General features: G+C 64.5%; 57 protein-coding genes and 1 tRNA gene (1 of these 58 cut by a window edge). 38 read left to right on the top strand and 20 right to left on the bottom strand.

Features of this window, described 5'->3' with window-relative positions; genetic code table 11:
- The 6 genes from HV681_RS12935 to HV681_RS12910 form a co-directional block, all read left to right on the top strand.
- Positions 1 to 867 carry the 3' portion of an ABC transporter substrate-binding protein gene (locus tag HV681_RS12935; protein ID WP_175123455.1) on the top strand. It extends 288 nt beyond the left edge of the window, so the window shows 867 of its 1155 coding nt (coding positions 289-1155); its start codon lies beyond the left edge, outside the window; its stop codon occupies positions 865 to 867.
- A 178-nt stretch (positions 868 to 1045) separates the two neighbouring features.
- Entirely contained in the window at positions 1046 to 1957 is a 912-nt protein-coding gene (gene ehuB / locus HV681_RS12930; RefSeq protein ID WP_175123454.1) for an ectoine/hydroxyectoine ABC transporter substrate-binding protein EhuB, read from the top strand.
- Between the two features lie 9 nt (positions 1958 to 1966).
- Positions 1967 to 2620 (top strand): ectoine/hydroxyectoine ABC transporter permease subunit EhuC, encoded by a 654-nt coding sequence (ehuC, locus tag HV681_RS12925; protein WP_175123453.1) that lies wholly within the window; start codon positions 1967 to 1969, stop codon positions 2618 to 2620.
- Complete coding sequence (gene ehuD / locus HV681_RS12920) at positions 2617 to 3288, top strand: ectoine/hydroxyectoine ABC transporter permease subunit EhuD (RefSeq protein WP_175123452.1); 672 nt, start codon at positions 2617 to 2619, stop codon at positions 3286 to 3288. Before ehuC ends, ehuD begins: the two co-directional genes overlap by 4 nt.
- Positions 3285 to 4055 (top strand): ectoine/hydroxyectoine ABC transporter ATP-binding protein EhuA, encoded by a 771-nt coding sequence (ehuA, locus tag HV681_RS12915; RefSeq protein ID WP_105239461.1) that lies wholly within the window; start codon positions 3285 to 3287, stop codon positions 4053 to 4055. The genes ehuD and ehuA overlap by 4 nt, the downstream gene beginning before the upstream one ends.
- A 97-nt stretch (positions 4056 to 4152) precedes the next feature.
- Entirely contained in the window at positions 4153 to 5265 is a 1113-nt protein-coding gene (locus HV681_RS12910; RefSeq protein WP_175123451.1) for an NADH:flavin oxidoreductase/NADH oxidase, read from the top strand.
- Between the two features lie 121 nt (positions 5266 to 5386).
- On the opposite strand, the gene HV681_RS12905 is transcribed toward HV681_RS12910, so the two are convergent.
- The 3 genes from HV681_RS12905 to HV681_RS12895 all read right to left on the bottom strand — a co-directional run bounded on the left by HV681_RS12905 (position 5387) and on the right by HV681_RS12895 (position 7332).
- Entirely contained in the window at positions 5387 to 6037 is a 651-nt protein-coding gene (locus tag HV681_RS12905; RefSeq protein ID WP_175123689.1) for a dUTPase, read from the bottom strand.
- Positions 6038 to 6128: 91 nt separating this feature from the next.
- A complete protein-coding gene (locus HV681_RS12900; protein WP_175123450.1) occupies positions 6129 to 6680 on the bottom strand; it encodes a hypothetical protein in 552 nt (183 codons plus the stop codon).
- Between the two features lie 13 nt (positions 6681 to 6693).
- The gene (locus HV681_RS12895; RefSeq protein ID WP_175123449.1) at positions 6694 to 7332 is read right to left on the bottom strand and encodes a DedA family protein; all 639 of its coding nucleotides are present in this window, start codon (positions 7330 to 7332) and stop codon (positions 6694 to 6696) included.
- A gap of 106 nt (positions 7333 to 7438) precedes the next feature.
- Between HV681_RS12895 and HV681_RS12890 the strand changes: the two genes are divergently transcribed.
- The 6 genes from HV681_RS12890 (at position 7439) to HV681_RS12865 (ending at position 12878) form a co-directional block, all read left to right on the top strand.
- Complete coding sequence (locus HV681_RS12890; protein ID WP_175123448.1) at positions 7439 to 8479, top strand: metal-dependent hydrolase; 1041 nt, start codon at positions 7439 to 7441, stop codon at positions 8477 to 8479.
- Positions 8480 to 8625: 146 nt separating this feature from the next.
- A complete protein-coding gene (locus HV681_RS12885) occupies positions 8626 to 9393 on the top strand; it encodes an IclR family transcriptional regulator (protein ID WP_175123447.1) in 768 nt (255 codons plus the stop codon).
- Between the two features lie 65 nt (positions 9394 to 9458).
- Positions 9459 to 10163 carry a dipeptidase PepE gene (gene pepE, locus HV681_RS12880; RefSeq protein WP_175123446.1) on the top strand — a complete coding sequence of 235 codons (705 nt, stop codon included), beginning with the start codon at positions 9459 to 9461 and terminating at the stop codon, positions 10161 to 10163.
- Positions 10160 to 11089 (top strand): DUF1177 domain-containing protein, encoded by a 930-nt coding sequence (locus HV681_RS12875; protein WP_175123445.1) that lies wholly within the window; start codon positions 10160 to 10162, stop codon positions 11087 to 11089. The genes pepE and HV681_RS12875 overlap by 4 nt, the downstream gene beginning before the upstream one ends.
- Entirely contained in the window at positions 11086 to 11775 is a 690-nt protein-coding gene (locus HV681_RS12870; RefSeq protein WP_175123444.1) for an AroM family protein, read from the top strand. The genes HV681_RS12875 and HV681_RS12870 overlap by 4 nt, the downstream gene beginning before the upstream one ends.
- Before the next feature lie 113 nt (positions 11776 to 11888).
- Positions 11889 to 12878 (top strand): Bug family tripartite tricarboxylate transporter substrate binding protein, encoded by a 990-nt coding sequence (locus HV681_RS12865; protein ID WP_175123443.1) that lies wholly within the window; start codon positions 11889 to 11891, stop codon positions 12876 to 12878.
- Between the two features lie 219 nt (positions 12879 to 13097).
- On the opposite strand, the gene coaBC is transcribed toward HV681_RS12865, so the two are convergent.
- The 4 genes from coaBC to HV681_RS12845 form a co-directional block, all read right to left on the bottom strand.
- Positions 13098 to 14294 (bottom strand): bifunctional phosphopantothenoylcysteine decarboxylase/phosphopantothenate--cysteine ligase CoaBC, encoded by a 1197-nt coding sequence (gene coaBC, locus HV681_RS12860; protein ID WP_175123442.1) that lies wholly within the window; start codon positions 14292 to 14294, stop codon positions 13098 to 13100.
- Positions 14295 to 14567: 273 nt separating this feature from the next.
- Complete coding sequence (gene lspA, locus HV681_RS12855) at positions 14568 to 15098, bottom strand: signal peptidase II (protein WP_175123441.1); 531 nt, start codon at positions 15096 to 15098, stop codon at positions 14568 to 14570.
- Between the two features lie 2 nt (positions 15099 to 15100).
- A complete protein-coding gene (ileS, locus tag HV681_RS12850) occupies positions 15101 to 17968 on the bottom strand; it encodes an isoleucine--tRNA ligase (RefSeq protein ID WP_175123440.1) in 2868 nt (955 codons plus the stop codon).
- Positions 17958 to 18923: a bifunctional riboflavin kinase/FAD synthetase gene (locus tag HV681_RS12845; RefSeq protein WP_175123439.1), complete on the bottom strand. Its 966-nt coding sequence runs from the start codon at positions 18921 to 18923 to the stop codon at positions 17958 to 17960. The genes ileS and HV681_RS12845 overlap by 11 nt, the downstream gene beginning before the upstream one ends.
- Before the next feature lie 146 nt (positions 18924 to 19069).
- On the opposite strand from HV681_RS12845, the gene purN reads away from it, so the two are divergent.
- Both purN and HV681_RS12835 read left to right on the top strand, forming a co-directional pair.
- Complete coding sequence (gene purN, locus HV681_RS12840) at positions 19070 to 19735, top strand: phosphoribosylglycinamide formyltransferase (protein WP_175123438.1); 666 nt, start codon at positions 19070 to 19072, stop codon at positions 19733 to 19735.
- 1060 nt (positions 19736 to 20795) lie between these two features.
- Positions 20796 to 22223 (top strand): RsmB/NOP family class I SAM-dependent RNA methyltransferase, encoded by a 1428-nt coding sequence (locus HV681_RS12835; RefSeq protein ID WP_175123688.1) that lies wholly within the window; start codon positions 20796 to 20798, stop codon positions 22221 to 22223.
- Here HV681_RS12835 and HV681_RS28180 read toward each other — a convergent pair.
- Together HV681_RS28180 and HV681_RS28175 are read right to left on the bottom strand one after the other, a co-directional pair.
- Positions 22207 to 22434 (bottom strand): hypothetical protein, encoded by a 228-nt coding sequence (locus HV681_RS28180; protein WP_239214023.1) that lies wholly within the window; start codon positions 22432 to 22434, stop codon positions 22207 to 22209. The two genes, HV681_RS12835 and HV681_RS28180, sit on opposite strands and share 17 nt — an antisense overlap.
- A 493-nt stretch (positions 22435 to 22927) precedes the next feature.
- Complete coding sequence (locus HV681_RS28175) at positions 22928 to 23104, bottom strand: hypothetical protein (protein ID WP_370633070.1); 177 nt, start codon at positions 23102 to 23104, stop codon at positions 22928 to 22930.
- On the opposite strand from HV681_RS28175, the gene HV681_RS12825 reads away from it, so the two are divergent.
- Genes HV681_RS12825 through HV681_RS12815 form a run of 3 tightly spaced genes read left to right on the top strand, consistent with a single transcriptional unit; the run spans position 23024 to position 26763 of the window.
- Positions 23024 to 24160: a DesA family fatty acid desaturase gene (locus HV681_RS12825; protein ID WP_370633069.1), complete on the top strand. Its 1137-nt coding sequence runs from the start codon at positions 23024 to 23026 to the stop codon at positions 24158 to 24160. The genes HV681_RS28175 and HV681_RS12825 overlap by 81 nt on opposite strands.
- A complete protein-coding gene (locus HV681_RS12820; protein WP_175123435.1) occupies positions 24157 to 26451 on the top strand; it encodes a UvrD-helicase domain-containing protein in 2295 nt (764 codons plus the stop codon). The genes HV681_RS12825 and HV681_RS12820 overlap by 4 nt, the downstream gene beginning before the upstream one ends.
- A 6-nt stretch (positions 26452 to 26457) precedes the next feature.
- On the top strand, positions 26458 to 26763 hold the full coding sequence (locus HV681_RS12815; RefSeq protein WP_175123434.1) for a chorismate mutase: 306 nt from the start codon (positions 26458 to 26460) through the stop codon (positions 26761 to 26763).
- Positions 26764 to 26854: 91 nt separating this feature from the next.
- Here the strand turns inward: HV681_RS12815 and HV681_RS12810 are convergent, their stop codons facing one another.
- From HV681_RS12810 to dapC, 5 genes are all read right to left on the bottom strand, one after another.
- A complete protein-coding gene (locus tag HV681_RS12810) occupies positions 26855 to 28789 on the bottom strand; it encodes an ABC-F family ATP-binding cassette domain-containing protein (RefSeq protein WP_175123433.1) in 1935 nt (644 codons plus the stop codon).
- Positions 28786 to 29691, bottom strand: a complete 906-nt coding sequence (gene prmB / locus HV681_RS12805) for a 50S ribosomal protein L3 N(5)-glutamine methyltransferase (protein ID WP_175123432.1) — start codon at positions 29689 to 29691, stop codon at positions 28786 to 28788. The genes HV681_RS12810 and prmB overlap by 4 nt, the downstream gene beginning before the upstream one ends.
- A gap of 96 nt (positions 29692 to 29787) precedes the next feature.
- The gene (gene dapE, locus HV681_RS12800; protein ID WP_175123431.1) at positions 29788 to 30927 is read right to left on the bottom strand and encodes a succinyl-diaminopimelate desuccinylase; all 1140 of its coding nucleotides are present in this window, start codon (positions 30925 to 30927) and stop codon (positions 29788 to 29790) included.
- Positions 30927 to 31748, bottom strand: coding sequence for a 2,3,4,5-tetrahydropyridine-2,6-dicarboxylate N-succinyltransferase (gene dapD / locus HV681_RS12795; protein ID WP_175123430.1), 822 nt, complete (start codon positions 31746 to 31748; stop codon positions 30927 to 30929). The genes dapE and dapD overlap by 1 nt, the downstream gene beginning before the upstream one ends.
- Positions 31749 to 31772: 24 nt before the next feature.
- Positions 31773 to 32969, bottom strand: coding sequence for a succinyldiaminopimelate transaminase (gene dapC / locus HV681_RS12790; protein ID WP_175123429.1), 1197 nt, complete (start codon positions 32967 to 32969; stop codon positions 31773 to 31775).
- Positions 32970 to 33016: 47 nt separating this feature from the next.
- On the opposite strand from dapC, the gene HV681_RS12785 reads away from it, so the two are divergent.
- Together HV681_RS12785 and HV681_RS12780 are read left to right on the top strand one after the other, a co-directional pair.
- Positions 33017 to 33103, top strand: a tRNA-Leu gene (locus HV681_RS12785).
- A 272-nt stretch (positions 33104 to 33375) separates the two neighbouring features.
- On the top strand, positions 33376 to 34701 hold the full coding sequence (locus HV681_RS12780) for a diguanylate phosphodiesterase (protein ID WP_246282937.1): 1326 nt from the start codon (positions 33376 to 33378) through the stop codon (positions 34699 to 34701).
- A gap of 20 nt (positions 34702 to 34721) precedes the next feature.
- On the opposite strand, the gene HV681_RS12775 is transcribed toward HV681_RS12780, so the two are convergent.
- Positions 34722 to 35003 (bottom strand): hypothetical protein, encoded by a 282-nt coding sequence (locus HV681_RS12775; protein ID WP_175123428.1) that lies wholly within the window; start codon positions 35001 to 35003, stop codon positions 34722 to 34724.
- Positions 35004 to 35265: 262 nt separating this feature from the next.
- Between HV681_RS12775 and aqpZ the strand changes: the two genes are divergently transcribed.
- From aqpZ to HV681_RS12760, 3 genes are all read left to right on the top strand, one after another.
- Positions 35266 to 35979, top strand: a complete 714-nt coding sequence (gene aqpZ / locus HV681_RS12770) for an aquaporin Z (protein ID WP_175123427.1) — start codon at positions 35266 to 35268, stop codon at positions 35977 to 35979.
- Between the two features lie 136 nt (positions 35980 to 36115).
- Positions 36116 to 36973: a 3-deoxy-8-phosphooctulonate synthase gene (gene kdsA / locus HV681_RS12765; protein ID WP_175123426.1), complete on the top strand. Its 858-nt coding sequence runs from the start codon at positions 36116 to 36118 to the stop codon at positions 36971 to 36973.
- A gap of 68 nt (positions 36974 to 37041) precedes the next feature.
- The gene (locus HV681_RS12760) at positions 37042 to 37350 is read left to right on the top strand and encodes a DUF3892 domain-containing protein (protein WP_175123425.1); all 309 of its coding nucleotides are present in this window, start codon (positions 37042 to 37044) and stop codon (positions 37348 to 37350) included.
- 14 nt (positions 37351 to 37364) lie between these two features.
- Here the strand turns inward: HV681_RS12760 and HV681_RS12755 are convergent, their stop codons facing one another.
- Positions 37365 to 37850, bottom strand: coding sequence for a GNAT family N-acetyltransferase (locus HV681_RS12755; RefSeq protein ID WP_175123424.1), 486 nt, complete (start codon positions 37848 to 37850; stop codon positions 37365 to 37367).
- Positions 37851 to 38011: 161 nt separating this feature from the next.
- Here HV681_RS12755 and HV681_RS12750 point away from each other — a divergent pair, with 161 nt between their 5' ends.
- Positions 38012 to 39661 carry a PqiB family protein gene (locus HV681_RS12750; protein WP_175123423.1) on the top strand — a complete coding sequence of 550 codons (1650 nt, stop codon included), beginning with the start codon at positions 38012 to 38014 and terminating at the stop codon, positions 39659 to 39661.
- Between the two features lie 196 nt (positions 39662 to 39857).
- Positions 39858 to 40115 carry a hypothetical protein gene (locus HV681_RS12745; protein WP_175123422.1) on the top strand — a complete coding sequence of 86 codons (258 nt, stop codon included), beginning with the start codon at positions 39858 to 39860 and terminating at the stop codon, positions 40113 to 40115.
- A gap of 10 nt (positions 40116 to 40125) precedes the next feature.
- Here the strand turns inward: HV681_RS12745 and HV681_RS12740 are convergent, their stop codons facing one another.
- The gene (locus HV681_RS12740) at positions 40126 to 40434 is read right to left on the bottom strand and encodes a hypothetical protein (RefSeq protein ID WP_175123421.1); all 309 of its coding nucleotides are present in this window, start codon (positions 40432 to 40434) and stop codon (positions 40126 to 40128) included.
- Positions 40435 to 40591: 157 nt separating this feature from the next.
- Between HV681_RS12740 and HV681_RS12735 the strand changes: the two genes are divergently transcribed.
- Complete coding sequence (locus tag HV681_RS12735) at positions 40592 to 40990, top strand: RidA family protein (RefSeq protein ID WP_175123420.1); 399 nt, start codon at positions 40592 to 40594, stop codon at positions 40988 to 40990.
- Between the two features lie 33 nt (positions 40991 to 41023).
- Here HV681_RS12735 and HV681_RS12730 read toward each other — a convergent pair whose 3' ends face one another.
- Positions 41024 to 41938 (bottom strand): LysR family transcriptional regulator, encoded by a 915-nt coding sequence (locus tag HV681_RS12730; RefSeq protein ID WP_175123419.1) that lies wholly within the window; start codon positions 41936 to 41938, stop codon positions 41024 to 41026.
- A gap of 121 nt (positions 41939 to 42059) precedes the next feature.
- On the opposite strand from HV681_RS12730, the gene HV681_RS12725 reads away from it, so the two are divergent.
- The 3 genes from HV681_RS12725 (at position 42060) to HV681_RS12715 (ending at position 44030) form a co-directional block, all read left to right on the top strand.
- Entirely contained in the window at positions 42060 to 43217 is a 1158-nt protein-coding gene (locus tag HV681_RS12725) for a DSD1 family PLP-dependent enzyme (protein ID WP_175123418.1), read from the top strand.
- Between the two features lie 25 nt (positions 43218 to 43242).
- Positions 43243 to 43629, top strand: a complete 387-nt coding sequence (locus HV681_RS12720; protein ID WP_175123417.1) for a RidA family protein — start codon at positions 43243 to 43245, stop codon at positions 43627 to 43629.
- A gap of 95 nt (positions 43630 to 43724) precedes the next feature.
- Positions 43725 to 44030: a hypothetical protein gene (locus tag HV681_RS12715; RefSeq protein WP_175123416.1), complete on the top strand. Its 306-nt coding sequence runs from the start codon at positions 43725 to 43727 to the stop codon at positions 44028 to 44030.
- 25 nt (positions 44031 to 44055) lie between these two features.
- Here the strand turns inward: HV681_RS12715 and HV681_RS12710 are convergent, their stop codons facing one another.
- The gene (locus HV681_RS12710; RefSeq protein ID WP_175123415.1) at positions 44056 to 44355 is read right to left on the bottom strand and encodes a DUF2513 domain-containing protein; all 300 of its coding nucleotides are present in this window, start codon (positions 44353 to 44355) and stop codon (positions 44056 to 44058) included.
- A gap of 123 nt (positions 44356 to 44478) precedes the next feature.
- Between HV681_RS12710 and HV681_RS12705 the strand changes: the two genes are divergently transcribed.
- The 5 genes from HV681_RS12705 (at position 44479) to HV681_RS12685 (ending at position 47094) form a co-directional block, all read left to right on the top strand.
- Positions 44479 to 44877 carry a hypothetical protein gene (locus tag HV681_RS12705; protein ID WP_175123414.1) on the top strand — a complete coding sequence of 133 codons (399 nt, stop codon included), beginning with the start codon at positions 44479 to 44481 and terminating at the stop codon, positions 44875 to 44877.
- 93 nt (positions 44878 to 44970) lie between these two features.
- Positions 44971 to 45291, top strand: a complete 321-nt coding sequence (locus HV681_RS12700; protein WP_175123413.1) for a hypothetical protein — start codon at positions 44971 to 44973, stop codon at positions 45289 to 45291.
- A 371-nt stretch (positions 45292 to 45662) separates the two neighbouring features.
- A complete protein-coding gene (locus HV681_RS12695; RefSeq protein WP_006220190.1) occupies positions 45663 to 45866 on the top strand; it encodes a cold-shock protein in 204 nt (67 codons plus the stop codon).
- 135 nt (positions 45867 to 46001) lie between these two features.
- Positions 46002 to 46565 carry a DUF924 family protein gene (locus tag HV681_RS12690; protein ID WP_175123412.1) on the top strand — a complete coding sequence of 188 codons (564 nt, stop codon included), beginning with the start codon at positions 46002 to 46004 and terminating at the stop codon, positions 46563 to 46565.
- A gap of 322 nt (positions 46566 to 46887) precedes the next feature.
- Positions 46888 to 47094, top strand: a complete 207-nt coding sequence (locus tag HV681_RS12685; RefSeq protein WP_042794090.1) for a cold-shock protein — start codon at positions 46888 to 46890, stop codon at positions 47092 to 47094.
- A 96-nt stretch (positions 47095 to 47190) separates the two neighbouring features.
- Here the strand turns inward: HV681_RS12685 and HV681_RS12680 are convergent, their stop codons facing one another.
- Positions 47191 to 47736: a TIGR00645 family protein gene (locus HV681_RS12680; RefSeq protein WP_175123411.1), complete on the bottom strand. Its 546-nt coding sequence runs from the start codon at positions 47734 to 47736 to the stop codon at positions 47191 to 47193.
- A 256-nt stretch (positions 47737 to 47992) separates the two neighbouring features.
- Between HV681_RS12680 and loiP the strand changes: the two genes are divergently transcribed.
- From loiP to lon, 5 genes are all read left to right on the top strand, one after another.
- On the top strand, positions 47993 to 48748 hold the full coding sequence (gene loiP / locus HV681_RS12675) for a metalloprotease LoiP (RefSeq protein WP_175123410.1): 756 nt from the start codon (positions 47993 to 47995) through the stop codon (positions 48746 to 48748).
- Positions 48749 to 48912: 164 nt separating this feature from the next.
- Positions 48913 to 50223, top strand: a complete 1311-nt coding sequence (gene tig / locus HV681_RS12670; protein WP_175123409.1) for a trigger factor — start codon at positions 48913 to 48915, stop codon at positions 50221 to 50223.
- Between the two features lie 4 nt (positions 50224 to 50227).
- Positions 50228 to 50881 carry an ATP-dependent Clp endopeptidase proteolytic subunit ClpP gene (gene clpP / locus HV681_RS12665; protein ID WP_175123408.1) on the top strand — a complete coding sequence of 218 codons (654 nt, stop codon included), beginning with the start codon at positions 50228 to 50230 and terminating at the stop codon, positions 50879 to 50881.
- A 102-nt stretch (positions 50882 to 50983) separates the two neighbouring features.
- On the top strand, positions 50984 to 52282 hold the full coding sequence (clpX, locus tag HV681_RS12660) for an ATP-dependent Clp protease ATP-binding subunit ClpX (RefSeq protein WP_056562435.1): 1299 nt from the start codon (positions 50984 to 50986) through the stop codon (positions 52280 to 52282).
- A 258-nt stretch (positions 52283 to 52540) separates the two neighbouring features.
- Complete coding sequence (gene lon, locus HV681_RS12655) at positions 52541 to 54991, top strand: endopeptidase La (RefSeq protein ID WP_175123407.1); 2451 nt, start codon at positions 52541 to 52543, stop codon at positions 54989 to 54991.
- Positions 54992 to 55001: the final 10 nt, after the last annotated feature.

Below are 55001 nucleotides of genomic sequence, written 5' to 3'. Positions count from 1 at the left end.
GCGTCTGCATTGGCCGGACTGGACGTGCTGGCCGAGACCAAGACGCCGATGATCGCGCTGGCGGCGTCCAGCGTCATCGTCGAGCCGCAGTCGGATCCCAAGCGCACCTGGGCCTTCAAGATGCCGCAGAACGACTCGCTCATGGCGACCGTGCTGGTCGAGGACATGAAGAAAAAGGGCCTGAAGAACGTGGCCTTCATCGGCTTTGCGGATTCCTACGGCGATAGCTGGTGGAAAGAGTTTTCGGCCGCCGCCGGCTCGGACTTGAAGATCGTGGCGCAGGAACGTTTCCAGCGCACCGACGCCTCGGTCGTCGGGCAGGTGCTCAAGGTCATTGCCGCCAAGCCCGACGCGGTGCTGATCGCCGGCTCCGGAACGCCGGCGGCGCTGCCGCAAAAGACGCTGCTGGAGCGCGGTTTCACCGGCGCTGTCTACCAGACGCACGGCATCGGCACGCTCGAGTTCCTGCAAGTGGGAGGCAAGGACGTGGAAGGGACGTTGTTCCCCACGGGCCCGGGCGTCGTGGCGCGCGAGCTGCCCGATTCCAATCCGGTCAAGAAGGTGGCCGTGGAATTTGCCGACAAGTATGAACAGCAATACGGCCCGAACACGCTGACGCAGTTCGCCGGTGATGCCTACGGCGCCTGGATGCTGCTGGACTCGGCCGTGTCGCGCGCCTTGAAAACCGGCGCCAAGCCCGGCACGCCGGAATTCCGCCTGGCGCTGCGTGACGCGCTGGAAAATACCCGCGATCTGGTCGTGCCCAATGGCGTCCTGAACATCACCAAGGACAATCACCAGGGCTTCGACGAGCGCGCCCGCGTGATGGGCACGGTCAAAAACGGGCGTTTTTCGTACGCAGAATAATTGGTGCCATATCTCTGTACCGTTCGTAACGTGTTCTAACGCTCCATAGGGCAACGGACGACAAAAGCAGGCTTAGGCCTGCTTTTTCATGCCTATATCATTCGTGTCCGAATCATTTCTTAGCGTATTATTTTTAGTGAAGCCATGCACCTAGAAATAAATTCGGGAGAAATAATTCATGACCCTCATCCAATCCAGACGACTGTTGCTGGCCCTGAGCCTGGGCGTGCTTGCCGCATGTTCGGACTCGGGTGGCGACAAGTCCGCGGCCGGCGGCGGCGAGACCGCCAGTAACGCCAGCACCCTGGAAGCGGCCAAGGCGGCGGGCAAGATCCGTATCGGTTATGCCAATGAGGCGCCGTTCGCGTACATGGATAGCAAGGAGGCCAAGGTCACCGGGGAATCCGTGGAGATTGCCCGCGTGGTGCTCAAGCGCATGGGCATCAACGAAGTCGAAGGCGTCCTGACCGAGTTCGGATCGCTGATCCCCGGCCTGGCCGCCAAGCGCTTCGACATCATCGCGGCCGGCATGTACGTCACCCCCAGCCGCTGCCAGCAGGTTGCATTTTCCAACCCGACGTATGGCGTTGGCGAAGCGTTCCTGGTCAAGCAGGGCAATCCCAAGAACCTCCACAGCTACGAAGACGTGCTCAAGAATCCGGACGCCAAGCTGGGCGTCGTGGTTGGCGCGATCGAGGGCGAGTACGCCGAAAAGGTCAAGATTCCGGCCGGCCAGGTGGTCGTGTTCCCGGATGCCGTCAGCGCGTTGTCCGGCGTGCAGGCGGGCCGCGCCGATGCCTATGCCGCCACCGCGCTCACCGTCAACGACCTGATGGGCAAGACGCAGGAGGGCAGCGGGCTGGAGAAGGCCGATCCGTTCACCGATCCGGTCATCGACGGCAAGGGCGTTCGCGGCTACGGCGCCTATGCCTTCCGCACGGACGACAAGGCCTTCGCGGATGCCTTCAACGCCGAACTGGCTAAGTTCATCGGCACCGACGAGCACAAGCAGCTCGTGGCGCCTTTCGGCTTTACCGCCGACGAACTGCCCCAAGGGGTGACCGCGGACAAGCTCTGCAGCGGACAGTAAGGGGCGCCGATGCAGCTGATGTCTGAACATATCGCGGAGCTGGTGCCGCCCCTGCTCGAGGGGTTGGTCGTCACGCTCCAGATCATGGCGGGCGCGGTGGTCCTGGCGGTGCCGCTTGCGCTGCTGTCGGGGATCGGGCGGCTGTCTTCCCTGCGGCCGGTGCGGTGGACGGCGTCGGTGTACGTCGAGGTCTTTCGCGGCACGTCCGCCCTGGTGCAGCTCTTCTGGTTCTACTTCGTGCTGCCGCTTTTTGGCGTGCAACTGCCGGCCATGCTGGTCGGCATCGTGGTGCTGGCGCTGAACGCGGGCGCGTACGGCGCGGAAGTGGTGCGCGGCGCCATCCGGGCCGTTCCGCCCGGGCAGCGTGAAGCGGGCGTGGCGCTTAACCTGACGCGCCGCCAGATCATGCAGCGCATCGTGCTGCCGCAAGCGGTGCCCGCCATGTTGCCGCCGGCGGGCAACCTGCTCATCGAGCTGTTGAAGAACACCGCGCTGGTGTCGCTGATCACCATCACGGACCTGACCTTCCGCGGCCAGTTGCTGCGCAGCGAAACCCTGCGCACGACCGAGATCTTCACGCTGATGCTGCTGATGTACTTCGGCGTGGCGCTGCTGATCACCGCGGGCGTGCGCCTGCTTGAGCGGAGGGTCCGAGTCCGATGACACCGATATTCGACTGGTCTTTCGCACTGGAAATCCTGCCCACGCTGGGCTCGGCGCTCGTCATCACCATCCAGGCCACCGTGCTCGGCATGCTGGTGGCGGTCACGTTGGGCCTGGTGCTTGCGATGCTTCGCCGATCGAAGCTGCGCATCGTGTCGCTGCCCACGGCGTTCTTCATCGAGTTCGTGCGCAGCACGCCGCTGCTGGTGCAGATGTACTTCCTGTTCTACGTCCTGCCGCTGACGGGGGCGCAGATGTCGCCGCTGATGACGGGGATCGTGGCGCTGGGGTTGCACTATGCCACCTATTGCGCCGAGGTCTACCGCGCCGGCATCGAGGCAGTGCCGCGCGGCCAATGGGAAGCCGCCACGGCATTGAACATGTCGCGCTGGCGCACGACGGTGGGCGTGGTGCTGCCGCAGGCGATTCCGCCCGTGGTGCCCGCGCTGGGCAACTACCTGGTGGCCATGTTCAAGGACACCCCGTTGCTGTCGGCCATCACGGTGGTCGAACTGCTGCAGCAAAGCAAGATGATCGGATCGGCGACGTTCCGGTACACCGAACCCCTGACCCTGGTGGGCCTGCTGTTCCTGGCGCTGAGCCTGGTCGCGGCCTGGGGCGTGCGCGGCCTGGAGGCCCGCCTGCAACGATTTGGAGGAAAGCGATGAGCGCCAGCGTAAGCATCAAGAATCTGCACAAGCGTTTTGGAGACGTGGAAGTCCTGCGCGGCATCAATCTCGAGATTCCGGCGGGGCAGACGGTGGCCGTCATCGGTCCGTCGGGCTCGGGCAAATCCACGTTGCTGCGCGTGCTGATGACGCTGGACCCGCCCACGAGCGGCGAGATCGAGATCGACGGCGAACCCATGTGGACCGATGCGCAGGGCCGCCCCGCGGGCGTCAACTCCGAACACCTGCGCAACGTGCGCGGCAAGATCGGCATGGTGTTCCAGCACTTCAACCTGTTCCCGCACATGACGGCGCTGGGCAACGCCATGGAGGCGCCGCTCCACGTGCTGGGCATGCCGCGCGACCAGGCGCGCGATCGCGCCGTCGAGTATCTGGAGATGGTGGGCCTGGGCGACAAGCTGGACGTCTATCCGGCGCAACTGTCGGGCGGGCAGAAGCAGCGCGTCGGCATCGCGCGCGCGCTGGCGATGTGTCCGCAGGTCATGCTCTTCGATGAGGTCACGTCCGCGCTGGATCCGGAGCTGGTCGGCGGCATCCTGCAGATCCTGCGCGACCTGTCCGCCCGCCGCAGCATGACGATGATCATCGTCACGCACCAGATGAAGTTCGCCGAACGCAGCTCGGACCGCACGCTGTTCTTCGACCAGGGCAACATCGTCGAGGACGCCGAATCGTCGGTGCTGTTCAGCCAGCCCAAGGAGGCGCGCACGCGCCAGTTCCTGGATTCGGTGATCGAAGGGCAGTAGGCGCCCGCTTAAACCCTGCCGGGGGCGTTGGGATTTGGGGGCGTTTGCGTGTCCGGGCGCTATGCGGTGTCGTCCAACGCTCCCGGAGCCCCCTAGCATGAGCCATCTGTTCAGCCCCACGTCAATTGGCAACGTCGAACTGCCCAACCGCATCGTCATCGCACCCATGTGCGAATACTCGGCGGAAGAGGGCCGTGCCACCGACTGGCACATGATTCACCTGGGACATCTGGCGCTATCGGGCGCGGCGCTCCTGTTTACCGAAGCCACCGCGGTCGAGGCCGATGGCCGCATCTCGCCGGGAGACCTGGGCCTGTGGTCCGACGAGACCGAAGCCGCACTGGGCAAGGTGGTCGCCGCCGTGCGCCGCTACTCGCCGATCAAACTGGGCATCCAATTGGGACACGCCGGCCGCAAGGCATCCAGCGATGCGCCCTGGAACGGCGGCCAGCTCGTGCCCGAAAGCGACGGCGGCTGGCTGGGCTGGGCGCCGTCGGCCGTGCCGCACAACGCGCACGAGCCCGCGCCGCATGCGCTGGACGATGCGGGCCTTGAACGCATCCGCAATGCATTTGTGGACAGCGGCCGCCGCGCGCTGCGCCTGGGCTTTGATGCGATCGAGGTGCATGCCGCACACGGTTATCTGCTGCATCAGTTCCTGTCGCCCCTGTCGAATCGGCGCGACGACGCGTACGGGGGATCGCTGGAAAACCGCATGCGCTTTCCGCTGGAAATCTTCCAGGCCCTGCGCGACATCACGCCGCCTTCCGTGGCGCTGGGCGTGCGCGTATCGGCGACGGACTGGGTGGAGGGCGGCTGGGACCTTGAGCAGACCCTGGTGTTCGCCGAGGCGCTGAAGGCGCGCGGCTGTGAATTCATCGACGTGTCCAGCGGCGGCGTGTCGCCGCAGCAGAAGATTCCGGTGGGGCCGAATTACCAGGTCCCGTTCGCCGAAGAGATTAAGCGCCGGATCGGCATGCCGACCATCACGGTGGGATTGATCACCGAGGCCCAGCAGGCCGAGGACATCCTGGCGCAGGGCAAGGCAGACATGGTCGCGCTGGCGCGCGGCATGCTCTACGACCCGCGCTGGCCGTGGCATGCGGCGGCCGAACTGGACGGCCAGGTCAGCGCGCCGAAGCAATACTGGCGGTCGCAGCCGCGTGAGCTGAAGGCGCTGTTTGGCGAGACGCGCTTCGGACAGCGATAGGCTGTCAGGCAAGGTCAATGAAAAAACGCCGCGATTGCGGCGTTTCTTTCGTCAGAATTTTGCGGGCAGCTTTTCGCGTCGACGGTTTGCGAGCAGCGCCGGCCGTCATCGGCCACGCCGCCTACAGCTTGGCGTATGCGGCTTCCAGCTCGCGATGCAGCACGTCGGCAAAGTCCGCACTGGCGGGATCCTGCTGCGACAGCAGGCGCGCCAGCACGACGTTGTCTTCCTCGCCGTTCCAGATCTTGATGTAGGTGCCTTCCTTGTAGCCGTGCTGCTGGCGGAAGATGTTCAACACATTCTTGGACACGTATTGCGTGTAGGCGTCGTTCCAGGTCATCTGGCAGGCGGTCATCGTCTGCTCCAGGACCTTGAAGCTGGCGCGTCCGCACACGGCCAGTCCGCCGATCAGCTCAAGCAGTTCCGGCACGTTCAGCGCGTCCAGGGCGTAAGCCTTGCCGTCCAGCTCGACGCGGGCGGGTGAGGCCAGGTCGGCGACCAGCGCGCGTGCGGCGGCTTCGACGTCGCCAGCCGACTGGACAATGGTGTGCGACAGATAGAAGTGCAGGATGTCGACCAGTTCCATCTGGACCTGCGGCAGGTCGATGGTCTGCTTCTTCCACCACTTCCAGCCGTAGTGCTCCAGGGCTTCGGCCGATTCGACGAACGCGGCGCGCAGGAAGCGGGCGCCGCCGTTGACCCAGTCCGGATTGATCATGCTGTTCAGATGGCCTTGCAGCTTCAGCATCGTGGCCGCCTGGGCCTGGTTCAATCCGACTACGTTGTTCACTTTCACTCCGGGAGGGGCTGGTTCAATGGCCGGAAATGTTAGCACCAACGCCAACCAGCCAAGCCGCGGCGTGTCAGGCGCCGTCCTTGCGGTATGACGACGGCGTCAGGGGCGGCAGCTTGTTCAGCGCCGACTTGCGCGGGTTGCGCGCGCTGCTGGCCGCCTTGAACAGCATGAAGGCAAAGAAGGCCAGGAACACGGCGGGCATCAGTTCGTCCAGTTCGAACCGAGGGCTGTGAAACGCGCGGAAAGCGATGTTGGCCGCGGCCCAGCCTGCCATGATGCCGGCCACCGTCAGCACGGCGCCGATCTTGCGTGACCGCGCCTGCCGGGCGAGCGTGATGTTGGCCTCGTCGGGCTGGCCCGGGAACGTCGCCAGGGGCGCTTCGGGTGCCGAACGCGCACGCGGGGATGGCGACGCGGTATTGCCCCAAGGCGCGTCGGACAGCGAACCGGGCGTCGGGGAGGGCGGGACGGCCACGGGCATCGGCACGGCAACCGGCGCCGTCTGCCTGCGCGTTTCGCGCCGGCTGGCGATGCGGCCCGGCGAGGCGCCCTTCGCGTTGGTCAACTCTTCGATATAGCGCGCGAAATCGCCATTCTTGGGCTCGGCATCGATGGCCATGACGCTCTCCGGATCAATTGCCCCGCCGCGCGCGCACCGGTTGGCGGCGCTTGCGCACCATGGCGAGGAGAAGCCCGCATCCTAGCAAAACCGAGAGCCCCGCGCCGATCATCATGGCGATCTGCTGCGCGTTCTGCGCCGTGCCCAGGCTGCGCGCGGTGATGTAGCCGGGCGCCAGCATCAGCGGCATCCACAGCACTGCCGACAGCACGTTGGCCAGCTGGAAGCGGCCATGCGCCATGCCCATCACGCCCGCCACCGTGGGAATGGTGGAGCGGATGGGGCCCAGAAAGCGGCCGATCAGCACCGACGCAAAGCCGTAGCGGTAGAAGAACAGCCGAGCCCGTGCCACGCCGGTGCGCTGCTGCTTGAGCGGCCAGCGCCGCAGCACGCTGGGTCCCGCCCAGCGGCCCAGATAGTACGAGAGCGCGTCGCCCACGATCGCGCCTGCGATGCCCCAGGCGATCACGCCCCAGGGCGCCAGCGTGCCGGCGCCGATCAGGCCGCCCGTCAGCAGCATCAGGGCGGTCGCGGGAATGAAAAGTCCCAGGAGTACCATGGACTCGCCCAGCGTGAGCAGGAAGGTGATCGGTCCGGCCCAAGCCTGGTTGGCTTCGATGAACTGGCCGATCTGGGTGATGTATTCATCCATGATGCAAAGTTGAAAATTAGCTGAACGCAATCGGGTATGTTAACGCCTGCGCGGCCGGCCGTGAGGCGGCTAGGCCATTTGGCGGAACGCTCGACGTTGGAGAAACATGGATTCAGTTACACAAGCGGTGCTGGGCGCCAGCATTCAAGGCGCCATGCTGGGGCGCGTGCAGGGCAGACGCGCCCTCATCTATGGCGCGGCGCTGGCCACCTTGCCGGATCTGGATGTCTTGATGAGCTACCCGGACCCGGTGTCGCTCATGACCTATCACCGCGGCTTCTCGCATTCCGTTTTCGTGCTGACCGGCATGGCGATGCTGCTGGCCTGGCTGATACGCAAGTATTGGCCCAATGCACCCTATGGCGGGCGAAGGCTGTTCCTGACGATATGGCTGGTGCTGGTGACGCATCCCATTCTGGATGCGTTCACCGTCTATGGCACCCAGTTGTTCTGGCCGCTGGCCCTCACGCCGGAAAGCTGGTCGACCGTGTTCATCATCGATCCGGTGTACACCGTTCCGCTGCTGTTGGGTGTCCTGTTTGCCATCGCGGTCGGAATGACCCGCAACGCGCGCCGCTTTATGGTGGGGGCGCTGGTCTTCAGCACGCTATACCTTGGTTTCGGGCTGGCTGGCCGCATGGCGGCCGAGCATCGCGTGCGGGACGCCATGCAGGAACAAGGCGTTGCGGTGACGCAATTGCGCGCGGTCCCCATGCCGTTCAACACCTTGGTGTGGCGGGTGTTTGCCAAGACCGGCGATGGCGACTATTACGAATCGGTCAGCAGCCTGTTCGACCGCGATCCGCCGGAATGGGTGCGTTTGCCGCTCAATCTGAAGGCCGGACGCGTGCTGGCGGGCGAGCCGCTGCACGAACGGCTGCGTTGGTTCACGGATGACTGGCTGCGGTATGACGTGATCGGCGATGCGCTGGTCGTGTCGGACCTGCGCATGGGCATGGCGGGTCACTACACCTTTCGGTTCAAGATGGCGGAGCGTGCGACGGATGGCACGTGGCGCGCGGTTACGCCGTCCGTTTGGCCGACCAGCCGCGGCGGTTGGAATGAGATGAAGCTGGTGCTCGGCCGCATCCTGCATGCGCAACCGCCGCTGCCGCTGGCCGAGTGGTCCGAGCTGACGAAGCAGTAGGCTGAAGTCGGGCTGACGGCTCGCACGAAAAAGGCTCCCGCGACCCGGGAGCCTTTTTTCTTGCGCGGCCGTATTGACCTGTTTCCGCTGCTTGCATTATTCTTGTTCGCTAATAAGGAACTTCGGTTCCGTTAAATGGAACAAGCATGAGTATTCTTGACGGCGTTCAACGCGTGCTGTCGCTGTACGCAGAGGGCGCGGCCGAACTGAGCTTTACCGAGGTCGCCGCGCGGCTGGCCATGCCCAAAAGCACGGCTTCGCGTCTGCTGAACCAGATGGAGAAATACGGCATGCTCGATCAGGACGCCGCCACGCGCCGCTATCGGCCTGGCGCGCTGCTCGCGCAGGCCGTGCGTGCCGGCATGGCCGCCACGCCGCTGGACGAGGCCTGCCGCGCCGTCCTCACCCGGCTGTCGGACGACAGCGGACTCACGGCATATCTGTCCACGCTGAATCAGCGCGAGACCGTCGTGCTGCAGCGGCTGAATGGCTCGCACCCCGTGCAGGTGCTGTCGCCGCCCGGATCGCGCCGCGCCGCGTCGGGCACGGCGATGGGCCGGGCGCTGCTGTCGCGCCTGACCGACACCGAATTCCAGACCCTGTATGGCGCCGATCCCGCCCAGTCGCTGCCGATGGAAGGACGAGACTGTCCGGCCACCGTCGGCGACCTGGCTGCGTTGGTGGCGCAGACGCGCGCGGACCACTGCGGCGTGGCGATCGACCAGGCCATGCCCGGCATCGGCGCCGTCGCGGCAGCTGTGCGGGACCCCGCCACCGGCGAACTGCGCGGGCTCTGCCTGTCGTTTGTCTCGTTCCAGGCTGATGCGGCGCGCGTGGCGGTGCTGCGCGAATCCGTGCTGCAGCACGTCGGTGCGCTTGGGCGCGAGCTCAACGATCCCTACTGGCTGAACTGACCTACTGAATGCCTTGTGGCGGCCTCGCCGCCGCATCCAGAACCATCACCTATCGGACTTCATTCATGAACCTTCTGCTCCTCAGCAATTCCAGCAGCGACGCCGGCTATCTGGTGCACGCCATGGCCGACATCCGCGAACTGATCGAATCCCTGCCGCAAGGCGCGCCGGCCGTGTTCGTGCCGTTCGCGGGGGTCACGCGCAACTGGGACGACTACACGGCGCTGGTCACGTCGGCATTGGCCGACACGGGCCTGGCCATCCAGGGCCTGCACACCGCGCAGGATCCGGTCGCGGCACTGGAAGGCGCATCCGTCATCATCGTGGGCGGCGGCAACACGTTCAACCTGCTGGGCGAATTGCGCCGCCAGGGCCTGCTCGACGTCGTGGCGCGCCGCGTGCGCGAGGGCGCGGCCTACCTGGGCTGGAGCGCGGGTTCCAACCTGACGTGCCCCACCATCTGCACGACGAACGACATGCCCATCACCGACCCGAAAGGCTTCGACGCGCTGGGGCTGGTGTCCTTCCAGATCAATCCGCACTACACCAACGCGCATCCTCCCGGCCACCGCGGCGAAACGCGCGCCCAGCGCCTCGCCGAGTTCTGCACGCTGAATCCGGCCATGCCGGTGCTGGGCCTGCCCGAAGGCGCAGGCCTGCGCGTGCGCGGCGCCAAGATCACGCTGGTTGGCCCGCACGACGCGCCGCTCTTCCTGGGCCGCGAAGAACCGTGCATGTTCCGTCCTGGCCCGGTGGAGATCCCGGCATGAAGCAGGTGATCGACGCCATCGAATTGCTGTCGTCCGCGCACGTCACGGGCGAAGCCGTGGCGCAGGTGCTACGCGACGCGGGCAATTGCGAAGTCGAGGTCACGCCTCTTGCGCGTGACGGCTTGGCCACGGATTTCCTGTCCATTGTCATTCCCGGCCTGGATGATTCGGCCCCGCAACTGGGCATCGTCGGCCGGCTGGGCGGCATCGGTGCGCGCCCCGAGGTGACGGGCCTGGTGTCCGACAGCGACGGTGCGGTCGTGGCGATTGCCGCCGCGCTCAAGCTGATGGCGATGGCGAAGCAGGGCGACGTGCTGCCCGGCACGGTCCGCATCCGCACCCACATCTGCCCGCGCGCCGGCACGCGCCCGCATCATCCGGTGCCGATGATGCGCTCGCCGTTCCCCATGCGCGAGATGATGTCGCACGAAGTGGATCCGCGCATGGACGCGATCCTGTCGGTGGACACGACGCGCGGCAACCGCCTGGTCAACAAGCGCGGCGTGGCGCTCACGCCGGTCGCCAAGCAGGGCTACCTGCTGCGCATTCCCGAGACCATGCTCGACGTCATGGGTTGGGTCAGCGGTGAACTGCCGGTGACGCTGCCCTTGACCACGCAGGACATCACACCCTACGAAAACGGGTTGTGGCACGTGAACTCCCTGATGCAGCCGGCCATCGTCACGGACGCGCCGGTCGTCGGCGTGGCCTTGACGGCGCAGACCACCGTGCCGGGTTGCGCCACGGGCGTCACCAATGCCGTGGATGCCGACGTCGCCATGCGCTTTTGCATCGAGATCGCCAAGCTCTACGGGCAGGGCGCCATGACCTTCTTCGACGACGCCGAGTGGGGCGCGCTGCAGGCCCGCTACGGTTCGATGGCGCACCTGCAGACCGTCGGCCGCGAAGACGGAGCCGTGCAATGAGCGCCCGCACACCGCGCCGCGTCGCGTTCTTCACCATCGGTCAATCGCCGCGTAGCGACGTGGTGCCGGAGATGGCGCCTGTGCTCGGCGCCCATGTGCGCATCGACGAGTTCGGCGCGCTCGACGGCCTGGACGCGGATGCTTTGGCCGCGCTGGCGCCGCGACCGCGCGAATACCGCTTTGCGACGCGCATGCGCGACGGTTCCCAGATCGAACTGGACGCAGCCGCCGCCGAGGCGCGCTTGGCCGACGTGATGCGCCAGGCGGACGGCCAGGGCTACGACATCCTGGTCCCGCTGTGCACCGGCACGGCCATCGCGCCGATGCGCACCCTGGTGGTCGAGCCGCAGCAGGTCGTGGATCACCTGGTTGCGGGCCTGGCGCAGCATTGCCGCAAGGTCGGGCTGGTGGTTCCGCTGGAAGCGCAGGTCGACGCTTTTCACATGGCCGTGCCGCTGGAATGCGAAACGCAGGTCGTGCACGCCTCGCCTTACGAAGCCGACGTGCTGCAGGCCGCCCGCAATTTCGAGGCCGCCGGCCGTGAGCTGGCGTCGTGCGATCTGATCGTCATGCACTGCATGGGCTACGCGCAGTCCATGCGCCAGGCCGTGGCGCAGGCATCGGGCCGCCCCGTGCTGTTGTCCAACCGCCTGGTCGCGCAGGCCCTGGCACAAATACTGGAATAACGCCGCCGGACGCAATCCCGAAGTTCCGGCCGCACAGGTTCGCGCGGCCGGTCCGGGCGAGCGGCGAGAGGAGACGAAGCCGACTTCGTCAATCAATCGTTGGGAGTTTTTTTATGATCAGCCGTACCTTGCACCGCGCCGCTGGCGCTCTGTTCGCCGTCGCCGCGCTGTCGGCCACTTCGGCGTATGCCGCCGACGCCTGGAAGCCCGCCAAACCCGTGCGCCTGCTCGTGGGCTTCGCGCCGGGCGGTTCGGCCGATACGCTGGCCCGCCTGCTGGCTGAGCCGCTGTCGGCCCGCCTGGGCCAACCGGTCGTCGTCGAGAACCTGGCCGGCGCCGGCGGCAACATCATGGCGTACCGCCTGAGCCAGGCGCCCGCCGACGGCTACACCATCGGTATCGCCGCGGCCGGTTCCATGGCCATCACCCATGTCCTGAATCCCAAGGGCACGAACTACAAGCCCGCCGACTTCACGCCCATCACGCTGGCCGCGGTGCAGCCCAATGTGGTCATCGTGAACAAGGACGTGCCGGCCAACAACCTGGCCGAACTGAAGGAATATTTCCAGAAGACGCCGACGGCTACGTACGGCACCGCGGGGGTCGGCATCTCCAACCACCTGATCGCCGAGACCATGCTGTACAAGCTGGGCGTCAAGGTGCCGCACGCCGCCTACCGCGGCGCCGCGCCCGTGATCACCGATTTGCTCGGCGGCCACATCGCCATGACGATGGACAACATTTCGACCGCTGCACCGTTGGCGTCGCAAGGCAAGGTCAAGGCAATTGCGGTAGCGTCGATCAAGCGCGCCGCGCACTTGCCCAACGTGCCGACGCTGGACGAGCAAGGCCTGAAGGGCTTTGACATGCCGACGTGGCAAGGCATGTTCGCGCCCGCCGGTCTGCCCGCCGACGTGCTGGCCGCCTATTACGCCGCACTGCAGGACGTGCTGAAGCAACCCGCGCTGATCGAGAAGATGGCCGGCCTGGGTTCGGAGCCCGTCACCGGCATGACGCCCGAGAAGTTCAGCGAGTTTCTTGAAAACGACCGCAAGCAATGGGCGGACATCGTCAAGGCCGCGAACATCAGCCTGGAGCAGTAAGGCGCCGCAAGCGGCTTGAACCGCTGCAAAGCAAAACGCCAGACCCGAGAGGGCCTGGCGTTTTTTTTGGAGCGTCGGAGAAGGGGCGGCGGCTCGTCGGAGCATGACGCGCGGCTGGCCGGCGATTATCGGATCCTGCCTAGGCTCATCGGAGCTTGCGCAAGCCAATCGGCGCTTACGCAGGCTCGGCGCGGCGTAGCGCGGCAATGCGCCGCCGCGTCAGGCCGGCATGCGCGCCGCGATCTCCGCGATGAGCCGGCGCGCGGCATCCAGCTTGTTGCCGGCGGGCAGCGGGTGTGTGCCTTGCGCGTCGAACAGCACCAGTTCGGTGGTGTCGGCGTCCATGACCTTGTGCGCCAGATTGCCGACCAGCAGCGGGATGCCTTTGCGCGTGCGCTTGGCTTCGGCGTGCTCGGCCAGCTTTTCCGTTTCGGCGGCAAAGCCCACGCACCAGGGGCCATTTTCGAGCTTGGCCACTTCGGCCAGGATGTCCGGATTGGGCTCGAATTCCATCAGCGGCGCGCCGCCGCCTTCGCTGGTTTTCTTCAGCTTCTGCGTGCTGACGTTCTTGACCCGCCAATCGGCCACGGCGGCGACGGCGATGAAGATATCGGCATCGCCCACACTGGCCATCACGGCGTCGTGCATCTGGCGCGCGGTGGTGACGGGCAGGGCGGTTACGCCGCGCGGGATGGGCAGGAATGTGGCGCCGGTGATGAGGGTGACGCGGGCGCCGGCCTCGCGGGCGGCGCGAGCCAGTGCATAGCCCGTCTTGCCGGAAGACCGGTTGCTCAGCACACGCACCGGGTCCACGGGTTCAGAGGTGGGGCCTGCGGTCAGCAGCACGTGGCGGCCGGCCAAGAGCTTGGGCTGGAAGAAGGCGATCAGGTCGGTCAGGATCTCATGGGCTTCGAGCATCCGGCCGTCGCCGGTTTCGCCGCAGGCCTGTTCGCCCGCCGAAGGTCCCAGCACGGTGACGCCGTCGCCGCGGAGGGTTTCGACGTTGCGCTGCGTGGCCGGGTTGGCCCACATCTCGCGGTTCATGGCGGGCGCCACCAGCAGCGGACAGGCGCGGGCCACGCACAGCGTGGACAACAGGTCGTCGGCCATGCCGTGTGCCACCTTGGCCATGAAGTCGGCGCTGGCGGGCGCGATCAACACGGCGTCCGCGCCGCGCGTCAGGTCGATGTGCGCCATGTTGTTGGGCACGCGCGCGTCCCAGGCGTCCACGAACACGGGTCGGCCCGACAGTGCCTGCATGGTGACCGGCGTGATGAAGTGCGTGGCCGCCTCGGTCATCACCACATCCACCGTGGCGCCTTGTTCGGTCATGCGCCGCACCAGCTCGGCGATTTTGTAGCAGGCGATGCCCCCGGTCAGACCAAGGACGATGCGTTTGCGGGCGAGATCGAGCATGAGGACGGGACGGCGGGTTAACGCCGCGTAATCGTGGAAGTGAGAGGGATTTTATTCTGCATTGCCGCAATGCGCCGTTCGTCATGCATTAGAGGGGGCATCAAACCGGACGAAAGCCGCGGAAGGCGCAGCATGGGGTAGGCCTGACGAAAGCAGAAAGGGGCGCAAAGAGGGCTGCTGAATGGGGGTGCAAACAGGCGCTTCGAAAAGGCGTTGCAAAGAGGCACTGCAAAAAGGCGGCGCAAAAAGGGGGGGCGTTGCCCCCCTGTCGCGTCACGCTTGCGGCTTGCGGGCACGAAGCAGTTCGTCCAGCACCAGCAGCACGGCGCCGCAGGTGATACCGACGTCCGCAATGTTGAAAGCGGGGAACTGCCAGTCGTTCCAGTAGAAGAGCAGAAAGTCCACCACGTGGCCATACACCACGCGGTCGATGACGTTGCCGATGGCGCCGCCCAGGATGAGCGTGAGCGCCAGGCTGAAACGCGGTTGGCCGTGCGTGCGGCGCAGCATCCATATGATGACCACTGCCGCCACGCAGCCCAGCCCCGTGAACAACCAACGCTGCCAGCCTTCTTCGGACGCCAGGAAGCTGAAGGCGGCGCCGCGGTTGAACACCAGCGTGAAGTCGAAGAAGGGCAGGATGTTGACGCGCTCGCCGTACTGGAATGACGTGTTGAAGTAGACCTTCGTCAACTGGTCCAGCACGATGATCAGCAACGCCAGCGCCAGCCACCCACCCACGCGCGCGGGCGCGGCGCGGGCGGGGGCGGTGCCCGTCACTCCGGGTTCGGCGGGGCGGGCCATGTTCAAGCCTTGTCGCGGGCTTCGCCCGAGCCGAACAGGTTGGACACGCAGCGGCCGCAGATCTCGGGATGATCGGCGTCCTGGCCGACGTCAAGACGCCAGTGCCAGCAACGTTCGCACTTCTTGTGGGCCGACGGCGTGACCTCGATGCGGGTGTCGCCTTCGCCCGCGTGCACCGCGGCGCGCGAGACGATCAGGACGAAGCGCAGGTCATCGCCCAGGCTGGCCAGCAGTTGCTGGTCTTCGCCGTTTGCGTACAGGTCGACTTCGGCCTGCAGCGACGAACCGATATCGCCCGCCGTACGCACTTCTTCCAGCTTGCGCTGGACCTCGGCGCGGATGGCGCGCAGGCGCGTCCACTTGGCGGTCAGGGCATCGGCGTCCGCAAACGGCGGCAGCACGTGATAGACCTCGGTGAAGATCGTCGCGCGGGCAGCGTCGGCCTGGTTCTTCAGGGCGGACGCAACCAGTTCCTTCCAGGCCTCTTCCGCCGTGAACGACAGGATGGGCGCCATTAGCTTGAGCAGGGTCTGCGTGATGTCCAGCAGGGCCGTCTGCGCCGAGCGGCGGGCGCGGCTGTCGGGGGCCGACGTGTAGAGGCGATCTTTCAGGATGTCCAGGTAGAACGCGCCCAAGTCTTCCGAGCAGAACGTCTGCAACCGCGAGACGGCCGGATGGAAATCGTAGCGTTCGTAGTTGGCCTGTACTTCCGACTGCATCTGCGCCGTCATGGCCAGCGCGTAGCGGTCGATCTCGAAGAGTTCGCCGTAAGGCACCGATTGCGACACGGCGTCGAAGTCGGCCAGGTTGGCCAACAGGAAGCGCAGGGTGTTGCGGATGCGGCGATAGCCTTCCACCACACGCTTGAGGATTTCGTCGGAGATCGACAGCTCGCCCGAGTAGTCGGTGGAGGCCACCCACAGGCGCAGGATTTCCGCACCCAGGGAATCGGAGACCTTCTGCGGGGCAATCACGTTGCCAACCGACTTGCTCATCTTGCGGCCCTGGCCGTCCACCACGAAGCCGTGCGTCAGCAGGGCCTTGTAGGGCGGCTGGCCGTACAGCATGCAGCCGGTCAGGAGCGACGAATGGAACCAGCCGCGATGCTGGTCCGAGCCTTCCAGGTAGAGGTCGGCGGGCCAGGCGAGTTCAGCGCCATGCGAACCGGCGAATTCGCCGTCCTTGCCGCCCAGCACCGTGGCGTGCGTGCTGCCCGAGTCGAACCATACGTCCAACGTGTCGCGGTTCTTTTCGTACTGGTCGGCTTCGTCGCCGAGAAGCTCGCGGGGATCGAGCGCCTGCCAGGCCTCGATGCCGCCCTGTTCGACGCGCTGCGCCACCTGTTCCAGCAATTCGGACGTGCGCGGATGCAGTTCGCCGGTTTCCTTGTGCACGAAGAACGCCATCGGGACGCCCCACTGGCGCTGGCGCGACAGGGTCCAGTCCGGACGGTTGGCGATCATGGCATGCAGACGGGCGCGGCCCCACGCGGGGTAAAACGCCGTGGCGTCGATGCCGGCCAGCGCCGATTCGCGCAGGGTCGGGCTGCCGTCCTTGGGCGCGACATCCATGCCCGCGAACCATTGGCTGGTCGCGCGGTAGATGATCGGCGTCTTGTGGCGCCAGCAGTGCATATAGCTGTGCTTGTGCTTTTCGACGTGCATCAGCGCGCCGGCTTCCTTGAGCGCTTCGACGATCTTGGGGTTTGCGTCCCAGATCGACAGGCCGCCAAAAAGCGCCAGGCTGTCCACGTACTTGCCGTCGCCCATCACCGGGCTGATGAAGTCGGTGTCCTTCATGCCGTGCTCCTTGCACGACACAAAGTCTTCGATACCGTAAGCCGGCGCCGAGTGCACCACGCCGGTGCCGGAGTCTGCCGTGACGTAGTCGCCCAGGTACACGGGCGCCTTGCGATCGTAGGCGGCGTTGAACTGCGCCAGCGGATGGCGGAACTCGATGCCTGACAGGGCCTCGCCGGGCGCCGTGGCGATGACTTCGCCTTCGAGGTCCCAGGATTTCAGGCAGGCTTCGACGCGTTCCTTGGCGATGAGCAGCAGGGGACCGAACTTGGGCGTGGCAGCCGAAGTGACCCGCACCAGCGCGTATTCGATTTCGGGATGGACGTTCAGCGCCTGGTTGGACGGAATGGTCCAGGGCGTGGTCGTCCAGATCACGATGGCGCCGTCGTCCACCGAATCCAGGCCGAAGGCTTGGGCCAGCCGCTTGTGGTCGGCGAACGGGAACGCGACGTCGACGGCGGGATCCACGCGATCCGCGTATTCGACTTCAGCCTCGGCCAGCGCCGAGCCACAGTCAAAACACCAGTTCACCGGCTTCAGGCCACGGAACACGTAGCCCTTGTCCAGGATGCGGCCCAGCGCACGGATCTCGTCGGCCTCGTTGCTGTAGTTCATCGTCATGTACGGACGATCCCACTCGCCCAGCACGCCCAGGCGCTTGAAGTCCTTGCGCTGGCGATCGATCTGTTCGAGGGCGTAGGCGCGGGCCTTGGATTGCACTTCCGCCACGGGCAGGTGCTTTCCGTACTTCTTTTCGATCTGGATCTCGATGGGCATGCCGTGGCAGTCCCAGCCCGGCACGTAGTGCGCGTCATAGCCGGCCATGTTGCGGCTCTTGACGATGATGTCCTTCAGGATCTTGTTGACCGCGTGGCCGATGTGGATGTCGCCGTTCGCATAGGGCGGGCCGTCATGCAGCACGAAGCGCGGCCGGCCGCGGCTGGCCGCACGGATCGCCTGGTAGACGTGGTTTTCCTCCCATTGCGCAATCCAGGCGGGCTCGCGCTTGGCGAGGTCGCCCCGCATGGGGAAGGGGGTATCGGGCAGGTTGAGGGTCTTTTTATAGTCCATGAACGGCAAAATAGGCGCGCGCGTTTCGCGCGTCTTCGGCGATGGCGGCAGTCAGGGAAGGGAGATCAGGAAATTTTTCTTCGTCCCGCAGCTTTTGCAGGAATTCAACGCGTACGAGTTTACCGTAAGCGTTGACGGACTCGTCGAGCAGGTGTGACTCAAGCAGCACTCTGCCGCGGTCCTCGACCGTCGGGCGCACGCCCAGGCTCGCCACCGCCGGCAGCGCGCGGTCGGCCAGCCCATGAACCTGCACGACGTAGATGCCCGACCGCGCGGCGCATCGTTCGGCCACACGCAGGTTCATGGTGGGATAGCCGAGCGTACGGCCGAGCTTCTGGCCGTGGATCACGTGCCCGCTGATATGGAACGGATGGCCCAGCAGATGGCGCGCGCGTTCCAGGTCGCCCACGGCCAGCGCGGTGCGCACCTCGGAACTGGAAATGCGGTGACCTTGACGGTCGGTCACGTCCGCCAGCGTCTGGACCTCGAAGCCATGCACCATGCCGGCTTCGCGCAGCAGGTCGATATCGCCGCTGCGCTTGTGCCCGAAGCGAAAGTCCTCGCCCACGAGCAGCCATTTGGTCTGCAGCCCCTGCACCAGAAGGTGCTCAATGAAGGCGTTGGCCGACATTTCAGCCAGCCGGGCATTGAACCGCTCGACCACGACCTGCGATATGCCGTAGCGCGCCAGCGCGGCCAGCTTGTCGCGCAGCCCCGAAATGCGGGTCGGCGCCAGTTCCGGACGCTGGTTGAGGGTGGCGAAATACTCCCGCGGGTGGGGCTCGAACGTCATCACGGCCGGCGTCAGCCCGCGTTCGCGGGCCACCTGGCAGACGCGGGCAAGCATGGCCTGGTGCCCGCGATGGACGCCGTCGAAATTGCCGATTGTCAGCGCGCAAGGGGCGCGCCGTTCGGGCGGGGGCAGGGATCGGTAGATGCGCAGCGATGGTTTCACGAGCGAGAGTTTACAATTTTGGATTACGGGTTTGTTCGTATCCCGCCCGCAGGGGGTGCTCAGCCGCCTTTGCGGGCACGGCGTGCGCAGGGCGCGCGCCTGATTTCGGGACTGGAACCGCCCGTTTTCCCTTGGAATTGTTCATCTTGCCGGAAACTTCTTCTATCAAGCGCCGCCTCGTCATCCTGATCTCGGGGCGGGGCAGCAACATGCAGGCGCTGGCCGAGGCCTGCCGCGACGAACACTGGCCGGCGGAAATCGCCGCCGTGATCGCCAGCCGTCCCGACGCCGGTGGCCTCGAATGGGCCGCCGCGCAGGGCATTCCCACAGCGGCCCTGTATCACAAGGACTACGCCAGCCGCGAAGCCTTCGATACCGCGCTGGCCGCCGAAATCGATCGCTATGCGCCCGACTACGTCATCCTGGCCGGGTTCATGCGCGTGCTGACGCCCGGCTTCGTCAATCATTACGCCGGCCGTCTAGTCAACATCCACCCCTCGCTGCTGCCCGCATTCCCCGGCCTGCACACCCATGCGCAGGCGCTGGCCACCGGCGTGCGCGTGCATGGCTGCACGGTGCATTTCGTCACCCCGGTGCTGGACCACGGGCCCATCATCGCCCAGGGCTGCGTGCCGGTCCTGGCGGGCGACACGCCTGAATTGCTGGCCGAGCGCGTGCTGGCCGTCGAGCACCAGGCCTTTCCGGCTGCCGTTCGCTGGCTTGCCGAAGGCCGGGTTACCCTGACAAACGATCACCGCGTGGCCGTCCAGGGCGACCCCGTGCGCCTTTTTTCCTGGTCGCCGGCCGCTTGAACGGCCCTGAAAAGCATTTTTCGGGCGGAACGCTTCCGCCCTATTGGAATACACCATGACTAAACCCCAATCCCCGCGTTCCCGCCCGGCCGGCTCCTTCGGCGCCGCCTCGGAAGGCCGCGACGGCCGGTCTTTTTTCTCGCGTCCCAAGGGCGACGCCCGCAAACCGGCGCCGCGTGACCGGGCCGAATCCGGCGACCGCGCGCGCGACGAGCGCACGAGCGATCGCGGCGGCTACGGCCAGGACCGCGGCGAGGGCCGGGGCCGCCCCGACTCCCGCTCTTCGTTTGGCGGACAGCGCAATGAAGGGCGCGGCAGCGAACGCGGTTCGTACAGCCAGGACCGCCGCGAAGGGCAGGGACGGCCGGATTCGCGTTCCTCGTTTGGCGGTCAGCGTGGCGAAGGGCGTGGTTCCTATGGACAGGATCGCGGCGAAGGCCGAGGCAGCGAGCGCGGTTCGTACAGCCAGGACCGCCGTGAAGGTCAGGGACGCCCGGACTCCCGCTCGTCGTTCGGCGGCCAGCGTGGGGAAGGCCGGGGCTCCTTTGGTCAGGAACGCGGCGAAGGCCGTGGCGGCGAACGCGGGTCGTACAGCCAGGATCGCCGTGGAGGTCAGGGGCGCCCGGACTCGCGCTCGTCGTTCGGCGGCCAGCGCGGCGAAGGTCGCGGCTCCTTCGGCCAGGATCGCGGCGAAAGCCGTGGCGGCGAACGCGGTTCTTACAGCCAGGACCGCCGTGAAGGTCAGGGGCGCCCGGACTCGCGCTCGTCGTTCGGGGGCCAGCGAGGCGAAGGTCGCGGCTCCTATGGACAAGATCGCGGCGGTGCCCGTGGCGGCGAACGCGGTTCGTATGGACAGGATCGCAGCGAAAGCCGTGGCGGTGAACGCAATTCGTACGGCCAGGACCGCCGTGACGAGCAGGGACGTTCGGACTCCCGCTCCTCTTTCGGCGGCCCGCGCGGCGAGTCGCGCGGCGGCGAGCGCGATCACGCCCCGCAAAAGCCCCAGTCCAATCGACCCCGCCTGTCGCATGCGGCCATCCGCATCGATCAGGTGCAGCGCGTGCTGGGCGAAATCCTGCAATGGACCTATCCGGCCGACGCCGCGCTCTCGCACTGGCTGCGCCATCACCCGAACCTGGGCGCGCGCGACCGTTCCGAAGTCGCCGAGGCCGTCTATGACGTGCTACGCCACCTGCGCCGCTACCGCCAGTACGGCGAAAGCGGTGTTGGCCCCGCGTCGCGCCGTCTTGCCATCCTGGGCCTGAACGCGACCCTGGGCGCCGAGTTCCTGCAGGAGGGCATGGACGCCGCCGAGGCAGAGTGGCTGCAACGGGTCACGCGAATCGACGTCGCGACCTTGCCCCGTGCCGTGCGCGGCAGCATTCCCGACTGGCTGGACGAGCGCCTGAGCGCCATGGAAAGCCCCGAAACGCTGGTGGAAGCCCTGAACCGCCAGGCCAGCCTGGACCTGCGCGTGAACCCGCTCAAGGCCGAGCGCGACGCCATGCTGGCGGAGCTGCAACAAGGCGCGGGCCGTTATGAGCCCACGGCCATGCCTTTTTCGCCCTGGGGCATCCGGATGGAAGGCCGGCCCGCCATCAACCGGTGGCCCCAGTTCGAAAACGGCAGCATCGAGGTCCAGGACGAAGGCAGCCAACTGCTGGCCCTGCTGGTCGCCCCGCGCCGTGGCGAAATGATCATCGATTTCTGCGCAGGCGCCGGCGGCAAGACGCTGCTGCTGGGTGCACTGATGCGTTCGACCGGCCGGCTGTACGCCTTCGACGTCTCGGCGGCCCGCCTGGCGCGCGCCAAGCCGCGCTTTGCGCGTAGCGGCCTCTCGAATGTGGTCCCGGTGGTGATCGACAACGAGAACGACGCCCGTGTGAAGCGCCTGGCCGGCAAGGCCCAACGCGTGCTGGTCGACGCGCCCTGCAGCGGCATCGGCACCCTGCGCCGCAATCCGGACCTGAAGTGGCGCCAGCACCCCGAGGCGCTGGCGGAACTGGGGCAGCTCCAGGAACGCATCCTGAACAGCGCCGCGCGCTGTGTCGCGCCCGGCGGCCGCCTGGTCTATGCCACGTGCAGCCTGCTGGCCGAGGAAAACGAAGTCCAGGCTGACCGCTTCCTGGCCAGCCATCCGGACTTCGAACGCGTGGATGCCGCCGAAATCCTGGGCGCCCGTTGCGAGTCCCTGAAACTGGAAGGCCCGTACGTGCAACTGCGTCCGGATCTGCACGGCACCGACGGCTTCTTTGCCGCTGTGTTCGAACGCAAGAAGAAGGGCGCCGGGACGGATGCCGCCGAGGCGGCTGATGCCAACCTCGCCGACGAGGACGACCGGATCGACGCGGCCGATGGCGCTGAGGCCGAAGCCCAAGCGGGCGCCGACGCTCAGACCGATACTGCCGAGGAAACGGCCGTCGAGGAAGCCGAAGTAAAAGCTTCCGACGTCAAAGAAACGGAAACCGCGGTCAAGGACCCGGCGTAACGCCCACCGTTGCGCTGTAGCGGCGGGTTCCGATGGTCTTGTTCTGGTACTTCACTTCCCAGGACAGGGTATCGGAACCCGGCTGGTCGGCTTGGTACACAATCTGCGCCACCGGCACCGATTTGTACGCGCAGCGCCCGGAATTATTGGACTGCCCGCGCGTCTGCTGGATGCTGGCCTTGCCCAGCGTCGGCATCTGGGTGATGGACACGCGCGGCGCCCGCAGCGCCAGGCAGTCCGACCCGCGGATCTCATAGTAAGAAGCCAGGACGGCGACGTCCCCAGACTTCAGCGTTTGCGCTGAAGCCGGGGCGGATATCGCCACACCGAGCGCGGCCAAAACAGTTAAAAAACGGTGACGCATTGTGGTGGGCGACATTCGTGGGAGAAAGGAGACAGTGTGCGGGCGGAACGGGGTGCAGTGTGCCCCGGGATCGTGGCGCCTTCAAGACTGCGGGTTTGCCTGACTGGAACTTTAAACGCCAAATGGTGCCAAAACCCGGTGCGACTGCGAATTTCAGGCCGTCCCCCTCTGGGCAAAGCCGCCGCAACTGCACAAGTAAAGCCTCTGCGCGCGCTCAAACCGCTCGCAGGGCGGCTTTTTGGCTCAAAACCGCGCCTTAGTCCTTGATTTCTCTCAATAACTATTTTGAAACTAGATTGTCATCAGACGGCTAAGGTACGCTAAACTTTCAGCCACCTTCTCATGCGAGGCTCATAACAGCTTTATGGATTACATCCTCTCCTTCATTGCCGGCGGCCTGACCCAAGCGACTTGGTGGCAGATCGTCGTTTTCACTTTGGTCGTGACGCACATCACGATTGTTGCGGTCACGGTTTTTCTCCATCGCAGCCAAGCGCACCGCGGTCTGGATCTCCATCCGGCTGTCATGCACTTCTTCCGCTTCTGGCTCTGGATGACGACTGGTATGGTCACCAAGGAATGGGTGGCTATTCACCGCAAGCATCACGCCAAATGCGAAAAGGAAGGTGACCCGCACTCGCCCATGCTGTTCGGCATCTGGAAGGTTCTGTTCCGCGGCGCCGAGCTGTACCGCGAAGAATCGAACAACAAGGAAACCATGGCCAAGTTCGGCCACGGCACGCCTGACGACTGGCTCGAGCGCAACGTCTACAGCAAGCACAGCCTGTGGGGCGTGCTGACCATGCTCGCCATCGACGTCGCCCTGTTCGGCGCGATCGGCGTCACGGTCTGGGCTGTCCAGATGGCCTGGATTCCCTTCTGGGCCGCCGGCGTCGTCAACGGCATCGGCCACTTCTGGGGCTACCGCAACTACAACAGCCCGGACACCAGCACCAACGTGTTCCCGTGGGGCATCGTGATCGGCGGCGAAGAGCTGCACAACAACCACCACGCCCACGGCACGTCGGCCAAGTTTTCGGCCAAGTGGTACGAGTTCGACATCGGCTGGTGCTACATCAACATCCTGAAGTTCTTTGGCCTGGCCAAGATCAAGAAGGTTGCGCCCAAGCTCAAGCTGGACGACTCCCGCACGGGCATCGACCTGCGCACGCTGCAAGGCGTGATCACGCACCGCTACGAAGTCATGGCCCGCTATGCGGACGTGATCAAGAGCGCCGCCCGTGAAGAACTCGCCAAGCTGAAGGCTTCGCGCCAGGAAGGCAACGCCGAATGCGGCTACACCAAGCTGCACAGCGTGCGTCGCGCCATCCATCGCAACGAAGATATCCTGCAGCCCGAGCAACTGGCTGCCGTGGACAAGGCCATCGCCCAGAACAAGTCGCTGTCGACGCTGGTGCAGATGCGCCGCGAACTCGGCCGCATCTGGGAAAGCTCCAGCGCCAGCAGCGAACAGCTTCTTCACGACCTGCAGGCCTGGTGCCAGCGCGCCCAGCAAAGCGGCATCGCTGGGCTTGAGCAGTTCGCTCAACATCTGCGCCGCTACGCGGCATGATGCTAGAGAAGCTAAATCCTGAACAACGCGCCGCAGTAACGTTAGAACCGCAGCACGCCCTGGTCTTGGCCGGGGCGGGCAGCGGGAAGACCCGGGTGCTCACCACCCGCATGGCCTGGCTGATTCAAACCGGCCAGGCTTCGCCTTTTGGGCTGCTGGCGGTCACGTTCACCAACAAGGCCGCCCGCGAGATGCTGGCGCGGATGTCGGCGATCCTGCCGATCGATACGCGCGGCCTGTGGATCGGCACGTTCCACGGCTTGTGCAACCGCATGCTGCGGGCGCATCATCGCGACGCCGGCCTGCCTCAGAGTTTTCAGATCCTCGACGTCACGGACCAGCTTGCGGCCATCAAGCGCCTCATGAAGGCCAACGGCGTCGACGACGAAAAGTACCCGCCCCGCGACGTGCAGCGCTTCATCAACGGCGCCAAGGAAGAGGGGCTGCGTCCGCCGGACGTCGAAGCCTATGACGCCCATCGCCGCCGCCTGATCGAGATCTACCAGCTTTACGAAGCCCAGTGCCAGCGTGAAGGCGTGGTCGACTTCGCCGAATTGCTGCTGCGCGCCTACGAGCTGCTGTCGCGCAACGCGCCCGTGCGCGAACACTATCAACGCCGTTTCCGGCACATCCTGGTCGACGAGTTCCAGGACACCAACACGCTGCAGTACAAGTGGCTGCGCCTGTTGGCTGGCGGCGGCGCGGCCATTTTTGCCGTGGGCGACGACGACCAGTCCATCTACGCGTTCCGCGGCGCGAACGTCGGCAACATGGCCGACTTCGAGCGCGACTACGCGCATGGCACCGTCATCCGCCTGGAGCAGAACTACCGGTCCTACGGTCACATCCTGGATTCGGCCAACGCGCTCATCGGTCACAACTCGGGCCGCCTGGGCAAGAATCTCTGGACCGATCAAGGCGAAGGCGAGCCGGTGCGCGTCATCGAACAGCCGTCCGATGGCATGGAAGCGCAGTGGATCGTGGACGAAATCCGTTCGCTCATCCACGAAGGCAGCGACCGCCGCGAAATCGCTGTGCTGTATCGCAGCAACGCGCAGTCGCGCGTCATCGAACACGCCATCTTTTCCGCCGGCATTCCGTACAAGGTCTACGGCGGCCTGCGCTTCTTCGAACGCCAGGAAATCAAGCACGCGCTCGCTTACCTGCGCCTGATGGCCAATCCGCACGACGACACCTCGTGGATGCGGGTGGTCAACTTCCCGACGCGCGGCATCGGGGCGCGCACGCTCGAGCAATTGGCCGACGCCGCCCGGCAGCATGACACCAGCCTGTATGGCGCGGTGGCGCTGGTCGGCGGCAAGGGCGGTTCGAATCTGGCGCAGTTTGCGCAACTGATTCATCGCCTGATCGAAGAAACGCGCGAGCTGCCGCTGCCCGAAATGGTCGAGCACATGCTCGAAGCCAGTGGCCTGAATGCGCACTACAAGGCCGAGCGCGAAGGCGCCGAGCGGCTGGAGAACCTGAACGAACTGATCACGGCCGCGGCCGTGTTCGCGTCCGAGGAAAACTACGACGGCATGCCCGCCGGCGTGGTGCCCGACCACGACACGTCGTCGACGCTCATGCCGGGCGTGGTGGACGCGCCGGCGGTAGCGGGCGACAACCTGACGCCGCTGGCCGCGTTCCTGTCGCATGCGGCGCTTGAGGCCGGAGACAACCAGGCCCAGCAAGGCCAGGACGCCGTCCAGCTCATGACGGTGCATGCCGCCAAAGGCCTGGAGTTCGACGCCGTGTTCATCACCGGTCTGGAGGAAGGGCTGTTTCCGCACGAGAACAGCATTCTCGAGCCCGCCGGCCTGGAAGAAGAACGCCGCCTGATGTACGTGGCGATCACCCGCGCGCGTCAGCGCCTGTACATCAGCCTGGCGCAAAGCCGGATGCTGCATGGCCAGACGCGCTATGCGATGCGCTCGCGCTTCCTGGACGAAATTCCCGAGCAGCATCTGAAGTGGCTGACGCCCAAGGCTGGACTGGCGCCGATCAGCGCCACGGGCGCGGGCTGGGGTGGCGGCAACCGGGGCGATGCCTTCGGCCGCAAGCCAACCAACACCATTGCGCCGCGTCAACCCCGTGGCGTCGCAACCGGCGTCACGGTGGGCGACAAGCAGTATCGTGTGGGGCAGGGCGTCCGTCACGCGCGTTTCGGCGACGGCACCATCATCGGTCTGAGCGGCGCGGGTCAGGACGCACAGGCGGAAATCCACTTCCGCGACGTAGGCGCCAAAACGTTGGCGCTGGGCATCGCCAAGCTCGACATTGTTCAGGGTTGACTACATATGGCTACCAACGATTCCCCCAAAGCCGAGCTGGCGGCCCTGCGCGCCGAAGTCGACGAGATCGATCAACAGATCATGTTGCTGCTTGGCGTGCGATTCCGTTGCACCGACATGATCGGCGAACTCAAGACCAACCACGGCATGGACCTGGTCGATCCCAAGCGCGAAGCCCAGCAGGTCGAACGCATCCGCCGTTTGGCGCTGGAAGCGGGCGTTCCGCCCGATCTGGCTGAAACCATCCTGCGCGAAGTCATCGACACGGTAATCGACAACCATACCCGCTTGCGAGAGCGTCCGTACTCGTAACCGCAGGCGCGCGCCAGCGCTTCCAACGCAAGCGCGCAGCACGCTCAAACCCAAAGAAATCGGCCCCGGATTGGGGCCGATTTCATTTGGATCAGGCTTCGCTCTGGTCTATCTCTTCCAGCGAGCCTTGCAGCTCAAGCCACTGCTCTTCCAGTTCCCCCATCCGCTTGCCGTGCTCGCCATGTTCCGCCATGACCTTCTGGCGTTCGGTGCGACGCGCGTCGGAATACAGGTCCGGATCGGCGATCACCGCATCCAGGGCGGCCAATTTGCCGCGCAGCTTTTCCATCTCGGTTTCGACCTTGGCCAGCTTGGACTCCAGCGGCTTGCGCAGTGCAGACAGGCGTTGCCGCTGTTCGGCCTCGGCGCGACGTTGCGCCTTGCGATCCACGACAGGCTCGCCGCTGCTTTCAGCGTTTTCACGCGCCTCGGCCCGCTCGTCCGCGTTGCGCGCGGCCAGCCAGTCGCGGTAGTCCTCAAGGTCGCCGTCGAACTCGCGCACCGCACCGTCCGCCACGATCCAGAAGCTGTCCACCGTAGTCCGCAACAGATGCCGGTCGTGCGACACCAGCAGCATGCTGCCGCCGAAGTCCGCCAGCGCGGTGGCGAGGGCCTCGCGCGTCTCCACGTCCAAGTGGTTGCTGGGTTCGTCCAGCAGCAGCAGGTTGGGCTTTTGCCAGACGATCAGCGACAGCGCCAGCCGCGCCTTTTCGCCGCCCGACATCGGGCCGACCTTGCTGGTGACCGTATCGCCCGAAAACCCGAACCCGCCAAGATAATTGCGCAGCTCCTGCTCGCGCGCCTCGGGCGCTAGGCGGGCCAGGTGCGCGATCGGCGTGCTGTCCACGTCCAGCATGTCCAGCTGGTGCTGGTGGAAATACCCGATAGCCAGGCCACGCGAGGCGCGGCGCTCGCCCGCCTGCACGGGGATCTCTTCGGCCAGGGTCTTGATCAGCGTGCTCTTGCCGGCCCCATTGGCGCCCAACACGCCCACGCGGCTGCCGGCGCGCACCATCAGCGTCACGTCGCGCAGGATGGGCACCGCGTTGCCTTCGGCGTCCGTGTAGCCCGCGGACAGGTGTTCCAGCGTCATCAGCGGATCGGGCACCTGTTCGGGTGACGGAATGCGGATGTCGATGCCCGCTTCGGCCTGCAGCGGCGCCAGCACCTGCATGCGCGCCAGCGCCTTCACGCGGCTCTGCGCCTGCTTGGCCTTGGAGGCCTTGGCCTTGAAGCGGTCGATGAAGCCTTGCAGCCGGGCCGTCTCGCGCGTCTGGCGCTCATAGGCAATGTTGGATTGACGCAGGCGCTCGGCGCGTTGCGTCAGGAAGTCGCCATAACCGCCGCGATACCGCGTCAGCTTGGCATGGTCGAAATGCAGAATGGACCGCGCGACGGCATCCAGGAATTCGGTGTCATGGGAGATCAGCATGACGGTGCCTTCGTAGGCGCCGAGCCACTTCTCCAGCCACAACATGGCGTCCAGGTCCAAGTGGTTGGTGGGCTCGTCCAGCAGCAGCAATTCGGACGGAGCCATCAGCGCGCGGGCCAGCGCTAGACGCATGCGCCAGCCGCCGGAAAAGCTCTCGACGGGCTGCGTCCATTCGGCAGGCTTGAAGCCCAGGCCGGCCAGCAGTTGCTCGGCGCGCGAGGCGGCGCTCCATGCGCCGGCTTCCACCAGCGCGGCTTCCACTTCCGCGATCTGCGTGCCCTGGTCGTCGGACAGCGTCGCGCGCTGCGCCTGCAACGCGCGCAGGTGCGTGTCGCCGTCGATGACGAACTCGCGGGCAGGGCGGTCGTCGGCGTGAAGTTCCTGCTCCACGCTGGCGATGCGCCAGCCGGCGGGAAGCGACAAGGTGCCGGCGTCCAGGTCCAGCGCGCCGGTCAGCAGCGCGAACAGCGAGGACTTGCCTGCGCCGTTCTTGCCTACGATGCCGACCCGTTCACCGGGGTTTACAACGAATTCGGCGCCGTCCAGCAGCACTTTGGTGCCGCGGCGCAAAGTCAGTCCAGAGGCGCGTATCACAGGCTCAGTTGCTCGCGGGTAAGCAGCAGGAGCTGGTCCGAGGCTTCCTCGGTGTCCAGCCAGACGGGCGAAAGCTGCGGGAAGGCGGCCTCGAAGAAATCGCGCTCATGGCCGATTTCCAGCACCAGCACGCCGTTTTCCGACAGGTAGCGTGGCGCGGCGTCCAGGATGCGGCGCACGAGGTCCATGCCGTCGTCGCCGCCGGCCAGCGCCAGTTGCGGTTCGTGCAGATACTCCTGGGGCAGGGCGCGCATCGAACCGCTGTTCACGTAGGGCGGATTGCAGACGATCACGTCGTATTCGCGCGCGGGCAGGTTGTCGAAGAGATTGCTGGCGTGCAGGTCCAGTCGATCGGAAAGGCCGTAGTCGTCGACGTTGCGGCGGGCGACTTCCAGCGCGTCGGCGGAAACATCCACGGCGTCCACGTGCGCGTAGGGAAAGGCCAGCGCCGACAGGATCGCCAGGCAGCCCGAGCCGGTGCACATGTCCAGCACGTTCTCCACCGCCAGCGCATCCTGCACCCACGGCGACAGCCCCTGGTCCAGCAGCTCGGCGATCGGCGAGCGCGGCACGATGACTCGCTTGTCGACGTAGAACCGATGACCGCGAAGCCAGGCTTCGTTGGTCAGGTAGGCGGCGGGCACGCGTTCGGTCACGCGGCGGTCCAGCAGGTCTAGCACGCGCTCGCGCTCTTCGCGCACCACCCGGGCATCCAGGAACGGATCCAGCGTGTCCAGCGGCAGGTGCAGCGCGTGCAGTGTCAGGTAGACCGCCTCGTCCCAGGCATTGTCGCTGCCGTGTCCCAGCGAGACCTGGGCGCCATTCAGGCGCGACACGCCGTAGCGGATCAGGTCGCGCACGGTCTGCAGTTCTTCGCGGGAGGTTGCGTTCGTATCAGGCATTCAATTCACCGCCCCAGGGGGAAAACGGAAAAACGCCCCCGGCAGGGGGGGCTAAAAAGATCGCGCGGCGGGACTTGCATCCCGCCGGCGCGTGCATCATGCGGGCAACAGCAGGTTTTCCAGCGTGCGCCGATAGATGTTCTTGAGCGGTTCCAGCGAGGCGACCTCGATGCGCTCGTTCACCTTGTGGATCGTGGCGTTGCCGGGACCGAACTCGATGACCTGCGGGCAGATCTTGGCGATGAAGCGGCCATCCGACGTGCCGCCCGTGGTCGACAGCTCGGCGGTCACGCCGGTTTCGGCATGGATCGCCTTGACCAGTGCATCCGTCAACGATCCGCGCGGGGTCAGGAACGGCTCGCCGCCCAGTTCCCACTCCAGGTCGTATTCCAGGCCATGCTTGTCCAGCACGGCATGAACCCGCTGCTTCAGGCTTTCCGGCGTGCTGGCGGTCGAGAAGCGGAAGTTGAACAACGCCACGGCCTCGCCCGGCACCACGTTCGTGGCGCCCGTACCGGAGTTCAGATTCGACACCTGGAACGTCGTGGGCGGGAAGTATTCATTGCCCTGGTCCCATTCGATGTTCACGATGTCGGCCAGCGCGGGCGCAAGCTGGTGCACCGGGTTGCGCGCCAGATGCGGGTAGGCCACGTGGCCCTGGATGCCCTTGACCGTGAGCTTGCCCGACAACGAGCCGCGGCGGCCGTTCTTGCAGGTGTCGCCCAGCACGTCGCCCGACGTGGGCTCGCCGACGATGCAGTAATCCAGCTGCTCGCCGCGCGCTTTCAAAGCGTCGCAGACGATGGCGGTGCCATCGATGGACGGGCCTTCCTCGTCGGAGGTGATCAGCAGCGCGATCGAACCGCCATGGTCCGGATGGGCCGCCACGAACTCCTCGGCCGCCACCACAAAGGCGGCGATCGAGCTTTTCATGTCGGCCGCGCCGCGGCCATACAGCCAGCCGTCGCGTTCGGTAGGAACGAATGGATCGCTGTTCCACTTTTCGCGCGGGCCCGGGGGCACCACGTCGGTGTGGCCGGCAAAGACCGTCAGCGGGGCGGCGCTGCCGCGCCGGGCCCACAGATTGGTCACGCCGCCCTGCGCGATGGTCTCGCAGGTGAAGCCGATGCGTTCGAGCCGGGCGGCAAGCGCCGCCTGGCAGTCTTCGTCCGCAGGCGTCACCGAGGGACGGGCGATCAGGTCCTTGACCAGATCCAGTACGGCCGAATTGCTCATCAAGCCCTCAGCAGATCGTTGATGCTGGTCTTGGCGCGGGTCTGCGCATCGACACGCTTGACGATCACGGCGCAGGCCAGGCTATGCGAACCGTCAGCCGACGGCAGCGAACCGGGCACCACGACCGAGCCGGACGGCACGCGGCCGTACGTGATCTTGCCGGTGGCGCGGTCATAGATCTTGGTGCTTTGCGACAGGAACACGCCCATGGCCAGCACCGAGTTCTCTTCGACCACGACGCCTTCCACGACTTCGGAGCGCGCGCCGATGAAGCAGTTGTCTTCGATGATGGTGGGGTTGGCCTGCAGGGGCTCGAGCACGCCGCCGATGCCGACGCCGCCCGACAGGTGGACGTTCTTGCCGATCTGGGCGCACGAACCGACGGTGGCCCACGTGTCGACCATGGTGCCTTCGTCAACGTAGGCGCCGATGTTCACGTACGAGGGCATCAGCACCACGTTGCGACCAATGAACGAGCCGCGGCGGGCGACGGCCGGCGGCACCACGCGGTAGCCGCCTTGCTTGAACGCGTTGTCGCCGAACTCCGAAAACTTGAGCGGCACCTTGTCGTAGAACTGCAGGGGCGCCTGGCCCATGATGGCGTTCTCGTTCAGACGGAACGACAGCAGCACAGCCTTCTTGATCCACTGGTGCACGACCCAGTCGTCATTGATCTTCTCGGCCACGCGCAGGCGGCCCAGATCCAGACCGTCGATGGTGTGCTCGACGGCTTCGCGCACTTCGGCGCTGGCGTCGACGGGCGACAGGTTGGTCCGGTTTTCCCAGGCTTGTTCAATGGTGGTCTGCAGGTCGAGAGTCATATCGGCTCAGCTTTTAAAGGTTGGTCAAACAGAGGTATGTACAAAATGGGCGATGCGCTCGGCCGCCTGCACGCAGTCGGCCAAAGGCGCCACCAGGGCGATGCGGATGCGTCCCTGGCCCGGATTGAAGCCATGGGCCTCGCGTGCCAGGAAACTGCCCGGCAGCACGGTAACACCGGTGCGGCCATAGAGGTCGCGCACGAACGCCGTATCCGAACCGGGCGTTGCCGCCCACAGATAAAACGAAGCTTGCGGCCGTGACACATCCAGCACCTTCTGCAGGATGGGCACGACCGCATCGAATTTTTCGCGGTACTGGCGCCGGTTTTCCTTTACGTGGGTCTCGTCCGTCCACGCGGCAATACTGGCCGCGGACACGATCGGGCTCATCGCACTGCCATGATACGTGCGATACAGCAGAAAACGGCCGATCAGCGCGGCATCGCCGGCCACGAACCCGGAGCGCAGGCCCGGCACGTTGGAGCGCTTGGACAGGCTGGAAAACGCCACCAGATTGCGGTAGTCGTCCCGGCCCAGGCGGCGCGCCGCCTGCAAACCGCCCAGCGGGGGATCGCCTTCGTCCAGGTAGATCTCGGAATAGCACTCGTCCGACGCAATCACGAAGCCGTAGCGGTCGGACAATTCGAACAGGGTTTTCCATTCTTCCAGCGACATCACGTTGCCCGCGGGATTGCCCGGCGAACACACGAACACCAGGCGCGTCTTCTTCCAGATGTCGTCCGGCACCTGGTTCCAGTCGCTGCCGAAATTGCGCACCGGATCGGCGTTGACGAAGTAGGGCGTGGCGCCCGCCAGCAGCGTGGCGCCTTCGTAGATCTGATAGAACGGATTGGGGCAGATCACCACCGAACCCGCCGACGGATCGATCACGGTCTGGGTGAATGCAAACAGCGCCTCGCGCGATCCCAGGGCCGGCAGCACCTGCGTGTCGGCATCAGGCGCCGGAATGCTGTAGCGGCGCGCCAGCCATTCGGAAATCGCGCGGCGCAATGCCGGATCGCCCTTCGTGGAGGGGTAGACCGACAGCCCGGCCATGCTGTCGCGGATGGCTTGCGCGACGCGCTCCGGCGCGGCGTGTTTGGGCTCGCCGATCGACAGGTTGATGGGCGCAATACCGTCCGGTTGCGAGCTGGCGGAGGCTAGCAAAGCCCGCAGTTTTTCGAACGGGTAGGGGTGTAGGGCATCGAGGCGCGGATTCATGACGCAAGATTTTAACAAGCAAGCTACAATAGCGGGCTTGGCCTATTGCGAAGGTGGCGAAATTGGTAGACGCACCAGGTTTAGGTCCTGACGCCGTAACAGGTGTAGGGGTTCGAGTCCCCTCCTTCGCACCACCAAATCCCCCCATGATTTCAATGATTTAGGTTTTTAACCTGTCATTTCCAAAATCATTGGGCCGGTCAGGCCGAACCCGCTTCAGTTCGTGGAAAGTGTCCGGTTGCCCGCCGGTTTCCCTGAGTTTTTCAGGCCGGTTTGTCCAGACCCACTCTGGAATTCCCAGGCCAGAGCGGCACCCAGTGGCGCCATTAAGCCGTGGCCCCATCCACGCAGTCCGTCGGCAGCGATTCATGCGCCGCGTTGACCGCCGATCCATCGACGTGCCGCAGTGACGGCCCGATCGAACAGATTCCCCACAGATCACGCCTGCTCGCTTGAACATTGGCCTTGCCGCGAGCCTTTCCCCGTCCGACCCGTTTGCATAGAGCACGCCATGCTATCGACACTGATATACCGCAGCCGTGCTGTCACTTCGATGAACGCGCAGGATCTGACCGACCTGCTGACGCCCGCCCGAGCTCGCAACGCCGCCCTGCAGGTGACCGGCATATTGCTCTTTGACGGCGTTCATTTCGTCCAGTTGCTGGAAGGCCCCGACGAGGCGGTCAACCTGATATTCGATGCCATCCGGCGCGACGATGCCCACAAGAACGTCGTGCTGCTCATGCAGGATCACGGGCCTACCCGCCGGTTTGGGGGGGATGCGATGGCGCTGCTTGACCTGCGAGCGCTCGATCCCCAACAGGTTTCCGCGCGCATTCTGGCCAAGATGAAAAAGCCGGGGCGCTGGCCGGGCGGTGACGACCGGGTGGTAAAGATTCTTGGCTGGTATGCCGATGCGCATGGCACGGACCATATCGTCGAAGGCGACGACGCGGCCAACTGGCGGTTTGCGGCCAGCGGTGTTCCTTTGGCGCAGGAAGATCCCGCAGCGCCTGCGCGGCCGTATCCCTTTGCGCTGCAACCCATCGTCGATCCCCTGCGGCGCGAGATCACCTCCCTTGAATTCCTGATCCGCGGTCAATCGGGCGGATCGCCGGAACAATTGTTTGCCAGCCTGGATCCCGCGGACCGTTATCGCGTGGATCTGGAATCCAAGGCCTCGGCATTCGAGCTGGCGCGGCGGCTGGGCCTGACCGATGTAAAGCTGTCGGTCAATCTGTTGCCCATGTCACTGATTGAGGATCCGGCCGCGGTCGACCGCCTGGTGGATCAGATTGCGGCGTGCGCGCTGTTGCCACAGCATGTGATCGTCGAAATCACCGAACAGGAAGCGATCGAGCGGCCGCGAGCCTTCAGGGATGCGATCGAACGGCTGCGCCGCGCCGGCATCGGCGTTGCGATCGATGATTTCGGGGCAGGCTATGCGGGCCTGTCGCTGCTGGCCGAGTTTCAGCCGGACAAGCTCAAGATCGACCGCCAGCTCATTCAGAACATTCATCAGGACGGACCGCGCCAGGCAATCGTCTGCGGCATTGCCCGCACGTGCAGCGCAATGGGCATCACGCCTGTCGCCGAAGGCGTGGAGCGGATCGAGGAATGGTGCTGGTTGCAGGCTGCTGGAATCGAGCGGTTCCAGGGCTATCTGTTTGCCAAACCGGCGCTCAATGCCGTTCCTGAAGTGCAGTGGCCTGAACGCGTCCGGCTGGACTGATTCGTCTCAGACAGCGCACTTTACCGCCGAGCCGCTTTGGGCAACGACGCCGTGAACCAGGCCGCTGCGCCAAGCGCCGCCAGGATGACCACCGTGCCCACGGTGGTGGTGAAAGCCGGCACGTACATCATCGCCAGATCCGCCAGCACGATGACGACGAACGCGCCTGCCCAAGCCCACGCGATCCGTTCCGCGGTGCGCCGGAACGCCGGGCGGGCGGCCACGAGCGCGGCGTGGGTGCCGACCCGGTGCTCCAACAGCGCAAAGGTGATGAAGGGAACAAAGGCGAGCAGCAGTTTCACGGTGATCCTCCGGCGAAGGCGTCCCGCTGAAATTAGCATCCGCTGTTTGTTTCCGCCAACGAAATCGCGCCCGCCAACCCAGCCAGCGAATGCAGTCCCATCCGCCATCCGAACGATCCCAAGCGGCGTGCGCCCCGGCTATGTTGTCGAGCAGCGTCACGCCTGACGCGCCGGCGTACAAGAATCGTCAAGATTTTCGATTCTTGAATATTGCCTCGCGCGCTTGCCGATACCTTAGGGCTTTCGTTACTGAGGGATGGACATGTATTCACTACCCAAGCGTTGCGGCGCAGAGTTCTTCGGCACCTTCTGGCTGGTGCTGGGCGGTTGCGGCGCGGCGGTGCTTGCCGCCGGTTTTCCCCAACTGGGCATCGGATTCGCGGGCGTTGCGCTGGCGTTCGGCCTGACCGTCCTGACGATGGTCTTCGCTGTGGGCCATATATCTGGCGGGCACTTCAATCCTGCTGTCACAGTCGGCCTGGTGGCCGGCGGACGCTTCCCCGCCCGAGAAATCCTGCCGTACGTCATCGTTCAGGTCCTGGGCGCCATCGCCGCTGCGGCGGTCCTGGCCTGCATCGCCAACGGCAAGCTGGGTTTCGACCTGAGGGCCAGCCACTTCGCCGCCAATGGCTATGGCGCCTATTCACCGGGCAAGTACACGCTGCTGGCCGCGATGGTGACCGAAGTGGTGCTGACGGCCGGCTTTATCTTCGTGATTCTCGGCGCCACCAGCAGGCGGGCGCCGGCCGGCTTTGCGGCCATTCCCATTGGCTTTGCGCTGACCCTCATTCACCTCATCAGCATCCCGGTCACCAACACGTCGGTGAACCCGGCACGCTCGACCGGACCGGCGCTGTTCGTGGGGGGCTGGGCGTTGGAACAGTTGTGGCTGTTCTGGCTGGCGCCAATCGTCGGCGCGGTCATCGGCGCGGTGGCCTACCGGCTGGTCAGCGACCCGGCGATCGAACGCGCCTGACAGGGCGGAAACGCGGCGCGGGGGATCACTTCAGAGCCGCTGTGAGCTGAAAATGGGGCCGGTCAGATGATGGCTCGAGGAGGCAGGTTGTACATTACGCACTATCACCTGCTTCACCTTTACAGGATCGCCCATCATGACCGCCCCAGAAGTCGTTATCTCCCCCTCGATCGCCTGCGCGAACGACCGGCCCTTCGTGCTGTTCGGCGGCATCAATGTGCTGGAATCCAAGGATCTGGCGCTGCGCGCGTGCGAGGAGTACCAACGCGTCACCCGCAAACTGGGCATTCCCTACGTATTCAAGGCGTCGTTCGACAAGGCCAATCGCTCGTCCATCCATTCGTACCGCGGTCCTGGCCTCGAAGAAGGCATGAAGATCTTCGAAGCCGTGAAAAAGGAATTCGGCGTGCCGGTCATCACCGACGTCCACGAACCGTGGCAGGCGGCGCCGGTGGCCGAAGTTGCCGATATCCTGCAACTGCCGGCCTTTCTGGCGCGCCAGACCGATCTGGTCGTCGCGCTTGCCAAGACGCAGCGCGTGGTCAACATCAAGAAGCCGCAGTTCCTCAGTCCCGCGCAGATGCTGAACATCGTCGAGAAGTTCACCGAGGCCGGCAACGACAAGCTGATTCTGTGTGATCGCGGCACCAGCTTTGGCTACGACAATCTGGTCGTCGACATGCTGGGTTTCGGCGTCATGAAAAAGGTGTCCGGCAACCGCCCGCTGATTTTCGACGTGACCCACGCGCTGCAGCAGCGCTCGTCGCTGGACGCGGCATCCGGCGGTCGTCGTGAACAGGTCGCAGACCTGGCGCGCGCCGGCATGGCGGTCGGGCTGGCGGGCCTTTTCCTGGAAGCCCACCCCGATCCCAAGAACGCGAAATGCGATGGCCCCAGCGCGTTGCCGCTGGACAAGCTCGAGCCCTTCCTGACGCAACTCAAGCAGCTCGACGACCTGGTGAAGTCCTTTGCGCCGATCGACATCGAACCCTGACGCGCTTGCGGTCATCACACGGCCGCCAAGCTGTTATACGATCCAGGCCAAACATTAGGGAGGCCTGGATGTCTTTGTATGTGATCGTCGCCGTGCGCAAAGAGGCCGGAAGTGGCCATATCGCCTACGTGCGTTGGGGGCAGGCCGTGCGCGGCGTTCCCGGCTGGATCTCGGAGCCCACGACGGCCGCAGCCGCCGAAGTCATTGAACTCATCAAGGAAGGCGCCGAGGTCGAGACCGCGATCAGTGTCGACGGCCTCACCGTCGCTTCGCGCGCGGTGCGTGTGCTGGTGGACGCCGGCGGGCGCGAACACCTTGCATCGGTGCCGGTGCCCAGTTCCACCTTGCACACGCTGTTCGACCTGCCGGAGTTCTAACCGGTGCGGCTGCCCTAGCGGCGGCCCTCGGCAAAGTTGACCAACGCGTCGCCGGCCATCCGATAGCGCACCCACTCATCCTGCGGCAGCGCGCCGATGGATTGATAGAAGTCGATGGCGGGCTGATTCCAGTCCAGCACACTCCACTCGAGCCGTCCGCAGCCGTTCGCCACGGCCTCGCGTGCCAGATGGCGCAGCAGGTCGCGTCCCGCGCCGATTCCACGGTGCTCGGGCGTGACGTACAGGTCCTCGAGATAGATTCCGTTTTTTCCGAGCCAGGTGGAGTAGCTGTAGAAATAGACGGCGTAGCCAATGGCCTTGCCGTCCAGCAGGCACATCAACGCCCGGGCGGGGGCGCCTTCGGCAAACAAGGTACGTTCGACGTCGTCGGCGCTGGCGATCACCTCATGCGCAGCGCGTTCATAGACGGCCAGTTCGGTAATGAAGGCATGGATCTGGGCCGCGTCCGACGGTGCGGCAGGACGAATTTCGATATTCACGGATCTTTCCTGTTTGTTGGGATGGCTATCCTACTCGCTATTGGCGCAGCGGGCAGGCCGGAACGTGGGGAATACCCTTGTTGCGCGGCGGACCGCCCGGCGCGACGCTTTATCGGGATTGCACCCAGAGTCCAGACGCGTGCTCACGAAGGATGCCTTCAATGCCCGAGACTGCTCCTGCTGTCGCACACAAGCCGCCGCCCGCCGGCCGCAGACGGCGGTTTTCCTGGATCTGGCTGGTGCCTATTGTTGCGGCGCTGGGCGGCCTGCTGCTGGTGCTGAAAGTCTGGATGGACGCAGGGCCCGAGGCCACGATCAGCTTCCAGACGGCGGAAGGGCTGGAGGCCGGCAAGACACAGGTGCGGTACAAGGAAGTCAACGTCGGCACAGTCCAGCGTGTGGCGCTCAACGAGGACCGGACCGGCGTGATTGCGACGGTGCAGCTCAACAAGGACGCGGCTGGGCTCTTGCAGGAGGGCACCGTGTTCTGGGTGGTGCGGCCGCGCCTGACGCTCAGTGGCGTTTCAGGCCTGAACACGTTGCTGTCCGGCGCCTACATCGGCCTGGATCCCGCCGGCCGTAATGGCGACAGCGATCCGCGCAAGGCGACCAAGTTCGCTTTCGTCGGTCTGGAAATCCCGCCCGAGGTGACGCAGGACAGGCCGGGCAAGCGCTTCACCCTCAAGGGCCAGGACCTCGGTTCGCTGGACATTGGATCGCCCGTCTATTTCCGGCGCATTGCAGTAGGGCAGGTGGTGAGCTATCGCCTCGATGCCACCGGCCAGGGCGTCGATATCCAGGTGTTTGTCGATGCGCCCAACGACGCCTTCGTCAACGAAGGCACGCGTTTCTGGAACGCCAGCGGGGTGGACTTCTCGGTGGACGCAGGCGGGCTGCAAGTGCGGTCTCAATCGTTGGTGTCGGTGATCGTGGGCGGCGTCGCCTTCGACTCGGTCGAGACCCGTTTACACACCGCAGCCAAGCCGGACGCCGCGTTCGTCATCTACCCCTCGGAGACCGCGGCGCGCGCGCAGCCGGACGGCACGCCGCTGCGCATCCGCATGCGGTTCGACCAATCGGTGCGCGGACTGTCCGTGGGCGCGCCCATCGACGCGTTTGGCGCGTCGGTCGGGCAGGTGGATGCCATCGGACTGGAACTCGATCGCACCACGCAGCAGTTCTATGCTCTGGTGGATGCCACCCTCTATCCGGAACGGCTGGGCGCCAAGACGTTTGAAGAAATCAAGGAGTTTTCGGGCTCTACGGTCACGCATCCCAGCGGCAAGCTGATGGCGGCCTTGATCGACCAGGGATTACGGGCGCAGTTGCGCATCGGCAATCTCCTGACAGGCCAGTTGTATGTCGCCTTTGCGGTCTTCCCGGACGCCGAGCCCGTGACGTTCAAGATGGAGGAGGCGCCTTTCATTCCCACGGTGCCGAACAATCTGGACCAGTTGCAGCTGCAGATCAACAGCATCCTGACCAAGCTGGACAGGATTCCCTTTGAAGGTCTGGGCGCTGAACTCAATAACCTGCTGCAGGGCACGTCCAAGCTGGTGAAGCGGCTGGACACACAGCTTGCGCCCGAGGCGACCGCGACGTTGCGCCAGGCAAGCCGGTCGCTCGCCGCCGTCGGTGGGCTGCTCAGCCCCGATGCCGGCCTGCCCGTCAACACGAGCGCATTGCTGCAGGAACTGGCGCGCACGGCGAGGTCGCTACGGGAGTTGGCAGACTACCTGCAGGCTCACCCGGGGTCACTGCTGCGGGGGCGCGCGCCGGATCCGGTGACGAGCCGGTCGACGGCACGGTGATCGGCGTAAGCAGCCTTGCATCGTGTTTCCTGGCCCGCAGGTGTCCAATACCCGCGGACCACCTGCCGCATCAAAGTGTGGGCGGCCACCCTTGGTGTCTGACACCGGTTTGCATCGGGAACGCCACTTGCTGTATGACGCCGGGGCGCCGGTGGGTTGCGGACCGAGCGGCTCCCCGTCAGAGCGGAGACTCAGCATGGACCATAGTGAAATGATGGCGCGCATGATCACGTTGCCGGTGTCGCCGGGCAGATTCGACGGGTGGGACGGCGTGCTTTCAACCCTTGCGGACTGCCTTATGCAGGTGCAGGGTAAGCTCACGGAAGCCGATGTGAAGCGCTTTCTGGACGTGGGCGCGCTGGTGTATCGGACCTGCTGTCAGGACGAGGCGCGCCAGCGCTGGACGGCCGAGGAACTGGCTGCCTATCACCGCAAGGCGCCTGCAGACGCCTGAGGTGCGCGGTTCAAAAAAGGCACTGCCTCAACGCAAAGGTCCTGCCAAACGCGCGGACCTCGTCGCCGTCCACCGATGCCGCCACATCCCAGTGGTCGCCTCGCGTGACAAGAATGGATTGGCTTGAAAAGGCGTGACGAAGCGCAAACTGCCAGAACGCGCCTTCCGACCCTTCGGGCGCCAGATCATGCGGCCCGATCTGCAGCCGGGACGGCCGGGGGGTTGCACCCATCGACCACTTCAGCGCGATCAACAAAAACGCGAAACGCGCGGATGCAGAAGCGGGTTGAATGCACAGGACTCGAATCTTCTCGCTCATGGCCATCACCCTGGCTGAACAGATGAGCCAGCGTAGCAAACGCCGTGCCGCGCATCCATACCGCGTTTGGTCGATTCAGCGCAGCGCTCGTGTGCCGACGCATGCCTGGTTGATAGAATGGCCGGCCGCCCAGCGCCGTCTTGCCCAGGAGATTCTCATGTCCCGAATCGTCGTCAATCCCGATACGGTATTCAATTCCGTGCAGTACGGATTCAGCCAGGCGGTAATCGTGACTGGGCAGCGCCGTATGCTGCTGTCCGGCCAGGTCGGCGTGGACGCCGATGAGAAGACGGTCGGTCCGGGGCTTCAGGTGCAAACCGAGGCCGCGCTGGACAACATCGAGCGCGTGCTGGCGGCGGCCGGCGGCAGCTTGTCGCAGGTCATCATGCTGCGTATCTACATCTGCGATTCGGTCAGCACCGAACAGGAAGTCGTGGCGCAGGCGTTGCGGGACCGCTTCAAGGTCGATCCGCCGGCGTCCTCCTGGATCATCGTCAGCGGGCTGTCGCTGCCGGAATGGTTGATCGAGATCGAAGCGGAAGCGATGCTCGACTGAACAGCGGGTTGCGGCTTTCCATGTGCGCGTCTGCTAGGCTGACGCCTTGTGCCATGGCGGCTGGGCAAAAGCTGCGCGCAGGGACGCCAGAAATCCCGCCGTGCGCGCGGACAACTCCTGCCGTGACTTCACCAACGCCACGACATTCGCGTCGGGCAGATTCCAGCCCGCCATCAACGGCACGAGTTCACCCGTGCGCAGGTGCGCGGTCACGTCCCATTCCGACCGCGCAATGATGCCGTGTCCGGCCCGCGCCCATTCCAACGCCGTCGCGCCGGCATTGCACGACATGACGGGCGCGATGCGCACGGCGACCCCCGCGCCGCGGGCACGCCTGAACCGCCACAGGGTTACGTCCTCGTCGTTTTCGCGCAAGGCGATGCAGTCGTGGTTGCGCAGGTCCTCCGGCGTGGTCGGCGAGCCACGGCGCGCCACGTATGCGGGCGATGCGCACAGGATGCGCCGGTTGGGCGCCAGCGGGTAGGCGACCAGCGTGGAGTCGCGCAATTCTCCGATATGAACCATCACGTCCCAGTTATCCGACGCCAGCCGGGGAGGGCCGTCCGACAATGTCAGACTGGCCGTGACGTCTTCGCTGCGCGACCGGAAATCCGCGACCAATCCGGCGATGTAACGTTGCCCGAAGCCCAGCGGTGCAACCACCCGCAGGTGTCCCGCCACGACGCCGCGGCGTCCCGCAAGTTCGTCGGCCAGCAAGGTCAGGTCATTGCAGATCTGCGCGGCCCGCATGGCCAATAGACGGCCTTCTTCGGTCAGCGCGATGCCTCGGGCCGACCGATTGACCAGCCGTACGCCCAGCCGCTTTTCCAGCGCGTTCAGGCGCTGGGTGATCGCTGGTGGTGTGACGTCCAGCGCGCGCGCTGCTTGCGCAAGCGAGCCGGCGGTCGAAAGGCTCAGGAAAAAGCGCAGGTCGTCAGTGGCAATCATTCAGTTACGGCTTAATGGGACATTAAGTTGCAATTAAACAAGGTAAGCGCCTTCCGCGCCATACTGCGTGCTGATTCCCGCGGGCCCGTCGTGCCTGCCGCTCACTCGCAAAGAGATTGCCATGACCCTCGAAACCGTTGCATTCACGCTGGATGCCCTGGAAACGCCCTGTCTGCTGCTCGATGAAACGCGCATGATGCGCAATATCGCGCGGCTGAACGCCCTGATGGCCGGCCACGGCGTCCGTTTGCGTCCCCATCTGAAAACGCCCAAGTCCATCGAGGTCGCCCGCCGGCTGATGACGACGCCGCAAGGGCCAGCCGCCGTCTCGACCTTGCAGGAGGCCGAACAGTTCGCCGCCGCTGGCGTCACGGATCTGCTGTATGCGGTGGGCGTGTCGCCGTCGAAGCTCGACCGCGTGCTGGCTTTGCGACAGCGCGGCGTCGATCTGACCGTTGTCGTCGACAGCATCGAGGCCGCGCGCGCGGTGTCGGCGCGTGCCAAGGCTGCCGGCGATCCCATCCCGGCGCTCATCGAGATCGATTGCGACGGCCACCGTGCCGGCGTGCAGCCCAAGGACACGGACCAACTGCTGGCAATCGCGCGTGTGTTGCACGAAGACGGGGCGTGCCTGCGCGGTGTAATGACGCACGCGGGCGAATCCTATGGCTGCCGCAGCGTCGAGGCGATTGCGGACATGGCCGAACAGGAACGCTGGGCCGCCGTGAGCTGCGCAGAGGCGATCCGCGGCGCGGGCCTGCCGTGCCCGGTCGTCAGCGTCGGTTCGACGCCCACCGCGCATTTTGCGCGCAATCTGGATGGCGTGACGGAAGTCCGCGCCGGCGTGTACGTCTTCTTCGACTTGGTCATGGCCGGGTTGGGCGTGTGCAGCGTGGACGACATCGCTGCGACGGTGCTGACCACCGTCATCGGCCATCAGCCCGAGAAGGGCTGGATTCTGGTCGACGCGGGATGGATGGCCATGTCGCGGGATCGTGGCACCGCCAAGCAGCCGGTGGACCAGTTGTACGGGCTGGTGTGCGATGTAGACGGCAAGGTCTATCCGGACGTGCTGCTGGCCGAAACCAACCAGGAGCAGGGGATCATCAAGGTGCGCCCTGGCAGCAACGCGGTCCTGCCGGACCTGCCCATCGGCGCCAAACTGCGCATTGTCCCGAATCACGCGTGCGCGACGTGCGCGCAGCACGACGCCTACGAGGTCGTGCGCCCCGGCGAGCCGGGCTTAGTGGCACGCTGGGAACGCTTCCGTGGCTGGTGAGCCGCGCATCAAAATGGATTTCGGCATGGACTTCATTCAAACGCCCGACGCCACGCCGCCGGCCGGGCATTATTCCCAGGCGGTTCGCGCCAACGGCTTCGTCTTCGTATCGGGGCAGCTGGGTTTTTTGCCGCCGGCCGGACCCGGCGTGCGCCCCGTGCTGGCGGCGGACGCGGCTGGCCAGACGAGGGAAGCGCTGCGCAGCGTGCGGGCCATTCTCGAAGCCGCAGGCTCGTCGTTATCGTCCGTGGTCAACGTCACCGTTTACATCCCGGACGTCAGTCTGTGGGATGAGGTCAACGCGGTGTACGAAGCGTGCTTTGGCAGCCACCGCCCCGCGCGCGCCATCGTGCCCACGCGCGAACTCCATTACGGCGCGCTGGTGGAAATCAGTGTCGTGGCGGTGGGCTGACCGAGTTCTGCGGGGCAAGGGCGGACGCGAGCGGCCGGCAAACAGGCGGCGCCTATAATGCGAGCGCCTCAATGCCCTTGGCGGAGACCGTCCACATGCACTACGAGTATCTGTTCTGGTCCATGGCTGCCATGGTGGCCGCCGCACTTGCCGGCGGCGCCTTGTGCGGCCGCCTGCAGTCCGTCAAGCAACTGGTGATCGGCTTGCTGGCGTGGGCGGCGGCAATCTTCGCGGTGGTGCTGCTGCTGGCGCGCCAGGGCGGGTTCGATGAACTGGCGGCGATGCTGTCCATCGCCGCCTTCATGTTCAGTCTGGTGATCGGCGCCGCGGCGGCGCTGCTGACGCGGCGTATCCGGCTACACCGTCAACAACAGCAAATGCCTCAATCGTTGCGCCAATGACGCGCAGAGCGGCCGGCCGGGCCTATCATTCCTCCGGGTCGAAGTCCTCATCCTCTTCGTCGTCCTCATCCTGCTCGAGGGCGTCGTAACCCTTCCAGGTAATCCGCCAGCGCGTCGCACCGGCGTTCGCCGAAGTCTCGCTGACCTGCTTGACCAGGCCAGCGTCTTCCAGCAGGTCCAGGTGATGCGCGATGACCTGCAGGCCTTGCTCTTCGGGATGCGGCGCCAGCGCGGCGTTCTTGATGTCGTGCGTGCTGAGGTTGGGGCCGGGGGCGTCGCGCAGGGCGCCCAGAATCGTGACGACCAAATCGAAATCGCGTTGCATGATGTTCACCATGTAGGGGTAAAAGAACACGCCGACGATAGCAGACTTCGGCTGCAGCAATAGGACTGCGCGCGCGCCTGCGTTACAGTCCGGGGTTCTTGCTAAACCACATTCGAAAACACCATGAAAAAACCCGCAGAACGGGATTGCCTGGCGGTCGTCCCCGGCTACACGGGCCAGTCCGCCAAGCTGTTCCTCTCGCGCGGCGAGGATGAGCGCATCGACGGCGTGACCGTCTACGACCTGCTCGGCCACGTCAAACAGCAGGGCGACGCCGAGGCCGCCGCCGCCTGGGTGGGCGAATGGCTCGCCAAAGAGGCTGACAACCGCAAGGCCCGCCGCACGCAGCTCCAGGCCCAACTTTTCCTGTGCAAGCTGGCCGGTGACGAGAAGACCGCCTTCCTGGCTGCGCAAAAGCCGCTGGCCCGCGTGTTGGCTGAAGCCGGGGTGCGCTGCCGTAGCGTGGCGGCCACGTCCGGGGCCGCCCGCCAGTCTCTGGGCCCCCTGTCCAAGAAACGTTAGCCTAAGGCTGTTATAGTCGCGCCTGGGCGTGCGTGAGCACCTGCATGGTGCAGCGCCCTGGCGGGCTCAGCCCGCAAATCAAGGAAGATGGAAATGGAAATACTCAGTCGGCACGTTGCCGACGTAGCGGGCGGCGTCGAGCTGCACACCACGCTGGATGGCGAAAGCATCAGCGTCTATGTCGTGATGGGCATAGATGATCTCAATGCGATCGCAGACATCGTGCCGCGCGAAAAAGTCGATGCAGGAGCGGACATACACGCCGCCAATGTCGACAATGTTGATAATGCGCAAGAACAGATCGACCAAGTGCTGGAAAATATGAATCCCGGCGACGTGGCGGTTTTCCTTTGCTCGGGTCCCGATGCTTTTGGCGCGGCGCTCGACTTGTTGGGTTTACCTATCGACGAGTAAGCCTGACGGCAAACCATAGTGTCATCCAAACGGCGTATTGCAGGTCGTACGCGCTTTTGATGGCATTTATATAAGCCTTGTTTGTTTTTTTATGATGTATTGGTGTTAACACCAATGCAGGGACTCGTTTACCCTTTAAAAACGTGCGAAATAACTGCGCAGTTTCTCTTTGTTGCATTATTGGCACGTATTTTTTAGGATTATGTTGACTTGTGAGGGGAACATAACGATAGTGTCGGCACACGATCACAAGCGTTGCGATTTTCGATCAGTGCCGTGCCTTTTCCGGCTCAGCGTTATTGTTCTACTGTCCCCTCCTTGATTGATTCGTGACCTCCGGGCATTTGCCCATTATCTCTAGGAAATACAGTATGGAAACCGGCGTCGTTAAGTGGTTCAATTCGGAAAAGGGTTATGGCTTCATCACCCCGGAAGCGGGCGGCAAAGACCTCTTCGCTCACTTCTCCGAAATTCAGGGCTCGGGCTTCAAGTCTCTGGAAGAGAACCAGCGCGTCAGCTTTGTGACGGCCAATGGCCCCAAGGGCCCGCAAGCCACGAAGATTCAAGTCCTGTAAGGATCTGAGTTTTCTCAAGAAGGCCCCTCGCGGGGCCTTTTTTGTTTTCTGCGCGGTATCCTTGACGGCCGATTCTCCTCGCGGCCAACGCTTCGGCGGCGGCAGCGCGTCCAAATCCCCCGAGCCATCGCCGCCATGACCACCATACCGCCAAAGCCGTTCGCCCTGCAACCCGACGATGTAGTCGCATTCTGGCTGGACGCGGGTCCCGCGCAGTGGTTCAGCAAAAGCGCCCAGTTCGATGCGGCCTTTCGAGCGCGCTTCGAAGACGCGCATATGGCGGCCGCTTCCCGCCGGCTCGATGCCTGGCTGGACGAACCCGCCGGCGCGATCGCGTTGATGATCCTGCTGGACCAGTTTCCTCGCAACGCCTACCGCGATACCGGGCATATGTTCGCCACTGACGCGCTGGCGCTGCATTTTGCCGAACGCGCCATCGCGGCGGGCCATGATCTTGCAGTCGACGCCTCGCTGCGCCAGTTTTTCTACATGCCGTTCGAACACGCCGAGAACCTGGCGGCGCAGAATCGGGCCATCGCGTTGATGGAGCCGCTGGGCGCGGAAGCCGTGCGATGGGCCGTCCTGCATCGCGACATCATCAAGCGGTTCGGGCGCTTCCCGCACCGGAATGCGGCATTGGCACGGCAGACGACCCAGGCCGAACGCGAGTTCCTGGAATCGGGTGGTTTCGCAGGGTAGGGCGCGCGGCACGCACAGAGCTTTCAAAACGGCGCAGTGTCCACGTGTATCGGTACGTGGCAAGTTGAAAATGTTGAGCGTGCCGCCCGGGCCGGCTTGCGCTCTTTAGCGGGTGTAGCGGGCTTTTCGGGGCGCGAATCCAGCCCTTTCGGACATTTGACGTTTTTCCGGGTTCACCAATAAACTGGTTTCAGCGAGATTCTCAAGCGACGCGGTCTGCGTTCTCCTTGGTCGCCGTCAGTGGTGCCGCGGTTGCTATCCTCTCCCATCCTTGAAGATCTGGCGTCCCGCGAGCAATCGCTTTTTAGGTCAAGGACATCCCATGGCAACCGGCATCGTCAAGTGGTTCAACGCCGAAAAGGGTTATGGCTTCATCATGCCCGACGACGGCAGCAAGGATCTTTTCGCTCACTACTCCGAAATCCGTAGCGAAGGCTATAAGTCGCTACAAGAAAACCAGCGGGTCACTTTCGACGTTGGAACCGGCCCCAAGGGTCCCAGCGCCAAGAACATCAAGGTCGCGGCCTGAGCTTCTTGGGTAGTGCTCCGGCTTCTGACCCGGTGTTCTATCCATAAAAAAGCCCCCACGTTTTGCGCGTGGGGGCTTTTTTTGTCCTGGCTTGCCTTAGTGCTTGGCTGAACTGCCGGTCGACAGCTTGTCGACCAGGGCGATCCCCAGCGCCGACAGGATGAAGATGGCGTGGATGATGGTCTGCCACATCACGCCGGCTTCGGTGAAGCGCGCGTTCGGCGTGCCGATGGTGCCGGCTTCGATGAAGGTGCGCAGCAGGTGGATCGACGAGATGCCGATGATGGCCATCGCAAGCTTCACTTTCAGCACGCTGGCATTGACGTGGCTCAGCCACTCCGGCTGGTCGGGATGGTTCTGCAGGCGCAGGCGCGACACGAACGTCTCGTAGCCGCCCACGATGACCATCACCAGCAGGTTGGAGATCATGACCACGTCGATCAGTCCAAGCACGATCAGCATGATTTCCATTTCGCCGAAGCTGGTGGCGTGGGTGACCAGGTGCCAGAGTTCCTTGAGGAACAGCATCACGTAGACGCCCTGCGCGACGATGAGGCCCAGATATAGCGGTAGCTGCAGCCAGCGCGAACTGAAGATGAGGCTGGGAAGCAGGCCTAGGCGGGGAGGGGGATTCGGGATCATGTTGGGTGCGAGCCGTTGGGTTTGCGAAAAAAAGCGCGGCGGCAATTCTATCAACGCCATGGGACAGCGGACATCTCTTTTGGCCGGCTTTAAAAGGGCCTCGCGATGCTTAGCATGGCAGGCTTCGAATTGCTCGGCTATTTGGTAAGAGAAAATCGCATTTGCGAAACTCTGTGCCGGAATGCTTCGAAAGCTGTGGGCGTATATAGAATTGCCGCCTCGTTTGCATAGAACAAGTCAATAGGAGTTTGTTCCCATGAAGATCCGCTACACCGTCGCCGCGTTGGCCGTTGCGCTCGCCCCTTACTCGGCCGCACATGCGTTGGACATCGGTGGGCTCGTCGGCGCCGGCGCCAAGGTCGTCCAGGCGGCCACGCTGAGCGATGCCGAGATCAAGACCCTGTCGGACAAGGCGTGCGCGCAAAGCGATTCGCAGGAAAAGATCGCCGCGCCGGGCAGCAAGTACGACGCCCGTCTGCAGAAGATCGCCAAGGCGCTGGGCAGCACGGTCAATGGCCAGAAAGCCAGCTACAAGGTCTATGTCACCAAGGACGTCAACGCGTGGGCAATGGCCAACGGCTGCATCCGCGTTTATAGCGGTCTCATGGACATGATGACGGACGACGAAGTGATGGGCGTGGTCGGCCACGAAATCGGTCACGTGGCGCTGGGCCACACCAAGAAGGCGATGCAGACCGCCTACACGGTGTCGGCTGCGCGTGACGCGGCGGGCGCGGCTGGCGGCGCGACGGTGGCTCAGTTGAGCTCCTCGCAACTGGGCGACCTGACCGAGAAGTTCATCAATGCGCAGTTCTCGCAATCGCAGGAAAGCGCGGCGGACGATTATTCGTTCGACCTGCTGCAATCCAAGAAACAGAATACGCGTGGCCTCGTGACCGCGTTCCAGAAGCTGGCCGAGCTGGACGGCGGCAAGAGCGATATGATGAGCTCCCACCCGTCCTCGGCCAAGCGTGCACAGCACATCGAAGACCGCATCGCCAAGGCCAAGTAACCTCTCGGCCAGGCGTCCGTCCTCGCTTTTTGGGCGATAAACGGGGCGCGAGCATCCGGGCAAATCCGGGGCTCGCGCCCCTTTGCGTCAGGGTTCCGGAAGTTTCCGGTAAAATGCCGCGTTTATCCGCCCGTAATCTCATCTCTCGGAAAATAGGTCTTTTAATGCAGCCTGTGGTTGAAACCCTCTCCGGCCTGGAGCGCCGTGTTGATCTGGCCGTCTCGGTGGCCGACGTCGAAAAGGAAGTCCAGGCGCAATTGAAGCGCGTGGCTCGGACCGCCAAGGTCCCCGGCTTCCGTCCGGGCAAGGCGCCGCTCGCCATGCTCGAGCGCAGCCATGGCCCCAGCATCCGCTACGACGTGATCAATAGCCAAGTTGGCCGTGCCTTTGAACAAGCCATCGACGGCGCCAAGTTGCGCGTTGCCGGCGCCCCGAACCTCGAGCCCAAGACGGAAGGCGTTTCCGACGACACGCTGGCATTCACCGCCACGTTCGAGGTCTACCCCGAAGTCGCCGTGCCGGACCTGTCCGAGCTGGCCGTCACCCGCTACGAAACCGCCGTCACCGACGCAGAAGTCCAGCAGACGCTGGACGTGCTGCGTAAGCAACGCGCCACTTTCGAAGCCCGTGAAGGCCGCGCCAGCGCCGACGGCGACCGCGTCACCCTCGACTTCGCCGGCACCATCGACGGCGTGCCGTTCGAAGGCGGCAAGGCCGAAGACTTCCCGTTCGTGCTCGGCCAAGGCCGCATGCTGCCGGAATTCGAAGAAGCCGCCCGCGGCCTGAAGGCTGGCGAAACCAAGGTTTTCCAGCTCAAGTTCCCGGATGACTACCAAGGCGTCGAAGTCGCCGGCAAGACCGCTGAATTCACCATCACCATCAAGGAAGTGGCTGAAGGCGTCCTGCCCGAACTGAACGGCGAATTCGCCAAGTCGCTCGGCCAAGCCGAAGGCGACGTCGAAAAGCTCAAGGCCGACATCCGCAGCAACATCGAGCGCGAAGTCAAGGTCCGTTCGCAAGGCCGCACCAAGGCCAGCGTCATGGACGCCCTGGTCGAAGCCGGCAAGTTCGACGTGCCGAAGGCCCTGATCGACAACGACGTGCAAGGCCGTATCGCCGCTGCCCGCGAAGAACTGAAGCAGCGCGGCGTGCCCAATGCCGAATCCGTGCCGATCCCGGCCGAGGCTTTCTCGACCGAATCCGAGCGCCGCGTCCGCCTGGGCCTGCTGGTGTCCGAACTGGTCAAGCAAGCTCAGCTGCAAGCCAAGCCGGAACAGGTGCGTGCACGCATCGAAGAATTCGCCCAGAACTACGAACAACCCGCCCAGGTTGTCAGCTATTACCTGGCAGACCGCCAGCGTCGTGCTGAAATCGAGGCTATCGTGCTCGAAGACAACGTCGTCGCGCATGTTCTGGAAAAGGCCAAGGTCACCGACGAAAAGGTGGCTTTCGATCAGTTGATGGGGATGGCGTAACACTATGCAGAGATTCACCGATTTCTATGCGGCAATGAATGGCGGGTCTTCGGTGACCCCCACCGGCCTGGGCTACATTCCCATGGTGATCGAGCAGTCGGGGCGCGGCGAGCGCGCCTACGACATCTATTCGCGTCTGCTCCGCGAACGGCTCATTTTCCTGGTGGGTCCGGTGAACGACGCCACGGCCAACCTGGTCGTGGCTCAGTTGCTGTTCCTGGAATCGGAGAATCCTGACAAGGACATTTCCCTGTACATCAACTCGCCCGGCGGGTCGGTGTACGCGGGAATGGCCATTTTTGACACCATGCAGTTCGTCAAGCCGGACGTGTCCACCCTGTGCACCGGCCTCGCGGCCAGCATGGGCGCGTTCCTGCTGGCGGCTGGCAAGAAGGGCAAGCGTTTCACTCTGCCCAACTCGCGCATCATGATTCACCAGCCCTCGGGCGGCGCCCAGGGGCAGGCTTCCGACATCCAGATCCAGGCCCGCGAAATCCTGGACCTGCGCGAGCGTCTCAACCGCATCCTGTCCAACAACACCGGACAGAGCATGGAGCGCATCGAGCTGGACACGGAACGTGACAACTTCATGTCGGCCGAAGATGCGGTATCGTATGGCCTGGTGGACAAGGTCATGGCCTCCCGGTCCGAAGGCTGACTTCCCGGTTGAACCAGACCCGCTGCCATCATGTTTGAGTAAGCGCATGCGCTAGGCCATTTACCCGGCCTGGCGCATCTTTACCTGAGATACGAAAGAAATATGCCTGAAAAAAAGGGATCGGCAGACGCTAAGGTGCTGCATTGCTCGTTTTGCAATAAAAGCCAGCACGAAGTCCGCAAGCTGATCGCGGGTCCGTCGGTATTCATCTGCGATGAATGCATAGATCTGTGCAACGACATCATCCGCGAAGAGGCGCAGGCCACCGCGCGCGCGGCGATTCGTTCCGAGCTGCCCACTCCGGCTGAAATCAAGACTTTCCTCGACCAGTACGTCATTGGGCAATCGTCACCCAAGCGCATGCTGGCCGTGGCCGTCTACAACCACTACAAGCGCATTCGCCACGGCGAAATCAAGGGCGACGAAGTTGAGCTCTCCAAGAGCAACATCATGCTGATCGGGCCCACCGGCTCCGGCAAGACGCTTCTGGCCCAGACGCTGGCTCGCATGCTGAACGTGCCCTTCGTCATGGCCGACGCCACCACGCTGACCGAAGCCGGTTATGTGGGTGAAGACGTCGAAAACATCATTCAGAAGTTGCTGCAGAACTGCAACTATGAAGTCGAAAAAGCCCAGCGCGCCATCATCTACATCGACGAGATCGACAAGATTTCGCGCAAGTCCGACAACCCGTCCATCACCCGCGACGTGTCGGGCGAGGGCGTGCAGCAGGCCTTGCTGAAGCTGATCGAAGGCACGGTGGCGTCGGTACCTCCGCAGGGCGGCCGCAAGCACCCCAATCAGGATTTCGTGCAGGTCGACACGACCAACATCCTGTTCATCGTGGGCGGCGCCTTCGACGGACTGGAAAAGGTCATCCGCGACCGCACTGAAAAGTCCGGTATCGGCTTCTCGGCGTCCGTGCGCGCCAAGTCCGAGCGCGGCGTCGGTGAACTGTTCTCCGAAGTCGAGCCCGAAGATCTCATCAAGTTCGGTCTCATCCCCGAATTGGTCGGCCGTCTGCCTGTGGTCGCCACGCTGGACGAGCTGGACGAAGCCGCGCTGGTCCAGATTCTGACCGAGCCCAAGAACGCCCTGCTCAAGCAATTCCAGAAGCTGTTCGCCATGGAAGGCGCCGAGCTCGACGTGCGGCCCGCTGCGCTTAAGGCCATCGCCCGCAAGGCGCTGCGCCGCAAGACGGGTGCTCGCGGTCTGCGCTCCATCATCGAACAGGCGCTGCTCGACACCATGTACGACCTGCCCTCGCAGGGCAACGTCAAGCGTGTGGTGCTCGACGAAAACGCCATCGAAGGCGAGGGCAAGCCCTTGCTGATCTACGCGGATGAAAACGCCGCGCCAGAGAAGCCGGAGCGCGGAGAAGTCCGCGACGCCGCCGCCTGATATTTCAAAAAAGCCCGTTCTCGTAACGGGTTTTTTTGCCTAGGGCGCTTCTCCATCCACGATCACGCTTTTCAGCCGGCCGCCATGGCCGCATACTGAAGACGGTTCCAGGGCCTTTTTGGGGCCTTTTGGTGATCCAGGCGGCCGAGATCTTGAATTTTCGGCTATTGTTCCCATAACAGACGTAATTGACGAGTTTGCTCGGGTATTACCCGGGTGTCCCGTCCCCATACGCCGAGTCATACCGAGGAACCTCATATGTCTGCCAGCCAGACCCTGCCTTCCGACCCGATCGACCTTCCCCTGCTGCCGCTGCGCGATGTCGTAGTGTTCCCGCATATGGTCATCCCGCTGTTCGTCGGCCGTCCGCGCTCCATCCGCGCGCTCGAGGTCGCGATGGAAGCGGGCAAAAGCATCATGCTGGTGGCTCAAAAGTCCGCCGGCAAAGATGACCCCACGCCTGAAGACGTATACGAAATTGGCTGCGTCGCCGGCATCCTGCAAATGCTCAAGCTGCCCGACGGCACCGTGAAGGTGCTGGTTGAAGGCACGCAACGCGCGCGCATCAACACCATCGAAGACGCCGATTCGCACTTCACCTGCCAGGTGTCGCCTATCGAACCGGACGCCATGCAGGGCTCCGAAACCGAAGCCTTGCGCCGCGCCATCGTTGCGCAGTTCGAGCAGTACGTGAAGCTCAACAAGAAGATCCCGCCCGAGATCCTCACCTCGCTGGCTGGCATCGACGATGCAGGCCGCCTGGCCGACACGATCGCCGCGCATCTTCCCCTGAAGCTCGAGCAGAAGCAGAAGATGCTCGAGATCACCGGCACCTCCGAACGCCTCGAAGGCTTGCTCACGCAACTCGAAACCGAAATCGACATTCTCCAGGTCGAGAAGCGCATTCGTGGCCGCGTGAAGAAGCAGATGGAAAAGAGCCAGCGCGACTACTACCTGAATGAGCAGGTCAAGGCCATTCAGAAGGAGTTGGGCGAAGGCGAAGAGGGCGCGGACATCGAAGAGCTTGAAAAGAAGATCATCGCTGCCCACATGCCCAAAGAGGCACGCAAGAAGGCCGATGCCGAGCTCAAGAAGCTCAAGCTCATGTCGCCCATGTCGGCCGAAGCCACCGTGGTGCGCAACTACATCGACACGCTCATCAATCTCCCCTGGAGAAAGAAGAGCAAGATCAACAACTCGATCAGCAACGCCGAGACGGTGCTGGACAACGACCACTACGGTCTCGAAAAGGTCAAGGAACGGATCCTCGAATATCTTGCCGTGCAACAGCGCGTGGACAAGGTGAAGGCGCCGATCCTGTGCTTGGTCGGCCCTCCGGGCGTTGGCAAGACTTCGCTTGGCCAGTCGATCGCCAAGGCCACGAACCGCAAGTTCGTGCGTATGGCCCTGGGCGGCGTGCGCGACGAAGCCGAGATCCGCGGTCACCGTCGTACGTACATCGGCTCGATGCCCGGCAAGATCGTGCAGAACATGTCGAAGGTTGGCGTGCGCAATCCGCTGTTCCTGCTTGATGAAATCGACAAGCTGGGCATGGATTTCCGCGGCGATCCCTCGTCGGCCCTGCTCGAAGTGCTGGACCCGGAACAGAACCACACATTCCAGGACCACTACATCGAGGTCGACTTCGATCTCTCCGACGTCATGTTCGTGGCGACCAGCAACACGCTGAACATTCCGCCGGCCCTGCTGGATCGTATGGAAGTGATCCGCCTGTCGGGTTACACCGAGGAAGAAAAGATCCACATCGCCCGCGACCATCTGCTGCCCAAGCTGATGAAGAACAACGGCGTGAAGGATACCGAGCTGACGGTCGACGACAGCGCGCTGCGCGATATCGTGCGTTACTACACCCGCGAAGCCGGTGTTCGTGCGCTCGAGCGCGAAGTGGGCAAGATCTGCCGCAAGGTCATCAAGCAATTGCTGACCCAAAGCGATCGCGCCAAGGCTGAGGGCAAGACGCTCGAGGTCAAGGCGGTCAACGTCACGGCCGACAACCTCAGCGATTACCTCGGCGTGCGCCGCTACGCGTTTGGCATGGCCGAAAAGGAAAACCAGATCGGTCAGGTGACCGGCCTGGCGTGGACGGAAGTCGGCGGCGACCTGCTGACGATCGAAGTCGCGGACATGCCCGGCAAGGGCGTCATCCAGCGTACGGGTTCGCTCGGCGATGTGATGAAGGAATCGGTCGAAGCGGCGCGCACCGTCGTGCGTTCGCGGGCTCGCCGCCTGGGCTTTGCCGACAGCGTCTTCGAAAAGCACGACATGCACGTGCACGTGCCGGAAGGTGCGACGCCCAAGGACGGTCCGTCCGCGGGTATCGCGATCACCACGGCCATGGTGTCGGCCCTGTCGCGCATCCCGGTGCGCGCCGATGTCGCCATGACGGGCGAGATCACGCTGCGCGGCGAAGTGCTGCCGATCGGCGGCCTGAAAGAAAAGCTGCTCGCGGCTCACCGTGGTGGTATCAAGACGGTTCTGATTCCGGAAGAAAACGTCAAGGATTTGGCGGAGATCCCTGACAACGTCAAGAACCACCTCGAGATCGTGCCGGTGCGTTGGATCGACAAGGTGCTGGAACTGGCCTTGGAGCGTCTGCCGGAGCCGTTGGCCGAGGAAGAAGCCGTCAAGGAGCCCCTGGTTGCCAAGCCGGCTGAACCCGGCTCTACCGACCCGGTCATGAAGCACTGATGGCGTCTTG

This window comes from Achromobacter animicus, assembly GCF_902859585.1.
Lineage (GTDB): Bacteria > Pseudomonadota > Gammaproteobacteria > Burkholderiales > Burkholderiaceae_B > Achromobacter > Achromobacter animicus.
Note: the sequence above shows the minus strand (reverse complement) of the source record. Positions and strands in the feature narration are given on the sequence as shown.

What these genes read in the sequence shown, in the direction of transcription:
- HV681_RS12720 (WP_175123417.1), top strand. Translation starts at nt 43,243, where the DNA reads ATGGACTTCATTCAAACGCCCGACGCCACGCCGCCGGCCGGGCATTAT.
- dapC (WP_175123429.1), bottom strand. Translation starts at nt 32,969, where the DNA reads ATGAATCCGCGCCTCGATGCCCTACACCCCTACCCGTTCGAAAAACTG.
- HV681_RS12865 (WP_175123443.1), top strand. Translation starts at nt 11,889, where the DNA reads ATGATCAGCCGTACCTTGCACCGCGCCGCTGGCGCTCTGTTCGCCGTC.
- coaBC (WP_175123442.1), bottom strand. Translation starts at nt 14,294, where the DNA reads ATGCTCGATCTCGCCCGCAAACGCATCGTCCTTGGTCTGACCGGGGGC.
- HV681_RS12885 (WP_175123447.1), top strand. Translation starts at nt 8,626, where the DNA reads ATGAGTATTCTTGACGGCGTTCAACGCGTGCTGTCGCTGTACGCAGAG.
- aqpZ (WP_175123427.1), top strand. Translation starts at nt 35,266, where the DNA reads ATGTATTCACTACCCAAGCGTTGCGGCGCAGAGTTCTTCGGCACCTTC.
- dapD (WP_175123430.1), bottom strand. Translation starts at nt 31,748, where the DNA reads ATGACTCTCGACCTGCAGACCACCATTGAACAAGCCTGGGAAAACCGG.
- HV681_RS12890 (WP_175123448.1), top strand. Translation starts at nt 7,439, where the DNA reads ATGGATTCAGTTACACAAGCGGTGCTGGGCGCCAGCATTCAAGGCGCC.
- HV681_RS12760 (WP_175123425.1), top strand. Translation starts at nt 37,042, where the DNA reads ATGTCTTTGTATGTGATCGTCGCCGTGCGCAAAGAGGCCGGAAGTGGC.
- ileS (WP_175123440.1), bottom strand. Translation starts at nt 17,968, where the DNA reads ATGGACTATAAAAAGACCCTCAACCTGCCCGATACCCCCTTCCCCATG.
- HV681_RS12875 (WP_175123445.1), top strand. Translation starts at nt 10,160, where the DNA reads ATGAAGCAGGTGATCGACGCCATCGAATTGCTGTCGTCCGCGCACGTC.
- HV681_RS12910 (WP_175123451.1), top strand. Translation starts at nt 4,153, where the DNA reads ATGAGCCATCTGTTCAGCCCCACGTCAATTGGCAACGTCGAACTGCCC.
- HV681_RS12695 (WP_006220190.1), top strand. Translation starts at nt 45,663, where the DNA reads ATGGAAACCGGCGTCGTTAAGTGGTTCAATTCGGAAAAGGGTTATGGC.
- kdsA (WP_175123426.1), top strand. Translation starts at nt 36,116, where the DNA reads ATGACCGCCCCAGAAGTCGTTATCTCCCCCTCGATCGCCTGCGCGAAC.
- HV681_RS12870 (WP_175123444.1), top strand. Translation starts at nt 11,086, where the DNA reads ATGAGCGCCCGCACACCGCGCCGCGTCGCGTTCTTCACCATCGGTCAA.
- HV681_RS12710 (WP_175123415.1), bottom strand. Translation starts at nt 44,355, where the DNA reads ATGCAACGCGATTTCGATTTGGTCGTCACGATTCTGGGCGCCCTGCGC.
- loiP (WP_175123410.1), top strand. Translation starts at nt 47,993, where the DNA reads ATGAAGATCCGCTACACCGTCGCCGCGTTGGCCGTTGCGCTCGCCCCT.
- HV681_RS12820 (WP_175123435.1), top strand. Translation starts at nt 24,157, where the DNA reads ATGATGCTAGAGAAGCTAAATCCTGAACAACGCGCCGCAGTAACGTTA.
- clpP (WP_175123408.1), top strand. Translation starts at nt 50,228, where the DNA reads ATGCAGAGATTCACCGATTTCTATGCGGCAATGAATGGCGGGTCTTCG.
- ehuD (WP_175123452.1), top strand. Translation starts at nt 2,617, where the DNA reads ATGACACCGATATTCGACTGGTCTTTCGCACTGGAAATCCTGCCCACG.
- HV681_RS12725 (WP_175123418.1), top strand. Translation starts at nt 42,060, where the DNA reads ATGACCCTCGAAACCGTTGCATTCACGCTGGATGCCCTGGAAACGCCC.
- HV681_RS12730 (WP_175123419.1), bottom strand. Translation starts at nt 41,938, where the DNA reads ATGATTGCCACTGACGACCTGCGCTTTTTCCTGAGCCTTTCGACCGCC.
- HV681_RS12815 (WP_175123434.1), top strand. Translation starts at nt 26,458, where the DNA reads ATGGCTACCAACGATTCCCCCAAAGCCGAGCTGGCGGCCCTGCGCGCC.
- HV681_RS12740 (WP_175123421.1), bottom strand. Translation starts at nt 40,434, where the DNA reads ATGAGCGAGAAGATTCGAGTCCTGTGCATTCAACCCGCTTCTGCATCC.
- HV681_RS28175 (WP_370633070.1), bottom strand. Translation starts at nt 23,104, where the DNA reads ATGGAGATCCAGACCGCGGTGCGCTTGGCTGCGATGGAGAAAAACCGT.
- tig (WP_175123409.1), top strand. Translation starts at nt 48,913, where the DNA reads ATGCAGCCTGTGGTTGAAACCCTCTCCGGCCTGGAGCGCCGTGTTGAT.
- HV681_RS12715 (WP_175123416.1), top strand. Translation starts at nt 43,725, where the DNA reads ATGCACTACGAGTATCTGTTCTGGTCCATGGCTGCCATGGTGGCCGCC.
- HV681_RS12735 (WP_175123420.1), top strand. Translation starts at nt 40,592, where the DNA reads ATGTCCCGAATCGTCGTCAATCCCGATACGGTATTCAATTCCGTGCAG.
- ehuA (WP_105239461.1), top strand. Translation starts at nt 3,285, where the DNA reads ATGAGCGCCAGCGTAAGCATCAAGAATCTGCACAAGCGTTTTGGAGAC.
- ehuB (WP_175123454.1), top strand. Translation starts at nt 1,046, where the DNA reads ATGACCCTCATCCAATCCAGACGACTGTTGCTGGCCCTGAGCCTGGGC.
- pepE (WP_175123446.1), top strand. Translation starts at nt 9,459, where the DNA reads ATGAACCTTCTGCTCCTCAGCAATTCCAGCAGCGACGCCGGCTATCTG.
- lon (WP_175123407.1), top strand. Translation starts at nt 52,541, where the DNA reads ATGTCTGCCAGCCAGACCCTGCCTTCCGACCCGATCGACCTTCCCCTG.
- dapE (WP_175123431.1), bottom strand. Translation starts at nt 30,927, where the DNA reads ATGAGCAATTCGGCCGTACTGGATCTGGTCAAGGACCTGATCGCCCGT.
- prmB (WP_175123432.1), bottom strand. Translation starts at nt 29,691, where the DNA reads ATGCCTGATACGAACGCAACCTCCCGCGAAGAACTGCAGACCGTGCGC.
- HV681_RS12700 (WP_175123413.1), top strand. Translation starts at nt 44,971, where the DNA reads ATGGAAATACTCAGTCGGCACGTTGCCGACGTAGCGGGCGGCGTCGAG.
- HV681_RS12705 (WP_175123414.1), top strand. Translation starts at nt 44,479, where the DNA reads ATGAAAAAACCCGCAGAACGGGATTGCCTGGCGGTCGTCCCCGGCTAC.
- HV681_RS12680 (WP_175123411.1), bottom strand. Translation starts at nt 47,736, where the DNA reads ATGATCCCGAATCCCCCTCCCCGCCTAGGCCTGCTTCCCAGCCTCATC.
- lspA (WP_175123441.1), bottom strand. Translation starts at nt 15,098, where the DNA reads ATGGCCCGCCCCGCCGAACCCGGAGTGACGGGCACCGCCCCCGCCCGC.
- HV681_RS12690 (WP_175123412.1), top strand. Translation starts at nt 46,002, where the DNA reads ATGACCACCATACCGCCAAAGCCGTTCGCCCTGCAACCCGACGATGTA.
- clpX (WP_056562435.1), top strand. Translation starts at nt 50,984, where the DNA reads ATGCCTGAAAAAAAGGGATCGGCAGACGCTAAGGTGCTGCATTGCTCG.
- HV681_RS12685 (WP_042794090.1), top strand. Translation starts at nt 46,888, where the DNA reads ATGGCAACCGGCATCGTCAAGTGGTTCAACGCCGAAAAGGGTTATGGC.
- HV681_RS12745 (WP_175123422.1), top strand. Translation starts at nt 39,858, where the DNA reads ATGGACCATAGTGAAATGATGGCGCGCATGATCACGTTGCCGGTGTCG.
- HV681_RS12895 (WP_175123449.1), bottom strand. Translation starts at nt 7,332, where the DNA reads ATGGATGAATACATCACCCAGATCGGCCAGTTCATCGAAGCCAACCAG.
- HV681_RS12900 (WP_175123450.1), bottom strand. Translation starts at nt 6,680, where the DNA reads ATGGCCATCGATGCCGAGCCCAAGAATGGCGATTTCGCGCGCTATATC.
- ehuC (WP_175123453.1), top strand. Translation starts at nt 1,967, where the DNA reads ATGCAGCTGATGTCTGAACATATCGCGGAGCTGGTGCCGCCCCTGCTC.
- HV681_RS12750 (WP_175123423.1), top strand. Translation starts at nt 38,012, where the DNA reads ATGCCCGAGACTGCTCCTGCTGTCGCACACAAGCCGCCGCCCGCCGGC.